The organism is Methylobacterium sp. Leaf111 (assembly GCF_001423285.1).
Lineage (GTDB): Bacteria > Pseudomonadota > Alphaproteobacteria > Rhizobiales > Beijerinckiaceae > Methylobacterium.
The window spans coordinates 55,576-104,123 of sequence record NZ_LMNE01000005.1; the positions used below are offsets into that span (position 1 = coordinate 55,576).

At 70.7% G+C, this 48,548-nt stretch carries 53 protein-coding genes (1 of these 53 running past the window's edge); 21 read left to right on the forward strand and 32 right to left on the reverse strand.

From position 1 onward, the window contains the following. Window positions 1-260 carry the 3' portion of an acetylglutamate kinase gene (argB, locus tag ASF41_RS06345; RefSeq protein ID WP_056491754.1) on the forward strand. It extends 637 nt beyond the left edge of the window, so the window shows 260 of its 897 coding nt (coding positions 638-897); the start codon falls outside the window, past its left edge; the stop codon is at window positions 258-260. A gap of 21 nt (window positions 261-281) precedes the next feature. Here the strand turns inward: argB and ASF41_RS06350 are convergent, their stop codons facing one another. Genes ASF41_RS06350 through ASF41_RS06365 form a run of 4 tightly spaced genes read right to left on the reverse strand, consistent with a single transcriptional unit; the run spans window position 282 to window position 3,812 of the window. Beyond that, window positions 282-2,003, reverse strand: a complete 1,722-nt coding sequence (locus ASF41_RS06350) for a SpoIIE family protein phosphatase (RefSeq protein ID WP_056352696.1) — start codon at window positions 2,001-2,003, stop codon at window positions 282-284. Then, the gene (locus ASF41_RS06355) at window positions 2,000-2,860 is read right to left on the reverse strand and encodes a GGDEF domain-containing protein (protein WP_056352695.1); all 861 of its coding nucleotides are present in this window, start codon (window positions 2,858-2,860) and stop codon (window positions 2,000-2,002) included. Before ASF41_RS06355 ends, ASF41_RS06350 begins: the two co-directional genes overlap by 4 nt. After that, on the reverse strand, window positions 2,857-3,243 hold the full coding sequence (locus tag ASF41_RS06360; RefSeq protein WP_056215197.1) for a DUF1987 domain-containing protein: 387 nt from the start codon (window positions 3,241-3,243) through the stop codon (window positions 2,857-2,859). Before ASF41_RS06360 ends, ASF41_RS06355 begins: the two co-directional genes overlap by 4 nt. A gap of 14 nt (window positions 3,244-3,257) precedes the next feature. Continuing rightward, window positions 3,258-3,812 carry a SiaB family protein kinase gene (locus ASF41_RS06365; RefSeq protein WP_056275594.1) on the reverse strand — a complete coding sequence of 185 codons (555 nt, stop codon included), beginning with the start codon at window positions 3,810-3,812 and terminating at the stop codon, window positions 3,258-3,260. Window positions 3,813-4,218: 406 nt separating this feature from the next. Here ASF41_RS06365 and ASF41_RS06370 point away from each other — a divergent pair, with 406 nt between their 5' ends. After that, a complete protein-coding gene (locus tag ASF41_RS06370) occupies window positions 4,219-4,947 on the forward strand; it encodes a pyrimidine 5'-nucleotidase (protein WP_056215191.1) in 729 nt (242 codons plus the stop codon). Continuing rightward, entirely contained in the window at window positions 4,944-5,363 is a 420-nt protein-coding gene (locus ASF41_RS06375; protein WP_056491757.1) for a metallopeptidase family protein, read from the forward strand. Before ASF41_RS06370 ends, ASF41_RS06375 begins: the two co-directional genes overlap by 4 nt. A gap of 4 nt (window positions 5,364-5,367) precedes the next feature. Here the strand turns inward: ASF41_RS06375 and ASF41_RS06380 are convergent, their stop codons facing one another. The 5 genes from ASF41_RS06380 to ASF41_RS06400 all read right to left on the reverse strand — a co-directional run bounded on the left by ASF41_RS06380 (window position 5,368) and on the right by ASF41_RS06400 (window position 9,309). Continuing rightward, complete coding sequence (locus ASF41_RS06380; protein ID WP_056491760.1) at window positions 5,368-6,606, reverse strand: hypothetical protein; 1,239 nt, start codon at window positions 6,604-6,606, stop codon at window positions 5,368-5,370. Between the two features lie 110 nt (window positions 6,607-6,716). After that, the gene (locus ASF41_RS06385; protein WP_056491762.1) at window positions 6,717-7,244 is read right to left on the reverse strand and encodes a DUF2937 family protein; all 528 of its coding nucleotides are present in this window, start codon (window positions 7,242-7,244) and stop codon (window positions 6,717-6,719) included. 67 nt (window positions 7,245-7,311) lie between these two features. After that, on the reverse strand, window positions 7,312-7,599 hold the full coding sequence (locus ASF41_RS06390) for a hypothetical protein (protein ID WP_056491765.1): 288 nt from the start codon (window positions 7,597-7,599) through the stop codon (window positions 7,312-7,314). 5 nt (window positions 7,600-7,604) lie between these two features. Further along, the gene (locus tag ASF41_RS06395) at window positions 7,605-8,606 is read right to left on the reverse strand and encodes a WD40 repeat domain-containing protein (RefSeq protein WP_056491768.1); all 1,002 of its coding nucleotides are present in this window, start codon (window positions 8,604-8,606) and stop codon (window positions 7,605-7,607) included. Between the two features lie 13 nt (window positions 8,607-8,619). Further along, window positions 8,620-9,309, reverse strand: coding sequence for a YoaK family protein (locus ASF41_RS06400; RefSeq protein ID WP_056215171.1), 690 nt, complete (start codon window positions 9,307-9,309; stop codon window positions 8,620-8,622). 168 nt (window positions 9,310-9,477) lie between these two features. Here ASF41_RS06400 and ASF41_RS06405 point away from each other — a divergent pair, with 168 nt between their 5' ends. The 3 genes from ASF41_RS06405 to ASF41_RS06415 are packed head-to-tail and all read left to right on the forward strand — an operon-like array spanning window position 9,478 to window position 11,452. Beyond that, window positions 9,478-9,906 (forward strand): response regulator, encoded by a 429-nt coding sequence (locus tag ASF41_RS06405; RefSeq protein ID WP_056215166.1) that lies wholly within the window; start codon window positions 9,478-9,480, stop codon window positions 9,904-9,906. Window positions 9,907-9,957: 51 nt separating this feature from the next. After that, window positions 9,958-10,320 (forward strand): hypothetical protein, encoded by a 363-nt coding sequence (locus tag ASF41_RS06410; protein WP_056215163.1) that lies wholly within the window; start codon window positions 9,958-9,960, stop codon window positions 10,318-10,320. A 55-nt stretch (window positions 10,321-10,375) separates the two neighbouring features. Continuing rightward, window positions 10,376-11,452 (forward strand): ROK family protein, encoded by a 1,077-nt coding sequence (locus tag ASF41_RS06415; protein WP_056215160.1) that lies wholly within the window; start codon window positions 10,376-10,378, stop codon window positions 11,450-11,452. A gap of 14 nt (window positions 11,453-11,466) precedes the next feature. Here ASF41_RS06415 and ASF41_RS06420 read toward each other — a convergent pair whose 3' ends face one another. From ASF41_RS06420 to ASF41_RS06485, 14 genes are all read right to left on the reverse strand, one after another. Further along, window positions 11,467-12,078, reverse strand: coding sequence for a DUF2939 domain-containing protein (locus tag ASF41_RS06420; protein WP_056215156.1), 612 nt, complete (start codon window positions 12,076-12,078; stop codon window positions 11,467-11,469). Between the two features lie 14 nt (window positions 12,079-12,092). Beyond that, the gene (locus tag ASF41_RS06425; RefSeq protein ID WP_056491823.1) at window positions 12,093-12,650 is read right to left on the reverse strand and encodes an RNA pyrophosphohydrolase; all 558 of its coding nucleotides are present in this window, start codon (window positions 12,648-12,650) and stop codon (window positions 12,093-12,095) included. 92 nt (window positions 12,651-12,742) lie between these two features. Continuing rightward, on the reverse strand, window positions 12,743-13,957 hold the full coding sequence (locus tag ASF41_RS06430) for a divergent polysaccharide deacetylase family protein (protein WP_407067260.1): 1,215 nt from the start codon (window positions 13,955-13,957) through the stop codon (window positions 12,743-12,745). A 132-nt stretch (window positions 13,958-14,089) separates the two neighbouring features. Continuing rightward, a complete protein-coding gene (locus ASF41_RS06435) occupies window positions 14,090-15,412 on the reverse strand; it encodes a S41 family peptidase (protein ID WP_056215148.1) in 1,323 nt (440 codons plus the stop codon). Next, window positions 15,412-16,734 (reverse strand): murein hydrolase activator EnvC, encoded by a 1,323-nt coding sequence (locus ASF41_RS06440; RefSeq protein ID WP_244476451.1) that lies wholly within the window; start codon window positions 16,732-16,734, stop codon window positions 15,412-15,414. The genes ASF41_RS06435 and ASF41_RS06440 overlap by 1 nt, the downstream gene beginning before the upstream one ends. A 29-nt stretch (window positions 16,735-16,763) precedes the next feature. Then, entirely contained in the window at window positions 16,764-17,264 is a 501-nt protein-coding gene (gene rlmH / locus ASF41_RS06445) for a 23S rRNA (pseudouridine(1915)-N(3))-methyltransferase RlmH (protein WP_056381396.1), read from the reverse strand. 16 nt (window positions 17,265-17,280) lie between these two features. Further along, a complete protein-coding gene (gene rsfS / locus ASF41_RS06450) occupies window positions 17,281-17,724 on the reverse strand; it encodes a ribosome silencing factor (protein ID WP_082501367.1) in 444 nt (147 codons plus the stop codon). 63 nt (window positions 17,725-17,787) lie between these two features. After that, a complete protein-coding gene (locus ASF41_RS06455) occupies window positions 17,788-18,411 on the reverse strand; it encodes a nicotinate-nucleotide adenylyltransferase (RefSeq protein ID WP_056381394.1) in 624 nt (207 codons plus the stop codon). A 30-nt stretch (window positions 18,412-18,441) separates the two neighbouring features. Next, window positions 18,442-19,740, reverse strand: coding sequence for a glutamate-5-semialdehyde dehydrogenase (locus ASF41_RS06460; RefSeq protein ID WP_056215424.1), 1,299 nt, complete (start codon window positions 19,738-19,740; stop codon window positions 18,442-18,444). Between the two features lie 108 nt (window positions 19,741-19,848). Next, entirely contained in the window at window positions 19,849-20,985 is a 1,137-nt protein-coding gene (proB, locus tag ASF41_RS06465; RefSeq protein ID WP_056215418.1) for a glutamate 5-kinase, read from the reverse strand. Window positions 20,986-21,061: 76 nt separating this feature from the next. After that, on the reverse strand, window positions 21,062-22,096 hold the full coding sequence (obgE, locus tag ASF41_RS06470; RefSeq protein WP_055947820.1) for a GTPase ObgE: 1,035 nt from the start codon (window positions 22,094-22,096) through the stop codon (window positions 21,062-21,064). A 149-nt stretch (window positions 22,097-22,245) separates the two neighbouring features. Further along, window positions 22,246-22,512, reverse strand: a complete 267-nt coding sequence (gene rpmA / locus ASF41_RS06475) for a 50S ribosomal protein L27 (RefSeq protein ID WP_056179428.1) — start codon at window positions 22,510-22,512, stop codon at window positions 22,246-22,248. Window positions 22,513-22,551: 39 nt separating this feature from the next. After that, on the reverse strand, window positions 22,552-22,866 hold the full coding sequence (gene rplU, locus ASF41_RS06480) for a 50S ribosomal protein L21 (RefSeq protein ID WP_056215136.1): 315 nt from the start codon (window positions 22,864-22,866) through the stop codon (window positions 22,552-22,554). A gap of 223 nt (window positions 22,867-23,089) precedes the next feature. After that, window positions 23,090-24,622, reverse strand: a complete 1,533-nt coding sequence (locus ASF41_RS06485) for a helicase HerA-like domain-containing protein (RefSeq protein ID WP_056491774.1) — start codon at window positions 24,620-24,622, stop codon at window positions 23,090-23,092. Between the two features lie 148 nt (window positions 24,623-24,770). Here ASF41_RS06485 and ASF41_RS06490 point away from each other — a divergent pair, with 148 nt between their 5' ends. After that, the gene (locus ASF41_RS06490) at window positions 24,771-25,205 is read left to right on the forward strand and encodes a DUF2267 domain-containing protein (protein WP_274534728.1); all 435 of its coding nucleotides are present in this window, start codon (window positions 24,771-24,773) and stop codon (window positions 25,203-25,205) included. 215 nt (window positions 25,206-25,420) lie between these two features. Continuing rightward, the gene (locus tag ASF41_RS06495; RefSeq protein ID WP_056491777.1) at window positions 25,421-26,467 is read left to right on the forward strand and encodes a GNAT family N-acetyltransferase; all 1,047 of its coding nucleotides are present in this window, start codon (window positions 25,421-25,423) and stop codon (window positions 26,465-26,467) included. A 12-nt stretch (window positions 26,468-26,479) separates the two neighbouring features. On the opposite strand, the gene ASF41_RS06500 is transcribed toward ASF41_RS06495, so the two are convergent. The 4 genes from ASF41_RS06500 to ASF41_RS06515 form a co-directional block, all read right to left on the reverse strand. Then, window positions 26,480-27,571, reverse strand: coding sequence for an acyltransferase (locus ASF41_RS06500; RefSeq protein ID WP_056491780.1), 1,092 nt, complete (start codon window positions 27,569-27,571; stop codon window positions 26,480-26,482). Window positions 27,572-27,655: 84 nt separating this feature from the next. Beyond that, complete coding sequence (locus ASF41_RS06505) at window positions 27,656-28,519, reverse strand: SDR family oxidoreductase (protein WP_056491783.1); 864 nt, start codon at window positions 28,517-28,519, stop codon at window positions 27,656-27,658. Next, complete coding sequence (gene queG, locus ASF41_RS06510; RefSeq protein WP_082504130.1) at window positions 28,516-29,661, reverse strand: tRNA epoxyqueuosine(34) reductase QueG; 1,146 nt, start codon at window positions 29,659-29,661, stop codon at window positions 28,516-28,518. Before queG ends, ASF41_RS06505 begins: the two co-directional genes overlap by 4 nt. A 68-nt stretch (window positions 29,662-29,729) precedes the next feature. Further along, complete coding sequence (locus tag ASF41_RS06515; protein WP_056215114.1) at window positions 29,730-30,422, reverse strand: glutathione S-transferase family protein; 693 nt, start codon at window positions 30,420-30,422, stop codon at window positions 29,730-29,732. 255 nt (window positions 30,423-30,677) lie between these two features. Between ASF41_RS06515 and ASF41_RS06520 the strand changes: the two genes are divergently transcribed. The 5 genes from ASF41_RS06520 to ASF41_RS06540 all read left to right on the forward strand — a co-directional run bounded on the left by ASF41_RS06520 (window position 30,678) and on the right by ASF41_RS06540 (window position 35,778). Continuing rightward, window positions 30,678-31,481: an undecaprenyl-diphosphate phosphatase gene (locus ASF41_RS06520; protein WP_056352881.1), complete on the forward strand. Its 804-nt coding sequence runs from the start codon at window positions 30,678-30,680 to the stop codon at window positions 31,479-31,481. Between the two features lie 169 nt (window positions 31,482-31,650). Continuing rightward, window positions 31,651-33,510 carry a methylmalonyl-CoA mutase family protein gene (locus tag ASF41_RS06525; protein WP_056491786.1) on the forward strand — a complete coding sequence of 620 codons (1,860 nt, stop codon included), beginning with the start codon at window positions 31,651-31,653 and terminating at the stop codon, window positions 33,508-33,510. 66 nt (window positions 33,511-33,576) lie between these two features. Then, complete coding sequence (locus tag ASF41_RS06530) at window positions 33,577-33,963, forward strand: hypothetical protein (protein WP_056491789.1); 387 nt, start codon at window positions 33,577-33,579, stop codon at window positions 33,961-33,963. 173 nt (window positions 33,964-34,136) lie between these two features. Next, the gene (locus tag ASF41_RS06535; protein WP_056215101.1) at window positions 34,137-34,568 is read left to right on the forward strand and encodes a hypothetical protein; all 432 of its coding nucleotides are present in this window, start codon (window positions 34,137-34,139) and stop codon (window positions 34,566-34,568) included. Window positions 34,569-34,722: 154 nt separating this feature from the next. Next, window positions 34,723-35,778, forward strand: coding sequence for a sensor domain-containing diguanylate cyclase (locus tag ASF41_RS06540; protein ID WP_244479581.1), 1,056 nt, complete (start codon window positions 34,723-34,725; stop codon window positions 35,776-35,778). Window positions 35,779-35,792: 14 nt separating this feature from the next. On the opposite strand, the gene ASF41_RS06545 is transcribed toward ASF41_RS06540, so the two are convergent. The 3 genes from ASF41_RS06545 to lepA all read right to left on the reverse strand — a co-directional run bounded on the left by ASF41_RS06545 (window position 35,793) and on the right by lepA (window position 39,343). After that, the gene (locus tag ASF41_RS06545; protein WP_056215097.1) at window positions 35,793-36,485 is read right to left on the reverse strand and encodes a L,D-transpeptidase; all 693 of its coding nucleotides are present in this window, start codon (window positions 36,483-36,485) and stop codon (window positions 35,793-35,795) included. 190 nt (window positions 36,486-36,675) lie between these two features. Then, the gene (locus ASF41_RS06550; RefSeq protein WP_082487559.1) at window positions 36,676-37,521 is read right to left on the reverse strand and encodes a glycosyltransferase family 2 protein; all 846 of its coding nucleotides are present in this window, start codon (window positions 37,519-37,521) and stop codon (window positions 36,676-36,678) included. Between the two features lie 16 nt (window positions 37,522-37,537). Next, on the reverse strand, window positions 37,538-39,343 hold the full coding sequence (gene lepA / locus ASF41_RS06555; protein ID WP_056215406.1) for a translation elongation factor 4: 1,806 nt from the start codon (window positions 39,341-39,343) through the stop codon (window positions 37,538-37,540). Between the two features lie 261 nt (window positions 39,344-39,604). Here lepA and ASF41_RS06560 point away from each other — a divergent pair, with 261 nt between their 5' ends. From ASF41_RS06560 to ASF41_RS06570, 3 genes are all read left to right on the forward strand, one after another. After that, entirely contained in the window at window positions 39,605-40,345 is a 741-nt protein-coding gene (locus ASF41_RS06560) for a response regulator transcription factor (RefSeq protein WP_056491792.1), read from the forward strand. Continuing rightward, window positions 40,342-41,679 carry an ATP-binding protein gene (locus tag ASF41_RS06565; RefSeq protein WP_056352643.1) on the forward strand — a complete coding sequence of 446 codons (1,338 nt, stop codon included), beginning with the start codon at window positions 40,342-40,344 and terminating at the stop codon, window positions 41,677-41,679. Before ASF41_RS06560 ends, ASF41_RS06565 begins: the two co-directional genes overlap by 4 nt. A gap of 137 nt (window positions 41,680-41,816) precedes the next feature. Further along, window positions 41,817-42,062 (forward strand): hypothetical protein, encoded by a 246-nt coding sequence (locus tag ASF41_RS06570; protein WP_056491795.1) that lies wholly within the window; start codon window positions 41,817-41,819, stop codon window positions 42,060-42,062. A gap of 119 nt (window positions 42,063-42,181) precedes the next feature. Here the strand turns inward: ASF41_RS06570 and ASF41_RS06575 are convergent, their stop codons facing one another. Next, a complete protein-coding gene (locus ASF41_RS06575; RefSeq protein WP_056275705.1) occupies window positions 42,182-42,976 on the reverse strand; it encodes a HugZ family protein in 795 nt (264 codons plus the stop codon). Between the two features lie 384 nt (window positions 42,977-43,360). Here ASF41_RS06575 and ASF41_RS06580 point away from each other — a divergent pair, with 384 nt between their 5' ends. From ASF41_RS06580 to ASF41_RS06600, 5 genes are all read left to right on the forward strand, one after another. Continuing rightward, window positions 43,361-44,071, forward strand: a complete 711-nt coding sequence (locus tag ASF41_RS06580) for a response regulator transcription factor (RefSeq protein WP_055947774.1) — start codon at window positions 43,361-43,363, stop codon at window positions 44,069-44,071. 97 nt (window positions 44,072-44,168) lie between these two features. Then, window positions 44,169-45,890, forward strand: a complete 1,722-nt coding sequence (locus tag ASF41_RS06585) for a sensor histidine kinase (protein ID WP_082504117.1) — start codon at window positions 44,169-44,171, stop codon at window positions 45,888-45,890. A gap of 20 nt (window positions 45,891-45,910) precedes the next feature. Then, complete coding sequence (locus ASF41_RS06590; RefSeq protein ID WP_056491801.1) at window positions 45,911-46,432, forward strand: HPr kinase/phosphorylase; 522 nt, start codon at window positions 45,911-45,913, stop codon at window positions 46,430-46,432. A 125-nt stretch (window positions 46,433-46,557) separates the two neighbouring features. After that, window positions 46,558-46,959, forward strand: a complete 402-nt coding sequence (locus tag ASF41_RS06595) for a PTS sugar transporter subunit IIA (protein ID WP_055947765.1) — start codon at window positions 46,558-46,560, stop codon at window positions 46,957-46,959. Window positions 46,960-47,076: 117 nt separating this feature from the next. Next, entirely contained in the window at window positions 47,077-47,397 is a 321-nt protein-coding gene (locus ASF41_RS06600; protein WP_056491804.1) for an HPr family phosphocarrier protein, read from the forward strand. Window positions 47,398-47,421: 24 nt separating this feature from the next. Here the strand turns inward: ASF41_RS06600 and ASF41_RS06605 are convergent, their stop codons facing one another. Next, window positions 47,422-48,336, reverse strand: a complete 915-nt coding sequence (locus ASF41_RS06605; protein ID WP_056491807.1) for a hypothetical protein — start codon at window positions 48,334-48,336, stop codon at window positions 47,422-47,424. Between the last annotated feature and the right edge of the window lie 212 nt (window positions 48,337-48,548).

Genomic DNA, 48,548 nt, shown 5'->3' on the forward strand with positions numbered 1-48,548 from the left:
GCCTGCTGCTGCTCACCGATGTTCCTGGGGTGCTCGACAAGGACAAGACGCTCATCCCCGAGCTGTCGATCGACGATTGCCGCCGGCTCATCGCCGACGGCACCATCACGGGCGGCATGATCCCGAAGGTGGAGACCTGCATCTACGCCCTGGAGCAGGGCGTCGAGGCGGTGGTCATCCTCGACGGCAAGGTCAGCCACGCGGTGCTGCTGGAGCTGTTCACCGATTACGGTGCCGGCACCCTGATCCGTCGGGGCTGAACTCCCTCCCCTGCCCCGCGCTCAGGTCGCGCGGGGCAGCGTCCGCGGCCGGAAGGCCACCAGGGTCATGTCGTCCCGACGCGTCTCCTCGCCGCGATAGGCGGTGAGCGCCGCATCGAGGACCGTCACCTGCTCCGCCAGGGGCGCCGCCTGATGGTTGCCCAGGATCTCGGTCACGCCGCGATGGCCGAGGAGGCGTCGGGCCGGGCCGGCACCGCCCATCTGGTCGGTGATGCCGTCCGTCATCAGGTAGAAGGTCGTCCCGGGGGCAACGCGCAGGCGCGTCTCCTCGACGGCGAAGCGTTCGCCCGGCCGCTGCGGATAGCCGAGGCCGCGCTTGGCGCCGCGGATGCGGGTCACCGCCGCGCCTTCGAGGGTGGTCAGGGCCGAGCCGGCGCCGGCGAAGCGGATCTCGGCCGCGGCCGGGTCCCAGACGCAGAGGCCGCAATCGAGGCCGTCGTCGGATTCCGATCCCCGTCCGTCCTGGCGCAGCTGGGTCCGCACCATGCCGTCGAGGGCCTCCAGGATGGCGGCCGGATCGCGCAGGCCGCGCTCGTGAATCAGACGGTCGAGGGCGGTGGCGACGATGAGGGTCAGGAAGGCGCCCGGAACACCGTGCCCGGTGCAGTCGGCCACCAGCAGGATGCCGAGGCCGTCGATCTCCTCGAGCCAGAAGTAATCGCCCCCGACCAGGTGCAGCGGCTCCCAGAGCACCGCCACCTCGAGGCCCGTGCCGTCGAGGGCCGACCGGTCGGGCAGCACCGAACTCTGGATGCGGCGGGCGTAGCCGATGCTCTCCATCACCAGGTGGTTGGCCTGGGCCAGCTTGTGGTGCGCCTGCTCCAGCTGCTGCAGGAGCTGCTTGGCCTCGTCGCCGGCGCGGAGTCCGTCGACCATGCGGTTGAAGGCTTGGGAGATGACGTCGATCTCGTTGCTGGCGCGGAAGGCGCCATCGAGCTCCACCGGCACCCAGCGCTTGTGCTCGACCTCTCGCATGGCCAGCAGCAGGCGCTTCAGGGGGGCCAGCACGTGCCGCCGCACGTTGGCGTGCAGGGTCAGCACGAAGGCGAGCATCAGGATCAGGCTGGTGACGACGGCGAGGATCGCCTGCTTCTCGGCGTTGCCGCGCAGGGCCTCGGCCGAGATCGACAGGGTCAGGTGCCCCACCGGGGGGGCGACCGGGCCGGCGAAGAGATCCGCCTGCGTGGTGATCTGCTCGAAGGACCGCCCGCGCTTCGGCTCGCCCAGCGTCATCACCACGGTGCCGGCGGCGTCGCGCAGGGTCGCCGCGCGGAAGGCCGGGTCGAGGGTCAGGGCCTCCATCGGGCGGCGATAGACCTCCGGGCTGCCGCTCCAGCCGGGGCCGGCGATGGCCTTGGCGGTCAGGGACGCCATCAGGCCTGCGCGCTCGGTGTAGAGGTGGAGCTGGTCGCGATAATTGACCCAGGCGATGCCGATCTGCGTCACCAGGACGACCACCGCGATCACGGGATAGATCCGCAGGAAGAGGGTGTGGGCGAGGCTGTCGAGGTCACGCCCCTGGGCCGCGCCGCGCAGGGCGCCCGGACGCATCGCGCCCGGCTCGCCGGTCGGAACATCGACGAAGCCAGCCGCGCTGAGGAAATCGCTGCTACGCCGCGGGCCGGCGCCGCGCAGGGACCCGCCGCGTCCCTCGCCGGAGGCAGGCCGGCTGCCGGCGGACGCGCCGGGGGCGGCTCCGAGGGCCGGGGTCTCGGCGGTCATGGCCGAATCGCGGCGCCGGAGGCGTCCGGCGCTGCGGGCCTCAGCGCGATACGATTGCGACCGCAATCCTTGGCCGCGTAGAGGGCCGCGTCGGCCCGCTGCATGGCGCTCTCCAGGGTTTCGCCCGGCTCGGACTGGGCGACGCCGATGCTCACGGTGATCCGCATGGCGGCATCCATCATGGGCACCGGCGTGGCGGCAACGGCCTCGCGCAGGCGTTCCGCGAAGGCCGCGGCGCCCTCCAGGCCGGTATCGGACAGGACGATGGCGAACTCTTCGCCGCCCGTGCGGCCGATGAAGTCGAGGGTGCGCAGGTGCGCTCGACAGATCGCGACGAAGGAGACCAGCGCGGCGTCGCCGGCCGCGTGGCCGAAGCTGTCGTTGAGGAGCTTGAACCGGTCGAGATCGAGGATGAGGATGGAGACCGGGGCGCCGCTGCGGGCGTGGCGCAGCCATTCGCGCGCCGCGACCTCCATGAAGCGGCGACGCGCCAGGGCACCCGTCAGGTCGTCGGTATCGGCCAGACGGCGCAGCTCGGCCTCGAGCCGGGTGCGGTGCTCGATCTCACCGGACAGGGCGGCATTCAGGGCCTGGAGATCCCGGCGCTGATCGGCGAGGCGCTGGTTCGCCTTCTGCAGGTCGAGCTGCATCCGGTCGCTCATCCGGACCAGCCTCTGCTGCTCGCGAAAGCCCCGGCGATAGGCGTCGGCCAGCGCCTGGACGCCGCCGGCGACGTCCGAGAGCCCCGACAGCATCGCCTCGGTGCGGGTCAGCACCGCTTCCTCGGCGTCGTAGAGGCTGAAGGAATCAGCTGGTTCGGAGGCCGCGCCTCCGACGGCCCTGATCGCGCGGGTCATGCGGCCTCCCTCACCATCTCGAACCGCGCGTAGGAGAAGTCGGCGGCGAAGTCCTCGCCCGCCTCCTCGATGGTCTCGTCACCATCGGCGAACCGCCAGCGCACCGTGACCGCGCGCCCTTCCTCGGCGGCGTCCTCGAGGGGCATGAACAGGTTCATCAGCGCTTTGGCGCTCGACGAATTGAAGTAGGCCAGCCCGACCTCGAACACGATCGGGGTCGCGGAGGTGTCCGCCAGGTAGGCGCGCAGGGCCTGGAGCAGGGGGCCGAAGAAGGCGGCCGCATCCTCGGGGTAGGATTCGCCGTGCAGGGACAGGTGCCCGGTCGCGAAGTCGAAATCGACCCGCGGCGAGCGGTCCGTGGCGGCAAGCTGGATTCGGTCCATCGGTGGTCGGCCCGTCAGATATAGGCTTTGAGGCAGAAGAAGCTGCGCCCGGAGCCGAGCGCCTGGAAGTCGTACTCGACCGGGGCGCTGGAACGCCGTGCGATCTCGATCAAGCCGATGCTGCCGCCGAGGCTTCCCTCGTCCGGTGGCTGGCGGAGCTTCTCGCGGTAATACGCCTTCAATTCGTCGCTGCTCAGGCTCGCGATGTGGTCGAGGCGGGCGCGCAGGGGCGGGACGTCGGGATCGGGCAACTCGTTTCCGCAGACGACGTAGAAGCGTCCCGCCTCCATGCCGACGACGATCACTCCGTTGCTGATCAGGCTCGCCTGCGGACCGGACGGCTTCACGACCTTGTCGGCGGAGTAGCGGATGACGTTCTGGGCCTGCTCGACGAAGATCGCGAAGACCCGCTTGGCCACCGACGCATCGGTCTCGCCCTGGCTCATGCGCAACTTGAGCACTTCGCCGAGAGAGAACAGGACATTCTCCGAGATGTCGCCGCCGAAGGAGAGGATCACGCCCTGGCGCCGGGACGCATCGAAGAAGTTCATGAAATCGCGTGCGAGCAATGCAATTTCTCCCGCCTCACGGGGCCGGCAGCAGACTTGGACGTCGCGCAATACCGCTCTGATCGAATAGCTCGTCGTTCGTATATGTGGAGTTAATCTGGCCTTTTCGTCACGTCTTTCCGCCAGCAAGCAGAATAGCGCCAGGACAATGACTAAGCTGCCTATTTCGAATCCACACAGGACTGATTCTGCCTAACCACTGATCACTCCATCTCGGGTGCGTGTGGAGAGGCGGTCGTCAACGAACCGAGCGGACGAGGTGGACCCAGGGTACGGCCGCGGGAATGCTTGCGGGATGCCGACGGCCATGCTCTGAAAAGCACGCGCCCCGCTTCCCTTCGCGGTGTCCGGTCCCCATCTCGAACGGCCGGGCTTCGCGGCCCACCCAGAACCACATCGACCGACCTTGTTTCTGCCCGGCGAACCCCACTTCACCACCGCCCAATCCCGCGGCTTTCGTCAGGTCGACACCTGGGTGTTCGATCTCGACAACACGCTCTATCCGAGCGACGCCCGCGTCTGGCCGCAGGTGGACGAGCGCATCACCCTCTACGTCATGCGCCTCTACGGACTCGACGGTCTCTCGGCTCGGGCGCTACAGAAGTATTTCTACCATCGCTACGGGACGACCCTGAAGGCGCTGATGGTGGAGTCGGCCATCGATCCGCACGACTTCCTCGACTTCGCCCACGATATCGACCATTCGTCGATCCGCCTCGACCCGGCGCTGGGCGCTGCCATCGAGCGCCTGCCCGGCCGCAAGCTCATCCTCACCAACGGATCGCGCCGGCACGCCGAGAACGTGGCGGCCAAGCTCGGCATCCTCGACCACTTCGAGGACGTGTTCGACATCGCCGATGCCGATTTCATTCCGAAGCCCGAGCGCTCCACCTACGAGCGGTTCCTGAAGCGCCACGGCGTGGAGCCGCGCCGGGCGGCCCTGTTCGAGGACATCGCCCGCAACCTGATCGTGCCGCACGACATCGGCATGTCCACGGTGCTGGTGGTGCCTCCGACGATCGACCCCTTCCGGGAAGCCTTCGAGCAGGAAGCCGTGCGCGAACCGCATATCGACCACATTACCAGCGATCTCGCCGGCTTCCTGGCGGAGCGCGTGTTGCCGGAACTCCCGTGAGCGGCGGCGAACCGGCCTGGACGTCGGCTCGGGCACCGGACCTCGGTGCGATCGAGGATCTGGCGCATGCGGCCTTCGCCAATCTGCCCCTGGCATTCCGGAATCTCTGCGCCGGCCTCGTGATCCACGTGGAGGACTTCCCCGACGAGGAGACCCTGCGGGAGATGGATTGCGAGAGCCCCTTCGATCTCCTCGGCCTGTTCCGTGGGATCGGTCTCGCCCAAAACGGCGAGGCGGCGACCGGACAGATGCCGAATCAGGTCTGGCTCTACCGTCGCCCCCTGCTCGACGACTGGGCCGAGCATGACGAGACCCTCGGCCACCTCGTCACGCACGTCCTCGTCCACGAAATCGGGCACCATTTCGGTCTCTCCGACGCCGATATGGAGGCGATCGAGGCGGCTGCGGACGCCTGAGGCGTCAGGCCTTCTGGGCGGACGGCAACAGGCTGGCCTTGGGCCGGCGGGTGCGGAACTGCCCGCGCTCCACCGCGACGAAAACCAGGACCGCGAGCGCCAGGGTGGTGAGCCACCACATCACCGTCATCCCGACGCCGATGCAGGCGATGAGGAAGGCCGAGGCGAAGGCCGCCATGGCGCCGGGCACCAGCACCGATGCCTCTCGACCCGCGCGGCGGATCGCGGCGTGCAGGGCGAAGGCAGCCGCGAAGGCCCCGACGAGGCCGAGTTCGTACCAGAGCTCGAACAGCAGGGTCCGCGGCGCGTTCATCGGCAACAAGTTGACGTAACGACCTCGCAGGGCCGTCTCGAGGCCGTGCCCGGTGACGAGCCGCAGCGGTTCGCTGGTCACGATGGTCTGCCAAGCCTTGAGGCTCAGGACGCCGGGCGCACGCCCGCCGAACACCGTCGCACCGATCGGCCGGGCGATGAAGGGCAGGACCGGTCCCAACACCAGCAGGGTGGCCGCCGTGACGCCGAGGAGGCGCGGCGCGAGCATGGGCCGGAAGGCCGCGAGCGCGAAGGCGACCGCACCCAGCGCCAAGGCGACCAGGGTTGTCGGGCCGGGCGAGACCAGGAGTGCGACCGAGACGAGCAGGGCGAGCCCGAGGGCCTCGCTGTTGCGCCCGCGCGAGCGGAGCCACGAGACGGCCGGCCAGACGAACAGGATGAGCAGGATCAGGCCCCGGTCGAGGATCGCGTCCTCGTCGGGTCCGAGGAGCCCCTGTCCGAACGGCCCCTGCCCCGTGAGCCCAAGCCCGATGGCGAAGATGGCCGCCGCCGCCACGCCCACCGGCAGGAGATAGAGGTTTGCCGAGCGCATGCGGTCCGGCAGAGCGAGGTAGGCCGCCATCGTCATCAGAAGCGTGGCGATGACGTTGAGCAGCCGTTCGGTGGCGAGGCTCAGAAACGGCGTCCAGACCAGCGACAGGGCCGACCAGAGGATCACCAGGCAGCCGGCCAGGAAGGCGGGCGAGCGCAGCAGGCGCGAGGAGGCCGGGCGGACCGGTCGCGCGCGGCCGTCGATGGCGCTCGCCAGGAGCAGGAGTGCGATGGAGATCGGCGCGAGGATGACCACCGCGCGGCGGGCGACCTGCGCCGCCACCGGCATGATCACGAACAGGCCGATGAAGCCGATGCGACGCAACAGGGCGGCGGCATCGATGGCTGGGTCGACCGAAGTGGAAGGAACGCGCGCCATGGTTCGAAGGAGGCCGTGAAACGGCGCCAGGATGAGGCCCGCGCGCTAACCGTCAGACCCTAGTGCAGCCGCGGGAGCCGCGCTGTAGACGGCGGGCAACAGTCGCGTCCTCACGCCGGTCGGGTCATGGACTGCCGGCCACGACCCGCCAGGAGCCACCGACCGAGATCGGCGAGGATGCGCCAGCCGGCCCAGGTGGCCAGGAAGCCGAGCAGGCCGGCGGTCAGGCCGTCGACGGTTGTGGGGATCGCCGGAGTGTAGTCCTGGTAGGTGGCCCGCGCGAGGGCGAGGTCGGGATCGCGCATCAGGGCCACGACGCGGCCGAGGGGGCCGCCGGCCTCCGCGAGCTCCCGGCGCTGCCGCTCAAGGGCGGCGAGGCGCACGATATCCTGGCGCGCCGCCTCGCCGCGCCGGGCGACGAGAGGGTCGCCGTCGCCGCGCAGGCGTGCCACCGCATCGTCGCGACTGCGGCCGGTGGCAACGGCATCAGCCTCAAAACCGGAGACCACGCGGCGCAGTTCGTCCAGGGTGCCGCCGAGCCGCTGGGCATATTGCTGGGCGAATTCCGGCGCCTGGGCCGCCAGCGCGCCGCCGAGGAGTCCGAGGGCAAGCCCCAGGGTGCGTAGGACGCGAAACACCGGCCTCTCCGCGCGGGTGGCAATGGGGGACAAGGGCCCGACGGCGCGGCGGGTTCCGGCGCCCCGCTCAGCCCTGCGACGCCGTCCCCTCCCCTGCGAACGCCGCGGCGATGTCCGCTTCGGTCACTTCGGGCAGGGGGCGGCCTACCTTCAGGGCGCGGATCGGGAGCCCGGGGGCGAGGATCAGGATGACGGTCTCGATACCCGGGCAGGCCGGGTCGGCACAAACGATCTCGCTCGCCTTGACGGTGATGGCCTCTTCGAGACCGCCGCAGCGGCGGACCCAATCGACGATCGCCGCGCGGGCCTCCTGATCCGCCGGCGGGCGGCGGTTGCCGAAGCCGAACAGAGCCATCGGGGTCAGGCCGGGAGAGTCAGGAGGCCGGCCTGCCCGTCGGCGCAGCCGAAGGCGAGGCGGCTGCCGCGCCCATCCCAGGCCAGGGCCGAGATGGCGCTGCCCTTCACCGCGGGCCGGACCAGCAGTTCCGAGGCGTCGGCGAAGCGCACGAGCAGGATGCAGCCGTCCTCGTAGCCGATGGCCAGGACCAGGGCCTTGGGGTGGAACGCCACCCGCGAGACCCGGGCGGGCCGCACGCCGCACTCGCGGGGTGCCTTGCCGGTGGGGCCTTCCTTGGAGTCAAAGGGCCAGACGATGGCGGCCTCGGCGCCGCTGGTCGCGAGCCAGTGTCCGTCGCCCGACCAGGAGACCGAGCGCACCTTCGCAGGGTATCCTGACATCCGCATGTGGCCCCGGTCGGGTTGCAGACGCCAGCCGTGCAGGGAGTTCTCTTGCATCGTCGTCACGACGAACCGGCCGTCCGGCGACCAGGTCACGTCGATATGCGAGCCCTTCCACTCGATGAAGTCGGGCGCGGTGTCGAGGTTGGGGTACCAGAGGGTGGCGCCGTTGTAGTGCGCCACCGCGAGACGGTAGCCCTTGGGCGCGAAGGCGAGGCCGCGGGCGGTGGAGGGCGCCGCGAAGGTCTTCTCCCGCCCCTTCGCGTCGCGGGCGACGACATTGCGCCCGGCCGCATAGGCGAGACCGCCCTCGGGATGCAGGGCAAGGGCGTCGATCCAGGCACCGTTCTTTGCGCGGGCGACCTCGACGACGTCGCCCGCGTCGGAGGTCGCCACCACCCGGCCATCGTCGCCGCCGGTGACGAGGCGGCGGCCGTCGCCGGCCGCCACCAAGATGCCGGCCTCCGGATGCGCCTCGACCCGGCGGAGTTCGGCGCCGGAGGCCAGGAGCACGCCGCCGTCCCCGAGGGCGAGGGCCAGGGTGTCCTTCAGCCAGACCGTGGCGGTGACGTGGGCACCGGCCGCCAGCGGCGTCACGTGATCGAGGAGGGAGGGGGCACTCATCGCAACGGGTCTCTCAACCAGGGGCTCGCGGGCTCACTTGGCGACGGCGGCCTTCGCCGGCGCCACGCGCCGTCAGGACCGTCGCAACGAGCGCGAGGAGGCCGGCGATGCCGGCGGGAATGGCGAGGGCATACAACGCCAGCTTTCCGTAGGCGACCGTTCCGGCCACGGATCCGACGAGGAGCGCGAGCCAGACGACGCCGTCGCCGATCCAGGCGGTGCGCGCACCGCGCCGGGCGAGCGCCAGGGCGAGCTTCTGGCCGAGCCCGAACAGGGCGCCGGTCACGAAGGTGGTCCCGGCCCGGAAGCCCTGGACATGGGACAGCACGGCGTTCTGCGCGCCCATCGCCAAGGCCAGCATCAGCGAGGCGATGCCGGAATCCGGCGCGGCCGTGGCGGCCTCGAAGGCGGCGCCGACGATCGCGGTCTCGAAGCCGAGGATGACCGGGGTGACCCAGCGCGCGGGCGTCAGGGCCGAGAGGCCGCCGCCGCAGATGCCGCCCGTGAGGAAGGCCGCAATCAGCAGGGCCGGCAGAAGGGCGTGGTGCGGGTCGCCGTGCCCGAGGGAGACCGCGAACTGGGTCGTGTTCCCGCTCATGAACGAGGTGTAGAGGCCGCCGAGCCTGATGAACCCAAGGGCGTCCACGTAGCCGGCCAGGGCCGTGAGGACGAGGCCGAAGCCGAGATGCCAGGGACGGGTCATGGACGCAACGCGCACCCGCTCACCGGCACCGCCGCAGGGTTAAAGCTTCGCTTACCAAGTCCGCGCAATTGGAGTGATCGGCGGCGAACGATGCGCCTCGGCGACCCGTTTGTCTTGCGATCCGGCTCGGTCCCCAGGGGCTCACGCCGGATGAGTAGGAGTTGCGTCATGATTTCCTTCGCCTGCGCCTTTCCCGCCCATCCCGCCTTCAACCCGCGCGCCGCCGCCGAGACCGTCCTGGTGGTCGAGGATGAAGCCATGGTCTGCGAGCTCGCCGCCGAGGCGCTGCTCGACGAGGGCTACCGCGTCCTCACCGCCGCCGATGCCGACGCGGCGGAGGACATCCTGGCGCGGGAGCGCGTCGACCTGCTCTTCACCGATATCGATCTGGCCCGCAACACGAACGGGATCGCCCTGGCGCATCGCGCGCGCCGCTACTTGCCGAACCTGCCGGTGGTCTACACCTCCGGTGGACGCGGCCACCTCTCGCAGGCCGAGGCCGTCACCCAATCCGTCTTCGTTCCGAAGCCCTACCGCCTGAGCCATCTCGTGGCCCTCGCCAACGAGATCCTGCGTCCCCACCCCCACCACGGTTGAGACCGGACCGCGCGCGGCGCGGGTTCGGCCGCCGGAGCCCGGAGCCTTCCCATGCGCAATCTGTTCCTCCCTCTCCTCGTCCTCCTGGCCGGCACGGCGACGGCCTCGGCCGCCTGCGACGTGAAGGGCGCCAAGCTTGAGGAGGCCATCGCGGCCAAGGCCGAGCTGCGCGAGACGGCCAACAAGCAGACAGTGCGCGACCTGCGCACCCTGCGCGACGCGGCCATCGTGCTGGAGACCTACAAGTACGCCGCCGAGTGCGAGCGCCTGGTCGAGATCGTGCGGGCCCTCGCCGCGAACCCCGAGAAAACCATCGAGCGCGGCGGCGATACCGACGAGGACAAGGCCGAGGACCTGATGGAGGCCCGCGAGCCGAAAGCGCCGGCCCCGGCCGAAACCGCCAAGCCCAAATGAACGCGCCGTGCGTTGAGCTGCGCAGAACGACACGACGAGGGGCAAGCGGAGCGGCATGGCGAAGGACACTCAGATCCGCGAGGCGGGCATCGCGCACGCGGCGCAACGGCTGCCGTCGGTGGTGGTCGACGATTACAACATCGAGCTGAAGGACGGCGACGGCTTCATCGGCGACCGGGTTTCGAAGTCTGCGTTCCGCGAGATGCTGGAAGCGTGCCGAGAGCGCCTGCGCGCCGTGGGCGCCGATCCCTTGGGCGACAAGGCGAGCTGTGATTTCTCCAAGCGCCGCATCGACCAGATCCTCCTCGGCGAGGATCCCCTCGCCGCGGGCGTGGTATTCAGCGCCATCGAGGACTTCGCGCAGGAACTCGCCCGCGTGGCCCGCCTCTTCCTCGGCCAGGACGGCTGGGAGGGAACGCAGGCGATCGTGGTTGGCGGCGGCTTCAGCGACAGCCGGGCCGGCCGCCTCGCGGTCGCGCGGGCGGGCTACCTTCTGCGCGCCGGGGGCCTCGGCATCACCCTCGAACCGATCCGGCACCATCCCGACGAGGGCGGCCTGATCGGCGCGGTGCACTTGGCGCCCTCCTGGATGTTCTCCGGATACGACAGCCTGCTGGCCGTCGACATCGGCGGCAGCAACATCCGCGCGGGCGTCGTGGTCACGAATCTGAGGAAGGCCGCGGACCTCTCGCGCAGCGAGGTCTGGCGCTCTGAGATCTGGCGCCATTGCGACGAGGACCCGATGCCGAGCCGCGACGAAGCGGTGGAGCGCCTCGTGGGCATGCTCGGCGACCTGATCCGCCGGGCGGACCGCGCCAGCCTGACGCTGGCTCCGTTCGTCGGCATCGGCTGTCCCGGCATGATCGAAGCCGACGGCACGATCGATCGCGGGGGCCAGAACCTGCCCGGCAACTGGGAGGGCCGTGACTTCAATCTCGCCGAGCGGGTGACAGCGGCGATCCCCCGGATCGGCGAGCATCCGACCATGGTTGTCATGCACAACGATGCCGTGGTGCAGGGCCTCAGCGAAGTTCCGCACCGGACGGACGTGACCCGATGGGGGGTACTCACCATCGGCACCGGCCTCGGCAACGCTCGGTTCACCAACCGCGGCACGGAGGACGAGATCTAGCCGCCGGGGCGGCCTCAGCGCGCCTTCGCGCCGGTGCGCGCGAAGGCCTGGGCGATGCGCTCGCGCAGCTCGTCGTTCAGCTCGATGTCGACGATGCGCCAAGTCCAGGCGCGCAGGCGCAGGCGGATCCGCAGGCGGCGGTCCCGGCCCGCCTCCGGCGGCACGCCGACGACCACGGTGCGGAAGCCCCGCATCTCGGAAGCGAGATAGAACGGGATCAGCCGGCGCAGGGTCTCGATCCGCAGGCCCCCGCCCCCCGATTTCTGCTCCGGCCCGTCGCGGCCGAATTCTACCGATTGCGGCCACCCGTCATCGAGGAGGTCGACGACCGTCCTGGGCGTGACCAGGGCCTCGGCGATCGGGATCGCCAGGGCCGCAGCGGCCTCGGCGATGCGCTGGCGCTCCCGGGGCTCCGCATCCGGCGCGGCGGGATCCCGCGCCTGGGCCGCCGCGGCGGCCTGTCGGATCACCGAGAGGCGCAGGGATCGGAAATTGACGTGCTGGGTGATGTAGTCGGTGTCGTGCGCCTGGACCGCGCGGGCGATGTCGTAGAGCGCCCAGAGCGGCGTCAGCGTGTACGCGAACCAGCCGAGCACCAAGAGGATCGGGATCGACCACCACCGCATCGGGCGTCAGGCCGTCACGCCGGGACGCGCCACGTCGTGAACCCGGAGAAAGCGTCGACCACGCCTTCGTAGACCGGCCGCTTGAAGGGCACGATCAGATCCGGCAACCTGGCGATCGGCTCCCAGCGCCAGGCATCGAACTCGGACGTGAAGGCACCGTTGCCCGGCGTTGCGACGTCGATCTCGTCGTCCGAACCGAGGAAGCCGAAGGCGAACCACTTCTGCGTCTGGCCGCGGTAACGCCCCTTCCAGGCCTGCTTCAGCACCTCCTGGGGCAGATCGTAGGAGAGCCATCCCGGGGTCTCGCCGAGGCGCACCACGGAGCCGGCCGAGACGTTGGTCTCCTCGTACAGCTCCCGCAGGGCGGCCGCTTCCGGATCCTCCCCCTCGTCGATCCCGCCCTGGGGCATCTGCCAGGCCCGTCCGTCCGCCACGTGCTCCGGCCCGGCATCGGCCCGCCGCCGCCCGATGAAGACGAGACCGGCGCGCGAGATCAGCGTGATGCCGACGCAGGGACGGTAGGGAAGGTCGGCGCCGTCGGCGAACGGGGATGCGGTCATGGCGGCGACCATAGGCAGGCGGGGCATGTGCCGCAACGCACGAAACGGCGCCGCAGCGCAATTCCGAGCCGGGTCGCCCGGCCCGATCCATTACTCCGGATGTCTCAGGGCTTTGCGCTGGTGAGCCGGGTACTTGCGCCGCTCCCACGCAGGGCGACGCTGACGGGAACGAGGCGGATGCCGCGCGCCTCCGCCTCGGCGGCCCAGCGGGCGATTCGATCGATGCTCATCGGCAGGGCAGAGGCGGAGCCGAAGGCGAAACCCTTCTGACGCGCCTGCGCTTCGAGCCGGGCCAGTTCCCGGTCGATGGCCTCGGGTCGCGCCAGGGCGTCGAGGACGATCTCGGCCCGGGTGAAGGGCACCTTCCCCTTGGCGGCCAGCGCGGGGGCGATCGAGCGCGGGGAGGTGCCGTCGTCGACGAAGCCGAGGCCCCGGGCCCCGATCTCGCGCAGGACCGGCTCCAGGGCAGCCGGATCGCTGGTGAGCTTCGCACCCATGTAGTTGACGATGCCGACGAAGCCCGAGAACCGGCTCATCACCCAGCTCAGGCGATCGAGATTCTCCGGCGGGCGCGAGCTGGTGAGAAGCGTCTGGGGACCAGGATCGCTGTCGGGATAGTCGAAGGGCTCCATGGGCACTTGGAGCAGGGCCTCGTGTCCGGCCTCGCGGGCCCGGGCGACGGTCCGCTCGAGGTCGCTGCCATAGGGCGCGAAGCCCAGGCTGATCGCCGGGGGCAGGCGGGTGATAGCGCTGGCGGTCGCCGCCTGGCCGATCCCGAGGCCCGAGACCAGGATGGCGATGCGGGGCCCGGAACCACCGGGATCCGGCCGTGCGTAGACGTCGAGAGGGCGCAGGCGCCCCTCGCCGAGGCGGGGGATGTTGCCGTGGCGGCCGCGTTCGACGAGCCGCGGATCCGGAGCGGCGCTCAGCTTCACCGGGGTCGTGGACGGAACCTGGATGACCACCGCATCGGTGGGGGCGGCCGTGCCCGTCGGGCGAACGACGGTGACGCCGGAGGCGGTCTCGACGTCGCTGGCGCTGCTTGGACCGGATTTCGCGGCCTCGGGCTTCGATGCCTGTACGGCCGGCTCCGGTAGGACCGGTTCGCGGAGCGCGATGACCGCCACGGCGCTGGGCTCGCCGCCCTCGGGATCCCCGGCCACGACGAGGATGCTGGCGCCGAGCACGAAGCCCGCCACGAGGCCGCCGAGCACCATCGGGGCGGTCACCCGCACCTGCCGCAGCGCCCGCAGACGCTGGCCGGCGGTCGGCTTGCCGCCGAGCGGACGGGTCAGGATGTCGTCGGTGGCCACGCGCAGCCGCTTCCCCAGGCTCCCGGACCGGGGATCGCTGAGGGACTGGCCGAAACGGCCACGGCCCCCAGCGTCGGTCCTGAACCGACATTGGGGGCCGCCATGGTTAACGCTTCGCTAAGGCGCCGCGGATCGCGCTCAGTTCGGGACGGCGGCCTTCGGCGTGTTGGCCGCGCCCTTCTGGATCCCACGCAGGAAGTCGAAAGCGGCAATGAGCTGCTTGTCCTTGGCCGGGTCCGGCGGGACGTAGGCGGACGAACCGCCGCGCTCTTCGACGTCCTTCTGTTTCAGGTGCCCCTTCAAGCCGGCCTCGCCCTTCGTCTCGTCCTTGCCCTTCAGCTCGTCCGGCACCTCCTGCAGGATCTCCTGGTCCGGCTCGATGCCCTTGGCCTGGATGGAGCGGCCCGACGGCGTGTAGTAGCGGGCGGTGGTCAGACGCAGGGCGCCGCTGCCGCCCAGCGGAATGATCGACTGCACCGAGCCCTTGCCGAACGAGCGCGTGCCGAGGACCGTGGCGCGCTTGTGATCCTGCAGGGCGCCGGCCACGATCTCGGAGGCCGAGGCCGAGCCGCCGTTCACCAGCACGACGATCGGCTTGCCCTTGGTCAGGTCGCCGGCCTTGGCCGAGAAGCGCTGCGTCTCGTCCGGGTTGCGGCCGCGGGTGGACACGATCTCGCCCCGGTCGAGGAAGGCGTCCGACACCATCACGGCCTGGTCGAGGAGACCGCCTGGATTGTTGCGGAGATCCAGCACGTAACCCTTGAGCTTGTCGGCGCCGATATCGGTGTTCAGCTTGTCGATCGCCGCACGCAGGCCGTCGAAGGTCTGCTCGTTGAACTGGGTCAGGCGGATGTAGCCGACGTCGCCGCCCTCGGCGCGGGAGCGCACGGGCTTGATCTTGATCACGTCGCGGTTGAGCGTGACCTCGATCGGGTCCTTCGACTCCTTGCGGCTGATCTTCAACTTCACCGGCGAGTTCACCGGGCCGCGCATCTTGTCGACGGCCTGATTCAGGGTCAGACCCTGGACCTGATCCTCGTCGATCTGCGTGATGACGTCGTTGGTGAGGATACCGGCCTTCGAGGCGGGCGTGTCGTCGATCGGGGTCACGACCTTGATCAGGCCGTCTTCCATCGTGACCTCAATGCCGAGGCCGCCGAACTCGCCGCGGGTCTGCACCTGCATGTCGCGGAAGCTCTTGGCATCCATGTAGCTCGAATGCGGATCAAGCGAGGTCAGCATGCCGTTGACGGCCGCCTCGATCAGCTTCGCCTCGTCGGGCTTCTCGACGTAGTCGGTGCGCACCTTCTCGAACACGTCGCCGAACAGGCTGAGCTGACGATAGGTCTCCGCGGAGGCCGCGACCGCGCTCGTCCCCGAGAGCAGTCGAGTCTGGGTCGCCACCATGGAGGACCCGACGCCGAGGAACGCGCCGAGCAGAACGAGGGAAACCTTGCGCATTATCCGCGAACCTTCTCGCTGGGGCTTTTCGCCCACCAAGGCTCCGGATCGATGGAGCCGCCGTCTTTTCTGAACTCTACGTACAGGACCGGATCGCCGCGATCCGCGGCTGCCGCATCGGCGCCGGTACCGCCCTCCCCCATCGCCGCCACCGGCTCGCCCGCGAGCACGAACTGGCCGACTTCGACGTTGATCTGGTCCATCCCCGCCAACAACAGATAGTAGCCATCGCCGGCGTTGATGATCAAGAGTCGCCCGTAGGAGCGGAACTGCCCGGCGAAGGACACCCAGCCATCGGCCGGTGACGAAACCACGGCCTTCGGCCGTGTCGCGAGCGATATGCCGCGGGTGGTGCCGCCGTTGCCGTCGGGCTGGTTGAAGCTGCGCAGGAGCGCCCCGCTGACCGGACGCGGCAGGTCGCCACGGGTGTCGACGAAGCGCACCTTCGGCGAGAGCCGGGCAGGATCCCGGGCCCCGGCGGCAGCGAAGCGCTCCTGCGTCGCCCGGGCCTCGCGGGTCTCGGCGGCCTTGGCCTCCTCCGCGGCCCGGCGGGCGGAGGCGACCTCCCCCTCCATCCGGTCGAGGAGATCCTTGAGGCTGCGGGCCTGTACCGACAGCTCGGCCGTGCGGGTCCGCTCGGCCGCGAGGCCGCTCTCGACTTCGGCCTGACGGGTGCGGCGCGCGGCGATGAGGGCGTTCAGGCGCTGCTGCTCGCGGGCCCAGCCCGCGAGATCGTTGGTCAATCCTTCGCGATCGGCTGCGATGAGGCCCTTCAGCCTCACGAGTTCGGAGAGGTCGGCGGCAAGGGTCTCGGCCTCACCGCGCAGTTCGGGCACCACGGCCCCGAGCAGCATCGAGGTACGGATCACGGCGAGCACGTCTTCCGGCCGCACCAGCACGGCGGGGGGCGGCCGCCGCCCCATCCGCTGCAGGGCCGCCAGGATTTCCGCGATCACGCCGCGGCGGGAATCCAGCGAGCGGCGCAAGGCCGCCTCGCTGGCACCGAGCGTCTTGAGGCGCTCCTCCAGCCGGCTCATCCGGACCTCGGTGGCCTGCGCCTGGCGCGCAGCGTCCAGAAGCGCGGTGTTGAGCTTGGCCCGGTCGCCGCCGATGCTGGCGATCTCCGCCTCGTACTTGGCGCGGGCCCCGGTGCTGGCGGTGAGGGCGTCCTCGATGCGCCTGAGGTTCTCGGCGCGACGGGTCTTCTCTTCGAGAGCCTTCTGAACCGCCTCCGGCGTCGCCGGTTCCTCGGCGCGGAGTGCGGCCGGCGCGGCGAGGAGCGGGGGCGCCAGGAGGACGAGCGCCAGCACGCCGCCCCTCATGCCGTCTCGCCTGCGTCGCGTGGCCGGGTTCATCGCTCGTCGAGGTTTCCGCGGTGGTACGGGTGGCCGGCAAGGATCGTCAGCGTGCGATACACCTGCTCCAGGGCGAGGACGCGCACAAGCCCGTGCGGCAAGGTGGCGGCTCCGAACGAGAGGCTGAGTTCGGCCCGGTCCCGCACGGTGGTGTCCAGGCCGTCGGCGCCCCCGATGGCGAGGACGAGGACGGAGCGGCCCGCATCGCGCCAGGCGCCGACGCGCGTCGCGATGGTCTCGCTCGTGAGATCGGCGCGGCCGCGCTCGTCATAGACCGCCAGCGCCACGCCGGCGACCGCATGGGCGAGGATCGCAGCTCCTTCCTCGACGGCGCGGTCCTGCGCGCGGCGGGCCCGGCTCTCGGGGATCTCGGCGATGTCGCAGGCGGCGAATCCGAGGCCGCGCCCGAGCTGTGCGGCCCGTTCGCGGTAGCGGGCGGCAAGGTCGCGCTCGGGTCCGGGCTTCAGGCGGCCGACTGCCGCCACGAGGAGGCGCACGAAACGGTGCCGGCGCTCACTCGGCGACGGCGGAAAGGGGACGATCGCTGGTCGGCCGATCGGCGCCCCACATCTTCTCGAGATTATAGAAGCCGCGCACCTCCGGCCGGAAGATATGCAGGATGATGTCGCCGGCATCGATGAGCACCCAGTCGCAGGCCGGGAGGCCCTCGACGCGGGCAGTGCCGAGCCCCTTCGACTTCATCTCCTGCAGGACCCGGTCTGCGATGGCGCCGACATGGCGCTGGGAGCGGCCGGAGGTGATGATCATGGTGTCGGCCAGGGAGGTCCGGCCCATCAGATCGATCTCGATCGTCTCTTCGGCCTTCATGTCCTCGAGGCAATCGAGAGCCAGGCTCCGGAGATCGTCGATCTTCCGGTTGGTGGAGTCTTCGGAGCCGGGGGCTCCGGTATGGACCGCGTCGTTCAGCGTCTGGGTTCCTGCAATCGCCATCGTCATCCCGTGATCGTACCCTGTATGCGGATAAAGTGGAACGTGGCTCTTGCCTTTTCCATGACCGGCCTAGGCACCGTCCCCCGTCCTGGCCCGCAGCGCCGTCGACGAGAGGGTCGAGCGCGGCCCGTGCAGGTAGACCCAGGCCGGGGCCGGCCTGTCGACCAGGGTGGGCGCCTCCGCTTCGGGAAGACGCCAGCGCGCCAGGGCCCGGGCGGCGCGGGCGGCCGGGGCCGTCAGCGTGAAGCCGGGCCGGTCGATGATCGCGATCGGCATCAGGCGCGCGATCTCGGAAAATCCCTGCCAGCGGTGAAATGTCGCGAGGCTGTCGGCACCCATGATCCAGACGAAGCGCACCGATGGATTGCGGCGGGTGAGGAAGCGCAGGGTCTGGCGGGTGTAGCGCGCGCCGATCCGCGATTCGAAATCGGTGACGTCGATGCGTGGATGGTCGGCGACGCGGTCCGCCTCGGCGACCCGCCGGTCGATGGCCGCGAGTTCGCCCCGATCCTTCAGCGGATTGCCCGGCGTCACCATCCACCAGAGGCGGTCGAGGCTCAGCCGCCGCAGGGCGACGAGACTGACATGCCGGTGCCCGAGATGGGCCGGGTTGAACGAGCCACCGTAGAGGCCGATGCGTAGGCCCGGCGCGACGGGGGGCAGGTGCACCGGCCCCGATGCGTCAAGGCGCATTGGGACCCGGTCGGGTCAGGCGAGACCGCGTCAAGGACGCGTCTGCCCGTTCCCGTGGACGCGATACTTGAAGGTCGTCAGCTGCTCGACACCCACCGGCCCGCGCGCGTGCATCCGTCCGGTGGCGATGCCGATCTCTGCGCCGAAGCCGAACTCGCCGCCATCGGCGAACTGGGTCGAGGCGTTGTGGGTCACGATCGCCGAGTCGACTTCGGCGAGGAAGCGGGTCGCCTCGGTCATGTCGTCGGTGACGATCGCGTCGGTGTGGTGCGAGCCGTTGGTCTCGATGTGCTCGATCGCGGCGTCGAGGCCGCCGACAACCCGTACCGAGATGATGGCGTCAAGATACTCGGTGCGCCAGTCCGCCTCGCTGGCGGCGGTGACCCGGTCGTCGACCGCCTGGGTAGCGGCGTCACCGCGCACGGCACAGCCGGCATCCAGGAGGGCGGAGACGAGGGGGGCCAGGTGCGTGTCGGCACAGGCATGGTCGACGAGCAGGGTCTCGGCGGCCCCACAGATGCCGGTGCGGCGCATCTTGCTGTTGAGCAGAACGGTACGGGCCATGTCGAGGTCGGCGCCGGCCGCCACGTAGACGTGGCAGATGCCGTCGAGATGGGCGAAGACCGGAACCCGGGCCTCCGCCTGCACGCGTTCCACCAGGCCGCGCCCACCACGGGGCACGATGACATCGATGCCCCCGTCGAGGCCGGTGAGCATCGCTCCCACCGCGGCGCGGTCGCGGGTCGGCACGATCTGTATGGCGTCGGCCGGGAGGCCGGCGGCATCGAGCCCGGCGCGCATGACGCGGGCGATGGCCATGGCGGAACGGTGACTGTCCGAGCCCGCCCGCAGGATTGCGGCGTTGCCGGCCTTCAGGCAGAGCGCACCGGCATCGGCGGTCACGTTGGGCCGGCTCTCGAAGATGACGCCGATCACGCCAAGCGGGACGGCGATGCGCTCGATGAGCAGGCCGTTGGGCCGCTCGAAGGCCGCGACCTGACGTCCGACGGGATCTGGCAGAGCGCCAATCTTGGCCACAGCGTCCGCGATGCCGTTGAGACGGCCCGGATCGAGGGTGAGGCGGTCGATGAGCGCCTGGGTCTGGCCGGCAGCACGAGCCGCCTCAACGTCAAGGATGTTCTCGGCCAGGATGACGTCGCGCTCGGCGCGCAGGCGCTCGGAGATCAGGCGCAGGGCCGTGTCCTTGGTCTGAGCTGGCGCGAGGGCGATCTGGCGGGCGGCGGCGCGGGCGCGCCGGCCGATGGCGTTCATCTCCTCAGAGAGATCGCCGGGGGGCGCAAAATCGGTTCGCAGGTTCAGAACGGGCACGGCCTTCATCCTCGCGACCGTCGCGGAAAGGGGCGCGGCCGCTATGTGTTCCCGCCCGTCATGCCATGCCGGATACCGTCTCAACAAGCATCGCCGCTGACAGAGCTGCTATTCCCACACCATAGCGAGGTCGTCGCGGTGGACCATCTCGGCCCGACCCGGATGGGTGAGGAGGTCCGCGATCTCCCGGCTCGGCCGGCCGATGATGCGCAGGGCCTGATCGCTGTCATAGGCCACGAGCCCGCGCCCGAGGATGCGCCCGGCCTCGTCGCGGATCACCACCGCGTCGCCGCGGCCGAAGCCGCCCTGGACTTTCGTCACGCCTACGGGCAGCAGGCTCGCGCCGCCCTGGAGGGCCCGCGCCGCGCCGGCGTCGACCGTGAGGATGCCACGCGGCTCCAGGGAGCCGGCGATCCAGCTTTTGCGGGCGGTGACGGGGTTCGAGCCGGACAGGAACCAACTGCAGCGCCCGCCCCGGAGGATGGTGCGCAGGGGATTCTTCTCGCGCCCGTCGGCGATGATCATGTGGGTGCCGCCGCTCGCGGCGATCTTGGCCGCCTCGACCTTGGTGCGCATCCCGCCGCGGGAGAGTTCCGAGGCCGGCCCACCCGCCATGGCCTCGATCTCGGGGGTGATCCGCTCGATCAGGGGCAGGTGGCGGGCCGCCGGATCGGTGTGCGGGGGCGCGGTGTAGAGCCCGTCGATGTCCGAGAACAGCACCAGCACGTCGGCCCCGATCATTGTGGCGACGCGGGCAGCCAGGCGATCGTTGTCGCCGTAGCGGATCTCGCTGGTGGCCACCGTGTCGTTCTCGTTCACGACGGGTACGGCGCGCACCTCGAGGAGCTTCAGGACCGTGGCGCGGGCATTCAGGTAGCGCCGACGCTCCTCGGTGTCCTGCGGCGTCACCAGGATCTGGCCGGCGGCGATGCCGTGATGGCCCAGAGCTTCGGACCAGTGCCGCGCCAGGGCGATCTGTCCGACGGCCGCCGCCGCCTGGCTCTCCTCCAGGCGCAGAGTTCCGGGCGGGTAGCCCAGCACCGTGCGTCCCAGGGCGATGGCCCCGGAGGAGACGACCAGCACGTCGGCGCCGCTCGCATGAAGGTCGGCGATGTCCTCGGCGAGCGCACTCAACCAGGCATGGCGCAGGCGCCCGCGCGTCCGGTCGACCAGGAGGGCCGAACCGACCTTGATGACGATGCGACGGAAATCTTGGAGATTGGGGGGCTGAACGGCGGAGGTCATCGGAAGCGTCGGCGAGAGGACGATGGAGCGCTTGTGACGACCGGTTGCCCGCCGCACAAGACCGGGTTGCCCCTCCTCAGGGTTGCCACGCCTCCGCCGGCCGCGCCTCGGCCTCGGCGAGCTTGGCGGCGTCCATCTCCCGGGCGAGCGCCCGCAGGGCGTCCTGCACGCCGAGGCCGGTGGCCGAGGACAGGATGAGCGGCTTCTTCTTCGAGGCACGCTTCAGGCGCGCGACCTGCTCCTTGAGCACATCCGGATCAACGACGTCGGCCTTCGAGAGCGCCACGATCTCGGGCTTCTCGTCGAGGCCGTGGCCGTATGCTTCGAGCTCGCGCCGGACGAGCTTGTAGGTCTGGCCCGCATGTTCATTGGTGGCTTCGACGAGGTGCAGCAGCACCCGGCAGCGCTCCACATGGGCGAGGAACTTGTCGCCGAGGCCGACGCCGTCATGGGCGCCCTCGATCAGGCCTGGGATGTCGGCGAGAACGAACTCACGCTCGTCGGAGCGCACCACGCCGAGGCCCGGGTGCAGCGTCGTGAAGGGGTAGTCGGCAATCTTGGGCTTGGCCGCCGTTACGGTGGCGAGAAAGGTCGACTTGCCGGCGTTCGGCAGCCCGACGAGACCCGCATCCGCGATGAGTTTCAGGCGCAGCCAGACCCATTGCTCGTGGCCTTCCAGGCCCGGGTTGGCATGCTTCGGGGCGCGGTTGGTCGAGGTGGTAAAGTAGGCGTTGCCGAAGCCGCCGTTGCCGCCCTTGGCGAGACGTACACGCTGGCCGACATGGGTCATGTCGGCGATCAGGGTCTCGCCGTCCTCGGCCAGGATCTCGGTGCCGGCCGGCACCTTCAGAACCACGTCGGCACCGTTGGCCCCATGGCGGTTCGAGCCCATGCCGTGCTCGCCCTTCTTGGCCTTGAAGTGCTGCTGGTAGCGGTAGTCGATCAGGGTGTTGAGGCCGTCGACGCACTCGACCCAGACGTCGCCGCCACGCCCGCCGTCGCCGCCGTTCGGTCCGCCGAACTCGATGAACTTTTCACGGCGGAAAGCCACGCAGCCGGCGCCACCGTCGCCGGAGCGGACATAGACCTTGGCTTCGTCGAGAAATTTCACGGGCGGACTCAGGTCAGGTTGGCTCTCGGGGCGCGAGCGCGCGACCGAAACGTCAGGAGGAGAAACGACAACGGGGAAGACGGTTTCCCATCTTCCCCGGGATCATCTGGTGGTCGGGCCCGCCTGGCGGAAGGCCCTGGCTCGGCGCCTTACTCGGCGGCTTCCTGCATCGGCACGACGGTAACGAAAGCGCGACCGCGCTTCGTCTCGAACAGCACCCGGCCGGCGGCCTTGGCGAACAGGGTGTGGTCCGTGCCGATGCCGACATTGGTGCCGGGATGCCACTTGGTGCCGCGCTGGCGCACGATGATGTTGCCCGGAATGACGGCTTCCGAACCGAACTTCTTCACGCCGAGGCGCTGGCCGGCCGAGTCGCGGCCGTTGCGGGACGAGCCGCCTGCTTTTTTATGAGCCATGGGGAGTTACTCCGAATTCTTGGATCTCAGGTCGGATCGTCAGGCGCTGATGCCGGTGATGCGGACCACCGTGTGATGCTGGCGGTGGCCCCGCTTGCGGCGGGAGTTCTGGCGGCGGCGCTTCTTGAAGGCGATGACCTTCGCGTCGCGGCCGTGGCTGACGATCTCGCCGGTGACGCTGATGCCCGAGAGCAGCGGCGCGCCGACCTGAGTGGCGCCTTCGCCGTTCGTGAACAGGAGCACGTCACCGAAGGTGACGGCCGAACCGGCCTCGCCCGCGAGGGTGGCGATCGTGATGGTGTCGTTGGCGGCGACGCGATACTGCTTGCCGCCCGTCTTGATGACTGCGAACATCGTTCTCTCTTCGTGTTCTCTGCCGGTCTCCCGCTCGCCGCGAAGCGAGCCTGGACCGTCTTCTTGTTCAGGTCATCCGCGACACCGGATCGGGGCTTGCTGCCTGGGCCGAGCGCGAACGCGAAACGCGCGGACTTCGTCGAGGAAGCCGCGCGAGAGGCGGTGGATAGGCGGGGACGGGGTGATTTGTCAATGCGGGCGCGAAGCGTCGGCGCCCGACAAGCTACCGCTTCGTCAGGCCGCCCAGCACGTTCCGCAGGATCGCGTTGCCCACCTCGGTCCCGACCTTGCGGGCCATCGAGCGGGCGGCGTTGCCGAGCACCTGCTCGGCGAGGCCGGGGGCCGGCCGGCGGCCGCCCTTACCGGCGCGCTTGCCGCCAAGGACGCCCCCGAGCCAGCCGCCGAGCATTCCGCCCAGGCTCCCCTCGGCGGCCTGGGCCCCGTCCGCTCCGCCGTCGAGGCCCTTGCGGGCGGCCAGCATCTCGTAGGCGCTCTCGTTATCGACCGCTTGGTCGTACTTGCCGCGCACCGGGCTCTTCGCCAGGAGCTCGGCGCGCTCGGCCGGGGTGATGGGGCCGACGCGGCCCTGGGGCGGGGCGATCAGGGCGCGCTCGACGACCGAAGGCGTGCCTTTCGCTTCCAGGAACGAGACGAGGGCCTCGCCGACGCCGAGCTCGGTGATGGCCTTGGCGACGTCGAAACCGGGATTCTGGCGGAAGGTCTCGGCCGCGGCCTTCACGGCGCGCTGGTCGCGGGGCGTGAAGGCGCGCAGGGCGTGCTGCACCCGGTTGCCGAGCTGGCCGAGGACCGATTCCGGTACGTCCAGGGGATTCTGCGTCACGAAGTAGACGCCGACGCCCTTCGAGCGGATCAGGCGCACCACCTGCTCCACCGCGTCGAGGAGGGCCTTCGGGGCGTCGTCGAACAGGAGGTGCGCCTCGTCGAAGAAGAACACCAGCTTCGGCTTGTCGAGGTCGCCGACCTCGGGCAGCTGCTCGAACAGCTCGGAGAGCATCCAGAGCAGGAACGAGGCGTAGAGCCGAGGCCGTTGCATCAGCTTGTCGGCGGCCAGGATGTTGACGATGCCCCGGCCCTCGCGGTCCACCCGCATGAAGTCGTTGAGGTCGAGGGCCGGCTCTCCGAAGAAGCGGTCCGCTCCCTGGCTCTCGAGCATCAGGAGCTGGCGCTGGATGGCGCCCACGGAGGCCGCCGAGACGTTGCCGTACTGGCCCGAGACCGCCTTCAGGTTCTCGGTGAGGTAGAGAAGCAGGGCCCGCAGATCCTTGAGGTCGAGGACCGGCCACTTGTTGTCGTCGGCGACCCGGAAGGCGATGTTGAGGACGCCCTCCTGGGTGTCGTTGAGCTCCAGCAGGCGCGCGAGCAGCAACGGCCCCATTTCGATGACGGTGCAGCGGATCGGATGGCCCTGATCTCCGAACAGGTCCCAGAACACCGTCGGGAACCGGTCGGGCTCGTAGGGGATCCCCAGTTCCGCAGCGCGCCCGACGAAGACCGGCTTGGATTCCCCGGCCGCCGCGAGGCCCGAGAGATCCCCCTTGATGTCGGCGGCGAAGACGGGGACGCCGGCGTTGGAGAACCCTTCCGCCATGACCTGCAGGGTCACGGTCTTGCCGGTGCCGGTGGCCCCCGCCACGAGGCCGTGGCGATTGGCGAGCCGGAGGGTCAGCCCCTCGGGCTTCAGGCTGCCGTCCTTCAGCGGCGCCTTGCCGACCAGGATCGTGCCATCGTCCTGCATGACCGTCCGTTCCTCTTCGCCGGCCTGGGCGCGGCGGCATCGACCGTGAGGGTTATGGGCCGCGACCGCGGCATTTTCCAGCGCTTCGCGGGCCGGCCTTGATTTCGGGGCGACGAGGCCGGAAGGACAACATCCCGACCGAGCAGCAATCCCGGCCGCGCGGAACACCCGGCCACCCAGGAGCCCGTTTGAGATGGAAGAGTTGATCGCCCGCGTGACGAACCGAACCGGCCTCGACGCCGCCACGGCCCAGACCGCCATCGGCCATATCCTGGCCTTCCTCCAGAAGGAGGGGCCCGCCACCGAGGTGAGCCAGCTGCTCAGCGCCCTGCCGGGATCCGAGACCACGATCGCCGAGGCCAATGCCGGCGAAGGCGGCGGCGGCCTGATGGGCATGCTGGGCGGCATGATGGGCGGCGGCGGCGTCATGGCGCTGGGCCAGAAGCTGATGTCGGCCGGTGTGCCGATGGGCCAGATGCAGCCCCTCGGCCAGGAACTGTTCGCCTACGGCCGCGAGAAGGCCGGAGAGGACGTGATGGGACCGATCGTCGGCTCGATCCCGGGCTTGAACCAGTTCGTCTGAATTCATTCGTGTGCGATCGGCGGGCCCGGTCCTTCGGCGACTACCCATCGGGCGATCGCCGAGCTGCCGGGTCCTTCCCGTTGCAAACCTCTCTCGCTAAACGGCAATCCGTGTCATAAAAGCGTGTGGGCTTCGTGATGTTGTGACGTCCCGAAGGCACGAGGCCAGGGGCTCCCGCGGAGCCGCCTCGGTGTCCCGACAGGGCGGATTGGACGATGGTCCCGAACTTCGCGCGCGATGCCTCCATGGCGTGGCTCAATGGCTGGGAGGCGCATGTGCACGCCCCCTTCGCCCGGCTGAAGCAGCGCACCGCCGAAGCGGGACGCGGCGGCCTGCCGGCCTTCCATCCCCGCGGTCTGCTGCTCCCGCCCGGGGCGGCGCCGATCCGGTTCAAGCCCCGCCTGAAGAAGCCCCTGGCCGCGCCAGGCCTCGCCCCGACCCTCGGCCGGATCGGCACCCTAGAGGTCCGCCTCGCCACCACCGTCGCGGAGATCCGGCGGGCCCAGCGCCTGCGCTACCGGGTGTTCTACGAGGAGATGTCGGCGGTCCCGAGCGGCTTCGCGATGCTGTCGCGCCGGGACATCGACGATTACGACGCGGTCTGCGACCACCTCCTCGTCATCGATCACGCGGCCGTGAACACCACGCCCTTCGCCACCAAGCCCTTCCGCCGGGCCCGGCCGAAGGTGGTCGGCACCTATCGGCTTCTGCGCCAGGAAGCGGCCGACAGCCACTTCGGCTTCTACACCGCAGGCGAGTACGACATCGCCCCGATGATGGCGGCCAATCCGGGGGCGCGCTTCCTCGAACTCGGGCGCTCCTGCGTGTTGAAGCCCTACCGGACGAAGCGGACGGTGGAACTGCTCTGGGCCGGAATCTGGGCCTATGTCCAGCACCACCGCATCGACGCCATGCTGGGCTGCGCCAGCCTGGAGGGAACCGACCCCGACCGCCTCGCCCTCCCCCTGAGCTTCCTGCACCACCATGCCCGCGCCGCGGAGGGCTGGTGCGCCCGCGCCCTGCCCGAGCGCTACGTCCCCATGGACCGCCTCGCGCGCGAGGCCGTGGATCCCAAGGCGGCGCTGCAGGCGCTGCCGCCGCTGATCAAGGGCTACCTGCGCGTCGGCGCCACCTTCGGCGACGGGGCCGTGGTGGACCATCAGTTCGGCACCACGGACGTCTTCGTGGTGCTGCCCGTCTCGGCCATCGCGGAGCGCTACCGCGACCATTTCGGACCGGCGGCGAACCGCAGGGCCGCCTGACGGCCCATCGGCTCAGGGTCTCGCCGTCCCGGTGGCGGCAAGCCCCGGACGGCCCTCGACGGCGGGGGCCGTCCGGCTTCCGAGGGCACGCAGGAGCGGCCGCTCGAGGGCGTGATAGGCCACGAAGCCGACAGCGACGCCGAGGACCAGCGCCAGGGCGATGAGGAGGTCGGGCGCCAGGCTGTCCCGCGCCACCGCAGCCCGCAGGAGTTCGAACGTGATCGTGTGGGTGAGATAGATCGAGTAGGACGCGTTCCCGAGGCCCTCCAGCGCCGTTCCGATCCGCATGCCGGCGCGCTCCATGAGCAGCAGGCCGCCGACCACGCCGGCGCTCGGAACGCCGAAGACCAGCACCCGGTAGGCGGCCCCCGGCAGGGCGACGGTGCATTCCAGCTCCGAGGCGTGACCGAAGCCGAAGACCAGGTTCAGGGCAAAGCCGATCAGACCGAAGGCCAGAAGATAGCCCGCATCCGTGCGCCCGACGGTGCCGCGCCGGTAGAGCCACGCGAGGCCGATGCCGAAGCCGAATTCGAGGATCATCGGATTAAGGAGGAACAGGGTGAGGTGCTCGGGCCGCGCGAGGGCGAAGAGTCCCGCGAACAGGGCGAGCGCCACGGAGAACCGGCCCCTCGGCGTCCAGAAGAGCCAGGCGCGGGCGAGATAGACGCAGAGATAGAACAGCATCTCGAAACAGAGCGTCCAGCCGACGGCGAGGTACGGCATCTCGAAGCCGCGCTCACTGAACGGGATGAACAGCACCGTCGCGGGAATTCGGTGCGGGTCGGGCAGCCCGGACAGGAGCGTCAGGCCGACGACGAGGCCGCTCAGGAGCCAGTAATACGGCACGACGCGCAGGACGCGGCGCAGGGCGAAGCGATGCGCGGAGGGCAGATCGACGATGCGCTGCGCCGTGAGGGTGATGATGACGCCGCTGATGACGAAGAAGACGTCGACGCCGACGGCTCCGAAATCCTCGAGGTGGCCGAGGCGGCCCTGAACGGGCTGCCCGGAACTCAGGGTCTTGGCGAGGTCGAAGGCGTGGGCGTAGACGACCAGGCACGCCGCGATTCCCCGTAACGCCTGGAGGGAATGGAGGATTTTCACGGCGTGGTCCCTCGGCGAGGCGGGCCGAACCGTCGCGATGGCCGATGCGACCGGACCCGGGCGCCCACGGGGCGGGCCGGGCCGCTACGCCGTTCGCGCATCCGCCACGAGGGCGGCCAGGCCCTCGCGGTAGGTCGGATAGGCGAGGTCGACGCCGAGTTCGTCCCGGATGCGGCGGTTCCGGACCCGCTTGTTCTCGCCGTAGAAGCTGCGCGCCATGGGGCTGAGTTCGGCGGTCTCGAAATCGACCTCCGGCGGCAGCGGCAGGCCGGCGAGCTTGGCGGCGTACTCGGTGACGACCTGGGGCGGCGTCGGCTCATCGTCGGTGACGTTGTAGACCGCGCCGCCCCGGGGCTTGTCGATCGAGGCCAGGAGCGTCGTGGCGATGTCGTCCACGTGGATGCGGTTAAACACTTGGCCCGGCTTGATAATCCGCTGCGACTTGCCTTCGCGCAGCTTCACGATCGGGTTGCGGCCCGGGCCGTAGATGCCCGACAGGCGGAACACCTGGACGGGTTTGCCGGTCTCGCGGCCCAGCGCCAGCCAGGCCTCCTCGACGGCGAGGCGCCCCTGCGAGCGCCCGCTCACCGGACTGGGAGCGGTGTCCTCGTCGATCCAGGCGCCCTGGTGGTCGCCATAGACGCCGATGGTCGAGAGATAGCCGATCCAGCCGATGCGGCTCTTCGCGATGGCGTCGCGGTATACGCCGAGGGTCGTGTCGAGGTCGCGGACCGGAGGGGCCGAGACGAGGAGCACGTCCGTGTCGGCGAGGTCGGCCGCGATGCGGGGGTCGTCGGAACCCGGTCCGAAGGCCCGCATCGCGGCGATGTCGCCGGGTCCGGTCCGCGCCGGATCGGTGACCGTGGCGCGGACCGCGTCGAAGCGGTCGCGGGCGCGCTCCACGAAGCGCCGGGCGGTGAAGCCGAGACCGAAGACGAAGAGGTTCATGCAGCAACGGGTCCTGTCGTCTCGGGGCCGTCGGAATCGAGGGCCAGGCGCCACTCGGCCCGGACGGCATCGTCGGTTTCGCCGAAACCCCGGGCGTTGAAAAGGTCCCGCAATCGTCCCGGAGGGACGAGGCGCCCGAGGGCCCACACCGCCATGCCGCGCACGAGGGGCGACGGATCGGACAGGTTCGCCTCGGCCGCCGCGGCGAGACCGGGCTCGCCGGAGTTGCCGATGGCGATGAGGACGTTGCGCAGGAAGCGGTCCCGGCCCGTGCGCTTCACGGGCGTGCCGGCGAAGCGGACCCGGAAGGCCGATTCGTCCAGGCCGGCGAGCTCGGCCAGAGGCGGCGCCGCAAGATCGGCGCGGGCGGCCATGCGGCCCTCGGCGGCCACCGCGGCGAACTTGTTCCAGGGGCAGACGGCGAGGCAGTCGTCGCAGCCGAAGACCCGGTTGCCGATGGCGGTGCGGAACGCCGTCGGAATCGGCCCGGCATGCTCGATCGTGAGGTAGGCGATGCAGCGGCGCGCATCGAGCTGGTAGGGCGCCGGGAAGGCGTTGGTCGGGCAGATGTCGAGGCAGCGGCGGCAGGAGCCGCAATGGTCGGCCTCCGGCGCGTCCGGCTCCAGCTCGGCCGAGGTGTAGATCGCCCCCAGCAGCAGCCAGTTGCCGAGGTCGCGCGAGACCAGCACCGTGTGCTTGCCCTGCCAGCCGAGGCCGGCGGCGGCGGCGAGCGGCTTCTCCATCACGGGGGCGGTGTCGACGAAGACCTTCACCCGGACGTCGCCCTTGGCCGAGAGGTAGCCGCCGAGCTCCTTCAGCTTGCCCTTGACCACCTCGTGGTAGTCGCGCCGCTGGGCATAGGCCGCGATGGCGCCCCGGTCGCGCCGGGCCAGGAGGGCCAGGGGATCGTGCTCCGGGCCGTAATTCATGCCGAGCATGACCACGCTGCGCACCCCCGGCCACAGGGTGGCGGGGTCGGCGCGCTGGTCGGCCCGCTCGACCATCCACTCCATGCTGCCGTGGTGGTCGGCGGCGAGCCAGGCGGGGAGCCTTGCCTTCAGTTCGGGCACGGCGTCGGGCCGGGTGACGCGGACGGCCTCGAAGCCGAGGAGGCGGGCGCGCGCCTCGACGGCGCGACGCAGGTCGGCGCCCGCGAGGACGGTTCGGGGCGCCCTGGTGGCGGCCCGGGCCTGCGGCGTCCGCTTTGGGTTCAAAAATCCAGGTTCGCGTAGTGGTCCGCCGGCGCCATGCCCGGCACCCGGTCGGCCAGCAGGGTGCGGAAGCACGGGCGGGATTTAACCCGCGCGTACCAGTCCCTCGCCGTCTCGTCCTCGTCCCATGGCACGTCGCCGAGATAATCCACGCAGGACAGGTGGGCCGCCGCGGCGAGATCGGCATAGGTCAGATGGTCGCCCGCCAGCCATTTCCGGCGGGACATGAGGTAACCGATATACTTCATGTGGTAGCGCACGTTGGTGCGCGCGGCGCGAATGGCGTTCATGTCCGGCGGGCCGCCGCCGTTGGCGCTGTTCATGAAGCGCTTCGAGATCTTCTCGGTGACGAGGTACTCGGTCACCTCGGCGTTGAACTTCACCAGGAACCAGTCGAGCAGGCGGCGGACCTCGACCCGGGCCGCCGGGGTCTCGGGCAGGAGGCGCCGGCCGCTGAGGCCGAGCCCGCGGGTCTCGTCGAGATACTCGGCGATGATTCCGGCTCCCGGCACGGCGAGCCCGGTCTGCTCCACCAGCACCGGCGTCGTCCCGGCCGGGTTGATCAGCAGGAAGGCTTCGCGCCGGTCCCAGGCACGCTCCTCCATCAGCGTCGGCTCCATGCCCATCTCGGACAGGACGAGGCGGATGAAGCGCGAGTGCGGGCAGAAGGGAGAGTGGTAAAGCGTCGCCATCGAGGCCGTTTCGAACGGGGAGGGTGTGCCGGGGGACGGGCCGCGTCGGTGCCCCGCGGGGATGGTCGGCGGCGATAACACTTATGGCCCGATGATTGCCGCCTCATTAACATGCCTGGCGCGAACGCGATAACCATCCGTCAACCTTGACGGATCAGCCTCGATCCGCGAAGGCCGCGCGAGGTGGATCCACACCCCCCGCTCCGGACCGGCCCGGTCCCCCGAAACACCCCCAACCGTCGAGGCGCTGAGATGATGGATGCGATGGGCATCGCGAAGGCGGTCGTGCTTGCCGTGGTGGAGGGGGCGACCGAGTTCATCCCGGTCTCGTCCACCGGGCACCAGCTCCTCGTCGGCCACTTCATCGGCTTCGAATCGCCCAACAACACCTTCGAGGTGCTGATCCAGCTCGGCGCGATCCTGGCGATCCTGGCCGTCTATTTCCGCCGGCTCCTCGGCATCACCCTGGCGCTGCCCAACGACCCCAAGGCCCGTCGATTCGTCCTCGGAATCCTGGTGGCCTTCCTGCCGGCGGCGATCATCGGCGGGCTCTTCTCGAAATACATCAAGTACTATCTCTTCAATCCCTGGATCGTCTGCGCGACCCTGGTCGCCGGCGGCATCGTCCTCCTCGTCCTCGACGAGACCGACCTCGAGGTGAAGAAGCACGATGTCTTCGACTTCACCCTGCCGATGGACTTCCGGATCGGCCTATTCCAGTGCCTCGCGATGATCCCCGGCGTGTCGCGCTCGGGCGCCACCATCGTGGGCGCGATGCTGATGGGGGCCGACAAGCGCTCGGCCACCGAGTTCTCGTTCTACCTCGCGATCCCCACCATGGCGGGGGCCTTCGCCAAGGACCTGCTCGACAACTACAAGAACCTGTCGCGGGACGACACCGGCCTGATCGTGATCGGCTTCATCGTCGCCTTCATCTCGGCCTTCATCGTGGTCCGGACGGTGCTCGACTACGTCGCCTCCCACGGGTTCCGGCTGTTCGCCTGGTGGCGCATCATCGTCGGCTCGCTGGGCTTCGCCGGCCTCATCATCTTCGGCTGACGCGCGTCGCCCGGTCCCCGGATCGATCGGGATAAAAAATACAGAACGGGGAGGCGATTGCGTCCGCGCGCCGCCCCGTGCAAGGGCTGTCCGGATAAGGATGTCCGGCCACGCTTGGCTGGCGCCAAGCCGCTTGGCCGGAGCCAAGCATCTGCGGAGGCCAGCCCCGATGGAAGACCGTCCCCTCGCCGACCTGTTTCCGCCCGCGACCCGCGCGCGCTGGCTCGGCCTCGTCGACGGTGTTCTGAAGGGCGGCGACTTCGAGAAGCGCCTCGTCGCGAAGACCGCCGACGGCATCCGCATCGAACCCCTCTACGACGCCGCCGCGCCGGTGGCGCAGCCGGTGCGGGCCCCCGGCCCGTGGCGCGTGGCCCAGCGGGTCGACCACCCGGACGGCGCCCAGGCGAGCGCCCTCGCCCTGGCCGATCTCGAGGGCGGCGCCGACGCCCTCACCCTGGTCTTCGCCGGCGCCCCCTCCGCGCGGGGCTACGGCCTCACCGCCACCACCGCCGCCGACCTAGACGCAGCCCTCGGCAACGTGATGCTGCCGCTGATCGCCACCCGGCTCGATGCGGGCGCGCGCGGGATCGAGGCCGCCTTCCTGATCCGGGACGTGGTCGCGGCCCGCGGCGAGACCCTGAAGGGCCTCGACCTCGACCTCGGCCTCGACCCCATCGGCACCCTGGCGGCCGGCGGGTCCCTGGCGGAGGATTACGGCGCCGAGATCGCCCGCACCCTGGCGGCCTTCGACGCGGAGGGCTTCTCGGGACGCGCCTGCCTCGCCGATGGCCGGCCCTACCACGAGGCCGGCGCCAGCGAGGCGACCGAGCTCGCGGCCGTGCTGGCCACCGCGGTGGCCTACCTGCGCGCCCTCGAAGCCAACGGGCACCCGCTGGAGCGCGCCCGGGAGGCCGTGGCGGTGCTGCTCACGGCCGATGCCGACGAGTTCCTGACCATCGCCAAGTTCCGGGCCATGCGCCGGCTCTGGGCCCGGGTGGAAGCGGCCTGCGGCCTCGACCCCCGGCCCCTGCGCCTCCATGCCGAGACCGCCTGGCGGATGATGACCCGGCGCGACCCCTTCGTGAACATCCTGCGCACCTCCATGGCCGCCTGCTCGGCCGGCCTCGGCGGCGCCGACGCGATCACCGCCCTGCCCTACACGGCGGCCCTCGGCTTGAGCGACGCCTTCGCCCGACGGGTGGTGCGCAACAGCCAGATCGTCCTCATCGAGGAATCGAACCTCGCCCGCGTGGCCGACCCGGCCGCCGGCGCCGGCAGCTTCGAGACCCTCACGGGCGAGCTGACCACGGCTGCCTGGGCCGCCTTCCAGGCCATCGAACGCGAGGGCGGCCTCGTCGCGAGCCTGCGGGCCGGTGCGATCCAGGGACGGATCGCCGCGACCCAGGCGACGCGGGCCCGGAACGTCGCCACCCGCCGCGAGGCCCTGACCGGCGCCAGCGAATTCCCCTACCTCGCCGAGAAGCCCGTCACGGTGCTGGACGTCGCCCCCGTGGCGGCGCCGCCCGCCGCCGGCTTCGGCAGCGGATCGGCCCTGATCGCCCCGCCCCTGCTGTCCCTGCGCCTCGCCGAACCCTACGAGGCCCTGCGCGACGCCTCCGACGCGGCGCTGGCCGCGAGCGGTCGACGCCCCGCGGTGTTCCTGGCCAATCTCGGACCCGTGGCGGTCTTCAACGCCCGCTCGACCTTCGCCGCCAACGCCTTCGCGGCCGGCGGCATCGAGGCGGTGAACCAGGAGGGCTTCACCGATCCGGCGGCCCTGGCCGAGGCCTTCCGGGCCTCGGGCGCCCGCATCGCCTGCCTGTGCTCGTCCGACGCGCTCTACGCCACCCACGCGGTGGAAGCCGCCCGCGCCCTCAAGGCGGCCGGGGCCAGCACCCTGTACCTGGCCGGCAAGGCGGGCGACCTCGCAGCCCCCCTCAAGGCGGCCGGCGTCGACGGCGAACTCCATGCCGGCGGCGACGTTCTGGCGCTGCTGACGGGAGCGCTGGCGCACGCGACGAACGCGTAAGCGCGCAACCCTGGGGCGGTCGCGCTCGTTCTCGGCCCAGTCGAGTCGAAACACGAACGGATTCCCATGCGACGCGCAACCCTCGCGGTGACCACCCTTGCCCTCCTGACCGCCTCCGCCGGGGTCGCGGATGCCGCCAAGAAGAAGGTCCAGGTGCCCAACCGCTACGACGGCACCTGGAGCATCGAGGTGGTCACCCTCGACGGTCCCTGCGACCGTGCCTACCGCTACGGCGTCCAGATCCGGCGCGGCGAGGCGAGCTATGCCGGCGGCGAGTTCAACATCAACGGGCGCGTCTCGCAGACCGGCGCCGTGCGGGCGGTGATCTCCCGCGGCAGCGACGCCGCCGACGTGGTCGGTCGGCTGGGCCGCTCGGGCACCGGCAACGGCACCTGGAACACCACGGGGCTGATCGCCTGCAGCGGACGCTGGAACGCCGAGCGTCGCGGCTGAGGCCGCGCGTCGCGGCTGAGGCCGCGCCCAGGATGGCCCTGTGATGGGCGCGCCACAACCGCGCGCCGATCGTCGTCGGACCGCCCGGTGCCGGACTTCTGCCCTTCTCCGGACCAAATCGCTGGTGAATACTCGCGTCGGATCGAGATCGATTTCGCACGGGGCTTCCGACGATGAAGGCTTTGCTGTTCGGCGCTTTGGTGACGACCGTGGGATGGGGCGCCGCGGCGGAGGCGGCAGGGCGCAATCCGGCGCAACCGCACGGGGTCATGTCCCCCCTCGAGCGGGCGGCGACGGAGTGCTTCGCCGAGACCGTGCTGTCCAACCCCGCCGCGACCCGGCACGCCCGCGCGGGCCGCTGGTACGAGGCCGCCGGCGTCACCGGCTTCCTGTGCCGCCCGGAGGTCGACGCGATGATCCAGGCGCATGATCGCCTCTACGGCCGCGGCACCGGCGCCCGCTACTTCCAGACCGCCTACACCCGCCATCTCGGCCAGCAGCTCGCCGAGCGCCTGCAGCCGATGCTGGAGCGCAAGTCGATGGCGAGCGCCGAGCCGCCGGTCGACAAGGTCGAGGCCCAGGACGGGGACAAGCCGGCCGAATAGGTCGACTCCGCCCGAAACTTCTCCCGCCGATGGCCTCCGTTAACCGGCCTCCCCTTAGCGTGATGACGAGAGGACATCTCGAAGCCGGGACGGCATTGCTGGCGATCCGTACCTGCTCCGGGCTGAACACCTTGGCGCGAACGGGGCACGCCGCGTGAGTTCTGACGACGATCCCATCGACCCTCTGCCGACGCCGCACCGCCCGCGCCTGGCGTCCGCCGCCCTCCGGCTGGCCACCCGGGCGGTCGACGCCGCTGCCGCCCAGCGCTGGCGGGACACCGCGACGATCCTGACCCTCCGGGGCGAACTCGCCGCCCAGGCGGCCTTGATCCAGCGCCAGGCCGACGCCCTCGCGGACATGACGCGCATCTTCGAGGCGGCCTCGGCCGAAGCGCGGATCGGCCTCTGGCAATGCGACCTCCCGGACGAGTCCCTGCGCTGGAGCGAGGGGGTCTACGACCTCTTCGAATTCCCGCGCGGATCCCCGGTGAGCCGGCCGGAGACCCTCGCCTGCTACACCGAGGAGGCGCGACGCCACCTCGTGGCCGTTCGAGCGGAGGCGATCGGCCGGCGCTCCCCCTTCACCCTCGATGCCGAGATCGTCGCCGGCCGCGGCAGCCGCCGCTGGATCCGCATCACCGGGTCGGTGGAGACCCGCGCGGGCGTTCCCGTGCGCCTGTTCGGGTTCAAGCAGGACATCACCGAGCAGAAGCTCAGCGCCGACCGCACGCGCTACCGGGCGGAATTCGACCGCATGACGGGCCTGGCGAACCGGTCGGTCTTCGACGAGCGCCTGGCGCAGCTGTCGGAGAGCGGGGCCCTGTTCCTGGTCGACCTCGACGGCTTCAAGGCGATCAACGACACCTACGGGCACGCCGTGGGCGATGTCTGCCTGCAGGAGGCGGCGCGGCGCCTGCGGGCGGCCTGCCAGGAAACGGACCTCGTCGCCCGCATCGGCGGCGACGAGTTCGCCGTCCTCGTGGAGCGGGAGGCCGACGGGCCGTTCTGCGAGGCGATCGGCCGGCGGATCGTCGCGGCCATGCGCGACCCCTACCACCATCGCGGCGTCTGCCTGCGGTTCGGAGCCTCCGTGGGCATCGCCCGGGCCGCCGCCTCGGCGCCGGCGGATCTCTTCACCCGCGCGGACGCGGCCCTCTACGCGGCCAAGGCCGCCGGCCGCGGCACCCTGCGCATGGCCCTGCCGCGCTGAGGACGCGTCCGCCCTCAGGCGGGCAGGACGACCACCTTCGTCTTCACCGGCGTGCGGGCGTAGAGGTGGATCATGTCCTGGCTCAGCAGGCCGACGCAGCCGCTGGTGATGCCCGAGCCGATCGTGTCGGGCTCGCTCGAGGCGTAGATCGTGTAGAGCGTGTAGGCGCCGTTCTGGTAGAGGTGCAGGGTGCGGGCGCCGAGGGGGTTGTCGAGGCCGCCCGGCATGCCGCGGGCGTACTTGGCCGCCTCGGGCTGGCGCCGGATCATCTCCGCGGGCGGGGTCCAGGTGGCCCATTCGGACTTGCGCCCGACATAGGCGTCGCCGCTCCAGCGGAACCCGTCGCGGCCGACATTGGCGCCGTAGCGCGTCGCGGTCCCGTCGCCCTCGACGCGGTAGACGTAGTAGTTGGCCGGATCGACGATGATCGTGCCGGCGGCCTCCTGGGTCGGGTACGGGACCGTGCGGCGGAAGTATTTCGGATCGACCCTGCTGATGTCGGTGGCCGGGATGGGGAACCTCTCCTCCGGCATCGGGCCGTAGATCTTGGCCGCCTCGGCGCGCAGGACGCCGTCCGAAGAGACGCAGCCGGCGAGCCCGAGGGCGCCGAGGCCGGCCCCCGTACCGACCAGGAAGGACCGGCGGCTCAGGCGGCCCATTCGCCCGTCCGTCGTGCCGGACTCAACGTTCCTCGTGTCCCTCGTCATCGCAGGCGTCCCGTCTTTCCGTCGCGCGACGGGCCGACAGATCGCCCGGGTCCGCGCGGCCCCTATGGCCAAGCTGACAGTGCCGGTCCCCGGTCCGGCTGGCAAGCCGGGCGCCGGGGGCGGACGTCAATCGCGAGCAGGAACCGACCGATTGCGTCGCGGATGTGGCCGGGCGGGCTCCGGCGGCGCCTCAGCCGGGGGCGTCCGGGGCGGAGCGCTTGGCCCGGCGCAGGAACGGCAGCCCCGTGGAGGGCTGGCCGCGGGTCGCCTCGTGCATCTTCGCGATCCGGATGAAGCGGCCATAGGCGAGGACGCTGGCCATCACGAAACCGTCGAGGCCGGCGAGGAAGAAGCGCCGCAGGATGTAGAACTTCAGGAAGTTGAGGGGGTACTCGAACACCAGCCGCAGGCCGGTCTCGAAGCGCGAGCCGATCGGCTGCGTGTCGGCGGCGAGCTGCCCGACATAGTTCGACTTGGCGATGGCGTGGTTCCAGTCGCGAAAGGTGTGGTGCCAGACCACGGACCGGATCGTCACCGGCTTCGCGTCCGTGGTGATCGCGAGCTTGTCCCAGTTCGGGTTGTCGGTGGTGCGGGCCACCCGCCGGTCGTACAGGTAGATGTTCTCGGTGCAGAAGGCCCAGGGCGAAGGGCGCGCGTGGTGCGGCAGCACCATCGCCTTGCGGACGATCATCAGGGACGGAATGTCGCCCCCCTGGAAGATCCCCCGGATCTCCCGCACGATCTCCGGCGTCAGGATCTCGTCGGCATCGACGCTGAAGACGTGGTCGTGCCGGCAGAGGTCCTCGCCGAAGCGCCGCTGCGGCCCGAACCCCTTCCAGGGGTTCACCACCACCCGCGCCCCGAGGGCCTCGGCGATGGACACGGTGGCGTCCGTCGAACCCGCATCGATGACGAGGATCTCGCACCGGAGCGGCAGCACCGAGCGGAGGCAGGCCGCGATGCGGTCGGCCTCGTTCAGCGTCCGGATCAGGACGGTGAGCGGGATGGGGGCGTTCGGGTCCCGGTGCGGATCCACGGTCGGGCGGCCCGGCTCAATCGTCCATCTTCAGGGCGGCGATGAAGGCCTCCTGCGGGATCTCGACCTTGCCGAACTGGCGCATCTTCTTCTTGCCCTCCTTCTGCTTGTCGAGGAGCTTGCGCTTGCGCGAGATGTCGCCGCCGTAACACTTGGCGGTCACGTCCTTGGACAGGGCCTTGATGGTCTCGCGGGCGATGATCTTGCCGCCCAGCGCCGCCTGGACCGGGATCTGGAACAGGTGGCGGGGGATCAGGTCCTTCAGCTTCTCGCACATGGCGCGGCCGCGATGCTCGGCGCGGGTGCGGTGGACCAGCATCGAGAGGGCGTCCACCGGCTCGGCATTGACGAGAATCGACATCTTGACGAGGTCGCCCTCGCGGTAATCCGAGATGTGGTAGTCGAACGAGGCGTAGCCCTTGGAGATCGACTTCAAGCGATCGTAGAAATCGAACACCACTTCGTTGAGCGGCAGGTCGTAGACCACCATGGCGCGCTTGCCGACGTAGTTCAGATCGACCTGGGTCCCGCGCCGGTCCTGGCAGAGCTTCAGGACGCCGCCGAGATACTCGTCGGGGGTGAGGATGGTGGCGCGGATCCACGGCTCCTCGATGGCGGTGATCTTCATCACGTCCGGCATGTCGGCCGGGTTGTGCAGCTCCTTGATCGTGCCGTCCGTCATCTGCAGGCGGTAGACCACGGAGGGCGCCGTGGAGATCAGGTCGAGGTTGAACTCGCGCTCCAGGCGCTCCTGGATGATCTCGAGGTGGAGCAGCCCGAGGAAGCCGCAGCGGAAGCCGAAGCCCAGCGCGGCGCTCGTCTCCATCTCGTAGGAGAACGACGCATCGTTGAGCCGGAGCTTGCTCATGGCGCTGCGCAGGGTCTCGAACTCGGCCGCGTCCACCGGGAAGAGCCCGCAGAACACCACCGACTGCACGTCCTTGAAGCCCGGCAGCATCTCCTTGCAGGGGCGCTTGTCCTCGGTGAGCGTGTCGCCCACGCGGGTGTCGGCCACCTCCTTGATCGAGCCGGTGAAGAAACCGACCTCGCCGGGACCGAGCTCGCCGATATCGGCCATCTTCGGCCGGAACACGCCGATCTTGTCGACGCCGTGGACGGCATCGGCCCGCATCATGCGGATGTTCATGCCCTTCTTGAGCACGCCGTCGACGATGCGCACCAGCACGACGACGCCGAGATAGACGTCGTACCAGCTGTCGACGAGGAGCGCCTTCAAGGGCGCGTCGCGGTCGCCCTTGGGCGGCGGCAGGCGCGTCACGATCGCTTCCAGCACCGCCTCGATGTTGAGGCCGCTCTTGGCCGAGATCGCCACGGCCTCGGAGGCGTCGATGCCGATCACCTCCTCGATCTGGGCGCGGATGCGCTCGGGCTCGGCCGCCGGCAGGTCGATCTTGTTGAGGACCGGCACGATCTCGTGGTTGGCGTCCAGCGCCTGGTAGACGTTGGCCAGCGTCTGCGCCTCGACGCCCTGCGAGGCGTCCACCACCAGCAGCGAGCCCTCGCAGGCGGCGAGGCTCCGGGACACCTCGTAGGCGAAGTCGACGTGGCCGGGGGTGTCCATCAGGTTGAGGACGTAGTCCTTGCCGTCCTCGGCCCTGTATTCGAGCCGCACGGTCTGCGCCTTGATGGTGATGCCGCGCTCCTTCTCGATATCCATCGAGTCGAGCATCTGCTCGCTCATATCGCGCAAGGCCACGGTGCCGGTGGTCTGGATCAGGCGATCCGCGAGGGTCGACTTGCCGTGGTCGATATGGGCGACGATGGAGAAGTTGCGGATGTTGTCGATGGGGGTCGTTGTCATCGAGGATGCGATCTCCGGCGCGCGCGGCCCGACGTCCAAGGGACGGACCCGGCGCACGGTTTCTTGGAATGGGAAACAGGTCGCCCGCAGATAGCAGTGCCGGCTCCGTGCGCCAAGCGCAGGCCCGGTGCGCCAAGCGCGCGCCGGACGCGGCCGGGGGCCGAGCCCGGCCCGGGCTTGCGGCGGCCCGCGATTTCCGGCTGATTCCCCGCGCCCGCCGATTCGCGACGGTGGCCGCATCCTCGGAGCCGAGCCAGAACCATGAACCCGTTGGAGGGCGCCGGGCCGATGCCGGAGCTGGGCCACGTCCTCCTGGTGGAAGACGACGACGGCCTGCGCATCCTGGTGAGCCGGGCCCTGCGCGACAGCGGCTACCGGGTCACCGGATGCCGGAGCGGCGCCGAGATGTGGCGGCTCCTGCCGGAGGGCGGGGTCGACCTGATCCTCCTCGACGTCATGCTGCCCGGTGCATCGGGCCTCGACCTGCTGCGCGCCCTGCGGGCCCGCTCCACCGTGCCGGTCATCGTCGTCAGCGCGCGCGGCGAGGAGGCGGACCGGGTGCTGGGCCTGGAACTCGGGGCCGACGACTACATCGCCAAGCCGTTCGGGCGCCCGGAGCTGCTCGCGCGCATCCGGGCGGTCCTGCGCCGCTCCGTCCTGGCGCCGGCGGCCTCCCTGGGCGGCGAGACCCTCGTCTTCGCGGGTTGGCGCCTCGACCTGCGCAGCCGGGCCCTGGTCGATCCGGACGGCGCCGGCGTCGACCTCTCGGGCGCGGAATACGACCTCCTGCTGGTGTTCCTCGACCATCCCGGGCGGGTCCTCGGCCGCGAGCAGATCCTCGAACTGTCCCGGGCCCGCCTCGGCTCGCCCTCCGACCGCAGCGTCGACACCCTCGTCAGCCGCCTGCGACGCAAGCTCGACCCGCCCGAGGGCGAACCGCCGGTGATCAAGACGGTGCGGGGGTCGGGCTACATGCTGGCCGCGAAGGTCGAGCGCCGGTGAGGCGCCTGTTCGCCCTGTCGCGCAGCCTGGAGGCCCGGACCCTCGTCGTCCTCCTCGTGGCCATCCTGGCGGTGCATGGCGGGGCCCTGCTGCTCTATCGCCGATCGGCGGCCGCCGCCTCCGCCGAGGCGTTCGCCGCCCAGGTGGCGACACAGCTCGCCCTGGCCCGCGAGGCGGTGATGCGGCGCCCGCCGGCGGCGCGCAACGCCGAGGCCCAGGCCCTGTCCAACCCCCATTTCGAGGTCGCCTGGACGGACGCCCCCGCCCCGGCCGGGCGACGGAGCGACCCGGCCCTGGAGCCCCTGCACCAGCGCCTGACCGCCCTCGACCCCAGCCTCGGCCCCAACCTCTCCCTGGTGATGGAGGGCGACGCGGACCCGCTCCACCGGCTCGATCTCGGCGGCACGCTGGCGCTCCCGGACGGCAGCCAGCTGACCTTCCACTCCGCCCACGCCTCGGGCATGGCGCTGAGCAATCCCTGGGCCATGCTGGCCACCGCGATGGCGATCCTGGTCGGCCTCGCCGCCGTGCTGCTGACCCACCGGATCGCCCGGCCCCTGCGGGCGCTCGGCCACCTCACCGGGCTGATCGGCCACGCCGTCGGCCAGGGCCGGGTGGTCCCGGTGCCCGAGGTCGGCCCCGACGAGACCCGCGCGATCGCCCGCGCCCTGAACGGCATGCAGATGCGCATCCGCGACCTCGTCACCGAGCGGACCCAGGCCCTCGCCGCCGTGTCCCACGACCTGCGCACGCCGATCGCGCGCCTGCGCCTGCGCCTCGACGGCGTCGCCGACGACGGGCAGCGGCACGCGATGGCGTCCGACCTCGACGACATGCAGGCGATGATCGACTCGACCCTGGCCTACCTGCGCGGCGATGCCGATCCGGAGGTCCGGCGGGTGACCAACGTCGCCAGCCTGCTGATGAGCATCGCCGATGCCGGGCAGGATGCCGGACACGCGGTGGTGTACGAGGGGCCCGGCCGGGCGCTCGCCGCCATCCGGCCGGTTGCGCTCCGGCGCGCCCTGGACAACGTGGTCGACAACGCCGTCCGCTACGGGGACCGCGCCCGGATCGGCCTGGCGCTCGCGGACGCGAGCCTGGAGCTCTGGATCGACGACGACGGTCCCGGCCTGCCGGCCGACGCGGTCGACCGGGCCTTCGCGCCGTTCACCCGCCTGGAAACCTCCCGCAACCGCAACACCGGCGGGACCGGCCTCGGCCTGACCATCGCCCGCCGGGTGATCGAGGCCGAAGGCGGCCGCATCGGCCTGGAGACCCGGTCCGGCGGCGGCCTGCGGGTGCGGATCACCCTGCCGCGCCCGGTGGGCTGAGGCGGGATCGGATCGGCGACGCGGGCGCGCCGCCGCGTGCCACACTTCGTCACGGACCCGGCATCGGGCAGCCAAACGCCTCGGCTACATCAGGTCTCGACGCAGCCGACGGGGCTGCGGGACACGAGGACGAGACCATGTCGCGCATCAGCATCACCCTTCTCTCCCTGGCCCTGATGACCGCCCTGGCGGGACAGGCCTCCGCCACGGAGGGCAACGGAAACTCCGAGAACCCGTCGCAGGCCGTCCCGAATACCGGCGGCGTCTCGGGCGGCCCGAACCACCACACCGAGCGCGGCGCGCCCGCCACGATGCCCGAGAGCGGCAAGCCCGTGCAGGCGGCCAAGGACGGCCACACCCACACCCACGCCAAGACGCACTAGCAAGACAAGAAATGAGGGCGCGACACGACGGAAGGGCGCGACGGAGCCTGCAGGGCCGAACGCCGATCCGAGCGTTCGGCCCGGCGCCCCCGGTCCCGCGCAAGGGTCCGGGCCCGCGCCTAATCCGCCGGCGCGCCGTCCCCGGCCCGGACCTGGGCCGCCATCGCCACCAGGGCCTTGCGCAGGGCGCCCATCTCACGGACCGGCTCCGGGTAGAGCACCCGCGCGGTCCGGTCGCCGGTGAGGAGATCCATCCCCTCCGGGTCGAGGCCGGTGAGCCGCCACGGGCCGGGCTCGGCTCCGGCGGCCTGGGCATAGAGGGCGAGGGCGTCGGCGTGGTCGGCGTTCATGTGCGCGACGGCCCCTTCCTCCCCCGCCACCAGCCCTTCCGCGCCGGTGAGGTCGAGGCGCAGCTCGTCGGCCGTCAGCACGGCGGCCTTGGCGAACCCGCCGTTGAGGTGCCCGGCCGTGGGCGCGAGGGCGAAGAAGCCGAAATCGGGGAAGTCGGCGTAGAGCTTCGACTTCGGATGCCGGGCCACGAAGCGGGCGCGGGCCCGCGGCTCCAGGGTCTGGGTCACCCGTCCCGTGACGGTGAGGCGCGGATGGGCGAGCGGGTCGCCCTTGCCGCCGGCGCTGAACAGCAGCGAGGCGCGCGGGTCCTTCAGCAGGTTGCGGGTATGGGCCGAGAGCCGCGAGAGCAGCATCAGGGGCGTGCCGTCGACATCCGTGGCGATGGTCACCAGGGAGGCGAAGGGCGTGCCGTCCTCCGGGTCGAGGGTGGCGAGCGCCCCGGAGCGGATGCTGCGCAGGAGATGGCGGGCGAGGCCGATCGCATCGAACGGCGCCTCGGAGGCCGGCAGCGGCACCGCCGGCCCGCGCCGCTCCCCCCCGGTCCTGGTCTCGCCTTCGGCCATCTTGGTCTCGCCTTCGGCCATCTTGGTCTCGCCCTCGGCCATGAAGATCCCCCTCGATTCGGTGCCCGCGGACCGGCGCTCAGGCCGTGTTCAGCCGCCGGATCATAGCCAGGGTTCGGGGCTCCGCACGAGGGCACCGGACTGCGGCCCGTTGGCATCAGTCAAGCGCCAAACGAACAAACGACCGAGGTCGCTCGCTTTTTCAGCATATTGCCATTACACAGCCTGACTCTCCGCGCGAACGCGGCCCGCCTCCCCGGCACGGTCGCCACCGCGTTTTTGCCGATCTCTGCCCTCTGTCCGCGACGGAGGATGGGGTGGGATGCGGAGGGGCTGGCGCCATCAGACGTCCGCCGAGCCGCATCCGAGCAACAGGACACGCGCATGCCGACCATCGCCCTCGTGGACGACGACCGAAACATCCTCACCTCCGTCTCGATCGCGCTCGAGACCGAGGGATACCGCATCCAGACCTACACCGACGGCGCCTCGGCGCTGGACGGCCTGAAGCATTCCCCGCCCGATCTCGCGATCTTCGACATCAAGATGCCGCGCATGGACGGGATGGAGCTTCTCAGGCGTCTGCGGCAGAAATCCGACCTTCCGGTGATCTTCCTGACCTCGAAGGACGAGGAGATCGACGAACTGTTCGGCCTGAAGATGGGCGCCGACGACTTCATCCATAAGCCGTTCTCGCAGCGCCTCCTCGTGGAGCGGGTGAAGGCCGTGCTCCGGCGCTTCGCTCCGAAGGACGGCCCGGGCGCCGCCGCCCGCGAGGCCGATGCCGCCGCCCGCTCCCTGGAGCGCGGCCTCCTGATGATGGACCCCGAGCGCCACACCTGCACCTGGAAGGGCGAGCCCGTCACCCTGACGGTGACGGAGTTCCTGATCCTGCAGGCCCTGGCCCATCGCCCGGGCGTCGTGAAGAGCCGCAACGCCCTGATGGATGCGGCCTACGACGACCAGGTCTACGTCGATGACCGCACCATCGACAGCCACATCAAGCGCCTGCGCAAGAAGTTCAAGGTCACCGACACGAGCTTCGACATGATCGAGACGCTCTACGGCGTCGGCTACCGCTTCAAGGAGAGCTGAGGCCCGGCCCGGGCCTCCATTCCCTCCCGCAACGCTGTTCCCTCACCACCGGACGCTCGTGGCCACCACAGATCAAGGCGAAATCCCGTCGCGCGGCATGCTGGGCTGGCCGCGCCAGATCTGGAACGGGATCGGCCAACGGGCCTCGTCGAGCCTGACGCGACGCATCGTCGTGCTCAACCTCGTCGGGCTGATCGCGCTCCTGTTCGGCTTCCTCTACCTGAACCAGTTCCGCCAGGGGCTGATCCAGGCGCGGGTGCAGAGCCTCCTGATCCAGGGCGAGATCATCGCCGGCGCCATCGCCTCCTCGGCCTCGGTCGAGACCGACACGATCCGGATCGACCCCGACAAGCTGCTCCAGCTCCAGGCCGGCGAGGCCGAAGAGCCTTCCTCCCTCCTCACCTTCTCGCTGAACCCGGAGCGGGTGGCCCCGCTGCTGCGGCGGCTGATCACGCCCACCGGCAACCGCGCCCGGGTCTACGACCAGGAGGGCGGCCTCCTGTTCGACACCCGCACCCTCTCGGCGCGAGGCGAGATGAACCGCAGCGACCCGGATGTCCGGCCACGCAAGCGCACCTGGCTGGAGAAGGCCTGGGAGGGCGTGCAGGCGAAGCTCGGGACGAAGCTCGGCGGCGACGGCGCGGCCCCCGGCGTCGAGGATGTCGGCCCGGCCAGCGGCCACGGCCTGAAGGAGGTCCAGGTGGCGCTCACGGGGGCCCGCGGCACCATCGTCCGCCGCAACCCGGCGGGCGAGACCATCGTCTCCGTGGCGGTGCCGATCCAGCGGGCCAACTCCGTGCGCGGCGCCCTGCTGCTGTCCACGCAAGGGGGCGACATCGACCGCGTCATCGCCTCGGAGCGCTTCGGCCTGCTGCAGGTCTTCCTGATCGCCGCGGCGGTGATGCTCGTCCTCTCGATCCTGCTCGCGGGCGCCATCGCGGGGCCGGTGCGGCGCCTCGCGGATGCGGCCGAGAAGGTGCGGCTGGGCATCAAGTCCCGCGAGGAGATCCCCGACTTCACCGGGCGCACCGACGAGATCGGCCACCTGTCGGGGGCCCTGCGCGACATGACCCAGGCGCTCTACCGCCGGATCGACGCCATCGAGAGCTTCGCGGCCGACGTGAGCCACGAGCTGAAGAACCCCCTCACCTCGCTCCGCAGCGCCGTCGAGACCCTGCCGCTGGCCAAATCCGATGATTCGCGCGGGCGCCTGCTCGCCATCATCCAGCACGACGTGAAGCGCCTCGACCGCCTGATCTCCGACATCTCCGATGCCTCGCGCCTCGATGCCGAGCTCGCCCGCGCCGAGGCCCGCCGGGTCGACATGCGCAAGCTGATGACCACCGTGGTCTCGGTGGCCAACGAGCGCCGGCGCCCGAAGGACGCGGCGATCCAGTTCGACGTGGACACGCCCGCGGGCGAGATGGACGCGCCCTTCACGATCTTCGGCCACGACAGCCGCCTCGGCCAGGTGGTGAACAACCTCCTCGACAACGCCCGATCGTTCTCGCCCCCCGATGCCAAGGTGCGGGTGGCCCTGCGGCGGGTGCGCAGCGACGTCGAGCTCATCGTCGAGGACGAGGGCCCCGGCATCCCCGAGCACGCCCTGGAGCGGATCTTCGAGCGCTTCTACACCGACCGCCCGGAGCAGGGCTTCGGCCAGAATTCGGGCCTCGGCCTCTCGATCTCGCGCCAGATCGTCCAGGCTCATCGCGGCACGATCCGGGCCGAGAACCGGCCAGGCCCGGCCGACGAGGACGGCGAGCCGACGGTGCGCGGCGCCCGCTTCATCGTCCGCCTGCCGGCGGTGACCCGCTGAGCGAGGAGGCCGGCCGCGCCATGGGCGATCCGTCGAGCCGCACCGATTCGGTGCATGCCACCTGCATCGCGCTGGGCGACGCGGGCGTGCTCATCCGGGGAGCGTCGGGCGCCGGCAAGTCGACCCTCGCGCTCCTCCTCCTCGACCGGGCGGAGCTGATGCAGGGGTCGGCGCACCTCGTGGCGGACGATCGGGTCCGGCTGACCCGCGCGGGCGAAACCGTGGTGGCCCATGCCGACCCCGCCCTCGGCGACCGGATCGAGGTGCGGGGCCTCGGCCTGCTCCGGGTCGCGGAGGTCCTGCCCCGCGTTCCGGTTCGCCTGGTGGTCGACTGCGTCGCCGACGCCCCGCGCCTGCCCGAGAGCCCCTTGAGCCGCACGCCGCTCCTCGGCCTCGACCTGCCGGCCCTGCGCCTCGACGCGGCCCTGCTGCGCTCCGGCCTCGCGCCGCGCCTCGTGCTCGATGCCCTGGCCGCGTGCTCCGGCGTGGCAAGCGGGACGCACCGTCCGGTCTTGCGTCTGCCGCCGCTCCCGAGACCGTAGCGCCGGTGCCACCAGCGTGGCATGATGATGACGTTCGAGCACACAAAATGCCGCATTCACCTTGCGCTCGACCTTGCGCTGCACAAAATGGCGGCTCCGCTCACAAGGCGTTGGAACCCGCGTCGATGATTGGAATGGTGCTCGTCACCCACGGGCTATTGGCGACCGAGTTCAAGGCTGCCCTTGAGCATGTCGTCGGGCCGCAGAAACAGATCGAGACCATCACCATCGGTCCCGAGGACGATATGGAGCTGCGCCGGCTCGACATCATGAATGCGGTCAGCCGCGTGAATACCGGCAAGGGCGTCGTCGTGCTCACGGACATGTTTGGCGGCACGCCCTCGAACCTCGCCCTCTCGTGCATGAACGGCGGCCAGGTCGAGGTGGTGGCGGGCATCAACCTGCCCATGCTCATCAAGCTCGCCAGCGTCCGCGATGCCGAGCCCCTCGGCGACGCCGTCCTCCACGCCCAGGAGGCCGGCCGCAAGTACATCAACGTCGCGTCGCGCGTGTTGGCCGGCAAATAGGCTTTCTTCCCTTGCCGCCACGGCTTACAGGCAGTCTCGGGCCCCTGGCATGAGCGGTGGGCCGGCCGAGGCCGCAGGATGCGGCGCGGCGCGCCAGCGAGGGGACGGCCGACGCCCATGAGCTACGACGACGACGCCGAGGACAGCCTGCCGCCGGTGCCCGAGGGCGGGCTGATCCAGGTCCTTCCGATCATCAACCGGCGCGGCCTGCATGCCCGGGCCTCGGCCAAGTTCGTCCAGACCGTCGAGCGTTTCGATGCCGCCGTCACGGTGACCCGTTCGGGCGAGACGGTGGGGGGCCGCTCGATCATGGGCCTCCTCACCCTTGGCGCCGCGCAGGGGACCTCGATCGCGGTGGTGACCTCGGGCGGCGACGCGGAGGCCTGCATGACGGCGATCACCGACCTCCTCGCCAACAGGTTCGGCGAAGACGAGTAGGCGGAGGGGCGCGGCGCGCTCCCCTCAGGCGCGGCGGCCGAACCGCTCCGGCACCCCCTCGCCCGCGACCTGTCGCCAGAGAACGGCCTGCGCGCCGTGGCCGAGCGTGATCGCGGCCGCGACGATGGCATCGTTTCGCCGGGTCAGGGCGACCGTGGCCTGCCGACGCTGCGCGAACAGCCGCGTCACCACCCGCACCAGGGCCGCCTCCGACGGATCGCCGATGATCGGGGCGGACGAAACCTCGGCATCGAGGAGCAGGAACTCCTCCACCGCATCGCGGACGAGGCCCGGCTCGCTGACCCGCTCGACCTGCGCCGGGTTCGCCCGCACGCCGACGAGGCTGTGGGCCGGGATCCCGGCGCGGCGCGGGACGGCCCGGAGCGGGGCGATGGCGGTCTCCGGCCTAGGCGCGGCCACGGGCTCGAGCGCCAGGACGGCGCGGGGACGCAAACGGCGCAGGCAATCGGCCACGGCCGCGCGCACGGGCTCGAAGCAGGCCGGGGCGATGGCCGGGGTGAGCGTCGTGCCATGGGGCTGCCAGAGGCCGATCCGCTCCTGGCCCCAGAGGGTGTGCGGCATCGCCAGCGGCAGCACGGCGGCGAGCTGGTCGGGCCCCTGCCCGGTCGCCCAGGCGAGGGCGAAGACGAGGTCGCGCCCTCCCGCCTGATGCTGGGCCACCGACAGCAGGTGGTCGGGATCGGACAGGACCGGATCGGCGACCCGGGCGCGCACCAGCAGCGCACGCCACGCCGCGATCTCCGCCTCGCTCACCGCCGCCGCCCGGCGCAGGTCGACGCGCCAGGACACGGATGCCCCGATCGGCGAAGCGGGCGCGCGCTCGGTGGCATCAGCCAGAGAAGCGCCAGCCACCGAACCCGCGACCACCGAACCTCCGGCCGCTGCGCCGCCCTCGATCACCGTGAAGCGCTGTCTCATGTCCCGATCCGATCCCGCCGACGTCCCATTCCGGGACACTGGGGCGCCCCGAGGCGCCAGTCGGCATTAAGATTTCAAGATCGGTGCCGCCCGTTTCCGGACGGGGTGCCTCCTAGTGGTTAAGGTCTGACGGTTGAGTCCGCGTGGGGTTTCGGTTTGAGGCCTGTCCTGCGAGTCTGGCGGGATGCGCAGTGGCATCTCCTTCACGCTCT

Bases quoted from the DNA above. Each gene is read 5' to 3' on its own strand.
- ASF41_RS06350 (WP_056352696.1), bottom strand. From the start codon at position 2,003: ATGACCGCCGAGACCCCGGCCCTCGGAGCCGCCCCCGGCGCGTCCGCC.
- ASF41_RS06355 (WP_056352695.1), bottom strand. From the start codon at position 2,860: ATGACCCGCGCGATCAGGGCCGTCGGAGGCGCGGCCTCCGAACCAGCT.
- ASF41_RS06360 (WP_056215197.1), bottom strand. From the start codon at position 3,243: ATGGACCGAATCCAGCTTGCCGCCACGGACCGCTCGCCGCGGGTCGAT.
- ASF41_RS06380 (WP_056491760.1), bottom strand. From the start codon at position 6,606: ATGGCGCGCGTTCCTTCCACTTCGGTCGACCCAGCCATCGATGCCGCC.
- ASF41_RS06390 (WP_056491765.1), bottom strand. From the start codon at position 7,599: ATGGCTCTGTTCGGCTTCGGCAACCGCCGCCCGCCGGCGGATCAGGAG.
- ASF41_RS06395 (WP_056491768.1), bottom strand. From the start codon at position 8,606: ATGAGTGCCCCCTCCCTCCTCGATCACGTGACGCCGCTGGCGGCCGGT.
- ASF41_RS06400 (WP_056215171.1), bottom strand. From the start codon at position 9,309: ATGACCCGTCCCTGGCATCTCGGCTTCGGCCTCGTCCTCACGGCCCTG.
- ASF41_RS06405 (WP_056215166.1), top strand. From the start codon at position 9,478: ATGATTTCCTTCGCCTGCGCCTTTCCCGCCCATCCCGCCTTCAACCCG.
- ASF41_RS06410 (WP_056215163.1), top strand. From the start codon at position 9,958: ATGCGCAATCTGTTCCTCCCTCTCCTCGTCCTCCTGGCCGGCACGGCG.
- ASF41_RS06415 (WP_056215160.1), top strand. From the start codon at position 10,376: ATGGCGAAGGACACTCAGATCCGCGAGGCGGGCATCGCGCACGCGGCG.
- ASF41_RS06420 (WP_056215156.1), bottom strand. From the start codon at position 12,078: ATGCGGTGGTGGTCGATCCCGATCCTCTTGGTGCTCGGCTGGTTCGCG.
- ASF41_RS06425 (WP_056491823.1), bottom strand. From the start codon at position 12,650: ATGGTCGCCGCCATGACCGCATCCCCGTTCGCCGACGGCGCCGACCTT.
- ASF41_RS06435 (WP_056215148.1), bottom strand. From the start codon at position 15,412: ATGCGCAAGGTTTCCCTCGTTCTGCTCGGCGCGTTCCTCGGCGTCGGG.
- ASF41_RS06440 (WP_244476451.1), bottom strand. From the start codon at position 16,734: ATGAGGGGCGGCGTGCTGGCGCTCGTCCTCCTGGCGCCCCCGCTCCTC.
- rsfS (WP_082501367.1), bottom strand. From the start codon at position 17,724: ATGACGATGGCGATTGCAGGAACCCAGACGCTGAACGACGCGGTCCAT.
- ASF41_RS06455 (WP_056381394.1), bottom strand. From the start codon at position 18,411: ATGCGCCTTGACGCATCGGGGCCGGTGCACCTGCCCCCCGTCGCGCCG.
- proB (WP_056215418.1), bottom strand. From the start codon at position 20,985: ATGACCTCCGCCGTTCAGCCCCCCAATCTCCAAGATTTCCGTCGCATC.
- rpmA (WP_056179428.1), bottom strand. From the start codon at position 22,512: ATGGCTCATAAAAAAGCAGGCGGCTCGTCCCGCAACGGCCGCGACTCG.
- rplU (WP_056215136.1), bottom strand. From the start codon at position 22,866: ATGTTCGCAGTCATCAAGACGGGCGGCAAGCAGTATCGCGTCGCCGCC.
- ASF41_RS06485 (WP_056491774.1), bottom strand. From the start codon at position 24,622: ATGCAGGACGATGGCACGATCCTGGTCGGCAAGGCGCCGCTGAAGGAC.
- ASF41_RS06495 (WP_056491777.1), top strand. From the start codon at position 25,421: ATGGTCCCGAACTTCGCGCGCGATGCCTCCATGGCGTGGCTCAATGGC.
- ASF41_RS06505 (WP_056491783.1), bottom strand. From the start codon at position 28,519: ATGAACCTCTTCGTCTTCGGTCTCGGCTTCACCGCCCGGCGCTTCGTG.
- ASF41_RS06515 (WP_056215114.1), bottom strand. From the start codon at position 30,422: ATGGCGACGCTTTACCACTCTCCCTTCTGCCCGCACTCGCGCTTCATC.
- ASF41_RS06520 (WP_056352881.1), top strand. From the start codon at position 30,678: ATGGATGCGATGGGCATCGCGAAGGCGGTCGTGCTTGCCGTGGTGGAG.
- ASF41_RS06525 (WP_056491786.1), top strand. From the start codon at position 31,651: ATGGAAGACCGTCCCCTCGCCGACCTGTTTCCGCCCGCGACCCGCGCG.
- ASF41_RS06530 (WP_056491789.1), top strand. From the start codon at position 33,577: ATGCGACGCGCAACCCTCGCGGTGACCACCCTTGCCCTCCTGACCGCC.
- ASF41_RS06535 (WP_056215101.1), top strand. From the start codon at position 34,137: ATGAAGGCTTTGCTGTTCGGCGCTTTGGTGACGACCGTGGGATGGGGC.
- ASF41_RS06545 (WP_056215097.1), bottom strand. From the start codon at position 36,485: ATGACGAGGGACACGAGGAACGTTGAGTCCGGCACGACGGACGGGCGA.
- lepA (WP_056215406.1), bottom strand. From the start codon at position 39,343: ATGACAACGACCCCCATCGACAACATCCGCAACTTCTCCATCGTCGCC.
- ASF41_RS06560 (WP_056491792.1), top strand. From the start codon at position 39,605: ATGAACCCGTTGGAGGGCGCCGGGCCGATGCCGGAGCTGGGCCACGTC.
- ASF41_RS06570 (WP_056491795.1), top strand. From the start codon at position 41,817: ATGTCGCGCATCAGCATCACCCTTCTCTCCCTGGCCCTGATGACCGCC.
- ASF41_RS06575 (WP_056275705.1), bottom strand. From the start codon at position 42,976: ATGGCCGAAGGCGAGACCAGGACCGGGGGGGAGCGGCGCGGGCCGGCG.
- ASF41_RS06580 (WP_055947774.1), top strand. From the start codon at position 43,361: ATGCCGACCATCGCCCTCGTGGACGACGACCGAAACATCCTCACCTCC.
- ASF41_RS06585 (WP_082504117.1), top strand. From the start codon at position 44,169: ATGCTGGGCTGGCCGCGCCAGATCTGGAACGGGATCGGCCAACGGGCC.
- ASF41_RS06590 (WP_056491801.1), top strand. From the start codon at position 45,911: ATGGGCGATCCGTCGAGCCGCACCGATTCGGTGCATGCCACCTGCATC.
- ASF41_RS06595 (WP_055947765.1), top strand. From the start codon at position 46,558: ATGATTGGAATGGTGCTCGTCACCCACGGGCTATTGGCGACCGAGTTC.
- ASF41_RS06600 (WP_056491804.1), top strand. From the start codon at position 47,077: ATGAGCTACGACGACGACGCCGAGGACAGCCTGCCGCCGGTGCCCGAG.
- ASF41_RS06605 (WP_056491807.1), bottom strand. From the start codon at position 48,336: ATGAGACAGCGCTTCACGGTGATCGAGGGCGGCGCAGCGGCCGGAGGT.